We start from the raw sequence: 57,671 nt of genomic DNA, 5'->3' as shown, positions 1-57,671 counted from the left end.
TCCTTCTACTGGGTCAATCTTAGGTAGTTGTATTTTCCTTATATCATCAGCATTTTCTGAAATCTTGACTGCGTAATAGTGTTCTTGGGAATCCTTGTTATCAGTCGTAGGCACTACGATTACTTGGACGTAACCATCAGGTACATTTGTATTATTTTCTGGATTGCTCTTATCTAGTTCGAAAATATTATCAACTACTATTACTTTAACTATCGCCTCAATTGTTCTTCCATCTTTTAGGCTTATCGTAACATCAACATTATGTGCTTTTACTTCATCAACATTAGGTTCTGTATACTCTATCTTATCCTCGTCTGTTAGATGATATGGCTTGCCATCTTCTTCAATTTCGATTACACTTCTATAATCTTCTTCGGAAGGCTGACATCCCTTAGCAGTTATAATCTCATTACCATAAGCGTTTATATTACCATATCTTGGAACATAAGGCATCGTATAATTTGCCTTTATTTCTGTATTTTTGATAAAGACTGATCTTAGGCTCTTTTCCCAATCTAAGAATTGCCAGCCATCTTTTCCTTGTGGCTTGTAGTCAGGAATTGTAACTTCAACTCTTGGCCTTACCCAATAGATTTTTTCTTGATCATCTGACTTATCAGTTGGATCTAGGCTCACCTTTACATAGTCATCTGGAACTTCTGGTTTTTCTTCTCCTTCTTGAGGAACGACTTTTCCTACGACCTTGTATCCTACTTCTATTTCCTTCTTTTCTCCGTTTGGATATTCAACAACTATAGTTGTTTTTCCTTCATGAGGTGAATCAGTCTTTGGATCTTTGCCTTCCTTGAAGGTAAACTTAGTTCCTGGTGGAAGCTTGTCCTTTTTATCTGGATTCTTGTCATCGTAGTCGTTTTTGATGAAGTCCCTAGGATCTGGATTTTCATCTTCTGGAATTAGTAGGCCTTCATTAGCTTCTGGCTTAATATTTTCACCTTCGCTATAGCTTGCTTTGATTGTCGTATCAGCCTTGAAGGTATCTTTTATTTCGTTGTCGTAAGTTTTATCACTATTTTCTACTTGCCACTTGCTGAAGCTATAGGTCTTCGTTATTTCTCCTTGCTTATCGGCTTTTCCACTTGGAGCTTTAACAGGGAAGCTTACTTCTGCTTCTGGGTTTACCCAGTAGGTTTTTACAAAGTAGGTGTTTTCTGTTGCCTTGTCTGTTGTGTCTATTACTACTTTTACATAGTTTGCTGGCACTTCTGGCTTGTCATCTCCTTCTTGTGGAACGATGTTATCTACTACTTTTATTGGTACTTCGATTACTACGATTTTGCCGTTTGGATATTCTATCTTGATTTTGGCTGTTGGTCTGCCTGGCTTGCTTGTGTCAGGTTCGCCATCTTCGTAGCTTATCTTTGTTCCTTTTGCTAGTGGATTATCACCTTTACCTGGAATATTTGCTATTAGTTCCTCAGCTTCTAGTTTCTTTCCTAGTGGAACTACTATTTTCTTCTTTGCATTTGGAGCAGGAAGAAGTTCTCCCATATTTCCTGAAGTTTTTACTGTATAAGTCGCTTCTAGGACTGTTTCTTCTTTGAATTGTCCCTTTACTTTACCTGTATAGGTCGCTACGCTTCCTTTTGTTACTTTCCATTCTTTGAAGGTGTAGCTTGTTTTGTAGCCTTTGTGAGCTTTGTCTTCAACAGTTTTTCCTTCTGGATTATCGAATGGGATTTCTACTTCTTCTCTTGGATTTACCCAATATGATTTTTCTGTAGAATCTTTTGCCTTGTCGGTTGGAACTAGGCTTACTTTTACAAATCCTTTTGGTATTGGTTGACCCTCTCCATCAGGAATTACATTCTTGGCTTCTTTGAAGTGGTAGACAAATAGTTTGTCCTTGAAGAACAATTTGCTTAATAAGCCTGTTTCGTCTTTCCAATTTCCTCCATCTGCTGTATAGGCTGGGTTTGGTTTTTTGACTAGGTCTTTTGTTAGTTTTTCTACTAATCCTTCATTAATTTTAAGGTCTGGGTGAAGGTAGTATAGTTTTTGGTCGATTGTTTGACCTTTTTCTTCTAGGCTTCCATTTTTGTCAGCTTTGAATACTACTGCTATATATCCCTCTGGTTTTTTGTTTTCTATATTGCCATCTTTGGCTGGGATATATTTGTCTAGTTCTTTGAAGCTTCCTTTTACTTTTGTATCTGTTGAATACTCAGCTTTTTCACTTGTATTCTTATCCCATGTGTCAAACTCATAGCCAATTTCTGCCTTGGTTTGTGGTTGTGGGATTGTTACTTCGGTATTTGGTTTTACATAGTAGGTTGTTGTTTGTCCGTCTACTATTTTTCCACCTTTTCCTTCTATTTCAAAGTTTACTTCTACATAGTCAGCTGGTTTTTCTGAATCATCTGTCTTGGTCTTTGGTATTACAGAATCAATTGGGTTAAAGTTTGCTGTGATTGTTGTATCTTTATCGTAGATATTAAATTCTGTAGCATTCTTATCCCAACCTGCAAAGGTATAACCTGTATCGGCCTTGGTGCTTGGTGGGGTTAGTTTTACATACTTGGTTGGATTTACATAATAGATTTTTTCTTCTATTTTCTTTCCATCTTTTTCTAGCTGACCATGTTCCCCTGCAACAAATTTTACTTCTACATAACCGTCTGGTTTGTCTTCTCCATCTTTCTTTTCGATTGTAGGTGGAAGTTGCCTTGATGTTGCTTTTATTGTTACATCTTCTGTTATGTTTTTGATTTCTGGGCCATTGTCCCATTTGTCAAACTTGTATCCTACTTTAGGGCTTGCTGTTGGATATTTGATTGGTGTTTGATCATCGAGTTTTAGTGTACTTCCATCTTTTACATAGTAGTAGTTAACATCACTTAATTCCAATCCGTTATCAGCTTCAAATTTTACCCTGTGATAGCCTTGTGGTTTTGCTATTGGGTTTTCTGGCTTGTATGGGATAACATCCGCATCTTTTTCCCACTGAGCTGTGGCTGTTGTGTTTTTGTTTAGGGTTATCTCATCTCCAGCTTGGTAGATTTCATCTCCTATTTTCCAGCCTTTGAATGTGTGGTCTTTTTTACTAATGCCTTTATCGCTTGCAAGTCTTATTTTTGTGCCTTTTGCTCTTGTTACTGTTTCTGGAGCTGTACCTTGGGCATCTTCTCCTATTTCATAGTTTAGGCTTACTTGACCTTTGGCGAATTTTGCTACATATTTTCTATCACCTGTGATTGGGTTTTCTAGGTCTAGGTCTTCTACCCATTTGGTGAAAGTGTAGTCTTTATCAGCGATAGCTTCTGGTACTGCAAGTTCTTTATCAGATGCTTGTTCATTTTTACCTAGAACTTTTAGTTTGATGCCTGCTTGTGGGTTTACATAGTAGGTGATTTCTTTTTTGTCGCCTTCTAGTTTGCCATTCTCATCAGCCTTGAAGCTTACTTTTACAAATCCTTTTGGTATTGGTTGACCCTCTCCATCAGGAATTACATTCTTGGCTTCCTTGAAGTGGTAGACAAATAGTTTGTCCTTGAAGAACAATTTGCTTAATAAGCCTGTTTCGTCTTTCCAAGATCCACCGTCTGCTGTGTAGGCTGGGTTTGCGACTTTTTCTATTCCTTGTGTTAAGTCCTTCACATAGTCAATTTTCGCCTTTGGATTTACATAGTAAACTTTTTGGTCAATAAAATTATTTTGTTCATCAGCTAGCCAACCATTTTTATCTGCCCTAAAGACTATTCTTATATATCCATTAGGTTTATCTTTTTCGTCTTTATCTTTTGCTGGTATATATGCAGGGAGGGCTTTGAAAGAACCTTTTATAGTTGTTACTTGGTCTTTGTATTTTCTTGGAGTTGTTGTATCTGGTTCCCATTTGTCAAACTCATAGCCTATGTCTGCCTTGGTTTGTGGTTGTGGGATTGTTACTTCGGTATTTGGTTTTACATAGTAGGTTTTTGCTTGTCCGTCTACTATTTTTCCACCTTCTCCGTCTATCGCAAAGTTTACTTCTACGAAGCCAGCTGGTTTTTCGGAGTCGTCATCCTTTGTTTTTGCTATTACAGAATCAATTTGGTTAAAGCTTGCTTTTATTGTTGTATCTGTATCGTAGATATTAAATTCTTTAGCATTCTTATCCCAGCCTGCAAATACATAACCTGTATCTGCTTTTGTGCTTGGTGGGGTTAGTTTTGCATACTTGTTTGGATTTACAAAGAATGTATTTGTTTCTTTTCCTAAGTTTCCATTTGCCCCTGCTACGAAGGTTACTTTTACGAAGCCCGCTGGTTTTTCTGAATCGTCGTCCTTAGTTTTTGGCACTACATCATTAACTTCTCTTGCCTTAGCTGTTAGTTCAATGTCTGTCTTTATTTCTGTTGATTCGTCTTTATCCCACTTGTTGAAACTATAGCCAGTTTCTTCTGCATATGTTGGGTATCCTAACACTTTATTATCTTTTATTTCTTTTAAGCTTATTCCCTTGTCAGCTTTTACATAATAGGCTCTTTCCTCGGTGAGGCTTAGGCCTTTGTCAGCCTTAAATGTTACTCTCACATAGCCAGATGGTCTTGTGATTGGATCTTTTGGATTGTATGAGATGATATTTTCATCATCAGTCCATTTAGCTTTAGCTTTTTGAGCCTTGGTTAGGGTAATTTTAGCTCCTGGCTTGTAGATTGTTCCTTCTATATCCCAACCTATGAATTTGGCATCTTTTTTGCTTATGCCTTCATCTGTTGCAAGCCTTAGGCTTGTGCCGTAAGGAACTTTCTTAGTTTCTGGAGCTTTTCCACTTCCACCGTTTAGGTCGTAGGTTAAGCTTACTTCAGTTTTTCCAAAGATTGCAACATATTCCCTATTTCCAGTTATTGGTGTGGTTTTGTCAATAGCTTCAAACCATTTGATGAATTTGTAATTTTCATCTGGCTTTGTATCTGGTACTTGAAGTTCTTTCTCGCCTGCTTGACCATCTACTAGTTTGATGCCTGCTTGTGGGTTTACATAGTAGGTGATTTCTTTTTTGTCGCCTTCTAGTTTGCCATTTTCGTCAGCCTTGAAGCTTACTTTTACAAATCCGTCTGGTATTGGTTGACCATTTCCTTCAGCTATTATATTTTGGGCTTCTTTGAAGTGGTAGACATATAGTTTGTCCTTGGTGAAGAGTTTACTTAGTAAGCCTGTTTCGTCTTTCCAAGATCCACCGTCTGCTGTGTAGGCTGGGTTTGCGACTTTTTCTATTCCTTGTGTTAAGTCCTTCACATAGTCAATTTTCGCCTTTGGATTTACATAGTAAACTTTTTGGTCAATAAAATTATTTTGTTCATCAGCTAGCCAACCATTTTTATCTGCCCTAAAGACTATTCTTATATATCCATTAGGTTTATCTTTTTCGTCTTTATCTTTTGCTGGTATATATGCAGGGAGGGCTTTGAAGGAACCTTTTATTGTTGTTACTTTGTCTGTGTATTTTCTTGGAGTTGTTGTATCTGGTTCCCATTTGTCAAACTCATAGCCTATGTCTGCCTTGGTTTGTGGTTGTGGGATTGTTACTTCGGTATTTGGTTTTACATAGTAGGTTGTTGGTTGTCCGTCTACTATTTTTCCACCTTTTCCTTCTATTTCAAAGTTTACTTCTACGAAGCCCGCTGGTTTTTCTGAATCGTCATCCTTGGTCTTTGGTATTACAGAATCAATTGGGTTAAAGTTTGCTGTGATTGTTGTACCTGTATCGTAGATATTAAATTCTGTAGCATTCTTATCCCAACCTGCAAAGGTATAACCAGTATCGGCCTTGGTGCTTGGTGGGGTTAGTTTTACATACTTGGTTGGATTTACATAGTATGTTTTTTCTTCAACGCTACCATGTTCCCCTGCAACAAATTTTACTTCTACATATCTGTCTGGCTTTTTAGTATTTTCATCAATTTTTGCTATTACATCATCAAATTTTGTGGCTTTTGCCCTCACTAGGATATCTTTGTCGATAAGTGTGTCATCCTTATAATCCCACTTGTCAAATTTGTAGCCTATGTCATTATTTACAGAAGGTTTTTCAATCGCCTTATTTCCTAGATTGATTTTTGCTTCCTTCCTTATATAGTAGGCTTTTTCTTGACCAAGGCTTAGACCTTCGTCTGCCTTAAAGCTTACCCTCACATAGCCTTCTGGTCTTGTGATTGGTTCTTTTGGATCATAGGCTATAATATCTTTCTTATCTTCCTTATATATAGCTTGGATCTCTGTATCTTTTTGGAACTTAAATCTATATTTAAAGTTATAGTCCACCTTTCCATCAGACCATTTTTCAAAAGTATATTTCTTGGCATCTTCTGGACTTGGGTCTTTTTCTGGAATTATCAGCTTTGCCTTTGGATTTACATAATAAGTTTTTGTTTGCTTATCAGTCGCATTATCAGTTGGGTCAACTGTTACTTTAACAAAACCTTTCAAGAAGTCATCTTTATTTACGATATTTGGTTTGCTCTTGCTATCAAGGGCCCTGTAAATATTTTTGTAAACTAAGACTGGAATAGCAAATTCTTTGCTAGACTTATCATTAAAGTTGATTTTGACCCTTATACTTGTCTTGATTGGCTCTGGGTCAGAAGGTTGATCCCTATAAAGAGGATCTTCCTTTAGCTTTTCATAAATAGCCTCATCGTCATCAAGTATTTGGTAAGACTCGTAATCAGGCATCTTTCTAAAGTCTTCTAGGGCCTTATCGTAATCAGCCTTAGTTAGCATAAAGTTGTTGATATAGCTATCTCCATCCTTAGCTGATTCAAAGACCTTGATAGGACTTATTTCCGGATACTTTCTTTCTATAAAGTTAATCTCGAAGGTGTAATCCTTGCTTATAACTGTATAAGGATCAAGCAAGCCACTTGTAGGATTGCCTTCTTGCGACCAGTTACCTATTTGATAGCCAGGATCTGCGATAAGGTCTGCGTCATTCTTATCTTTTTTACCCTCATTAGTAGGAACATGGGCTTTGGCAAAGTACAAACCATCAATAACATCGTAATGGACTTCCTTGATTGGCTTGCCATGTTCATCCTTACCGAATGAACCATGGTCTTTTGCTATAAAGCTTACCCTATGATAGCCTTTTGGTGGTTTATCGCCATTATTTTTGATAACCCTAATATCCTTGTAGTAGAAGTTGACTTGAGCATTTTCTAAATCATCTCCAACATCTACTCCATTTATTTTTAGAAGCTTGTTATTTTCTTCATTTACATCGAAAACAAGTTGAACTTGAGGCTTGCTTACAAGTTTAAAACCTGGGATTGACCTAAAGTTTCTCGCATCGTAGTGTCTGTTACCATTTAATACATCATCCTGATCCATTATTGGCTTGGTCAAGTTTGTATTTGGCTTTCCAACACTTGGGTATTTTTTTGTATCATTAAGGTCGGCATTATTATCTACGAGTAGGTAATTTACCTTGTATTCCCTCTTACGATATGGCTTATAGAAAAATTGCAACTCATTGTAGGCATTTGGGGAAGTGGTAGGATCAACCTTGATGTTTTGATAGTAGGTATTTACCCCATCGCTTGAATCAGCATTTCTATTATCAGCTATGGCAGATTTCTCTTTAAGCTTAGCCCTGTATTGTGTAAAGGTGTTTTTGACATCTTCTGGTGCTTGGTCAAGATCCTTATCTGCTACTAGGGTTAGCTTTTCGCCTTGGAGTCTTGCAAAGTAGAAGGCAAAAGTACCCTCTCTTTGATTTTCCAAAATATTAGTTTCTGTCTTTACTTCATTTAGCTTATCGTCTAATATATGATCTTTTATCTTAACATCATAGAGGTTGTTCTTTGCCCAAATAGCCTTTAGGTAAACATCCGAATATACTTCACTTTCGAAAGTATATTGGCGAGGTAGATGATATTTTTGTTTGAATGAATCATCAACTTCGCTAGTATCGTCTCCCTTGCTATCTTTTTTATATACTACATGCTCCCAACCCATAAAATCATAACCAGGTCTTCTAGGTATGGCTGGGGATTTTATAGATAAACCATTATCAACAAGAAAGACTTGCTTGCCAGAAGTCGAAGTCTTATCTTCTGTAGGGAGTTTGTACTTCTTATTTTCCTTAATACTTGTCCTTACGTCATCGCCAACATCATACTTGATACTCTTTAGGTCATTAGCCTTTATCATGTACTTAGTAGTTTCACCAGCATCCAAGCCTAAATCGAAAGTAACTTTCCTCTTGGTATCACATCCCCATTTAGCATAGAGGGTAATATTGCGAGCTGGCATGGTATAATTTCCATCCCTAACTAGGCTAGTGCCCTCAGGGTTTAAGGACCAACCCAAAAACTTCCAGGACTTTGGCACCCAAGCAGGCTTTTCTGGAACCCTATTGTCTATGATATGCTCTTGATCATATTCTTCCCTTGCCTCTTTGTTTTCTTCATCAGACTTATCATAATCAAAGTTGTAAACTCCGTCTAGCCACCTTAGTGGATGTTGGTAAGGGACTGATTCTTTTTCTGATTTTTTGTAGGAAGTATCATCCCTAACCTTTCTTGGGTCATTGTTAAAGTTTATTGTGTAGGACTTGCGTGAATATTCAAATTCTAGATTGTAATTTTGATCAAATTCTATCGGTTCAACATTTTCTTTTTCTTGATTATTTTCTTCCTTGTTTTTATCTTCTTGATTGCCCTCTTGATTATTCTCTTCCTTATTTTCATCTTGATTCTCTTCTTCTTGATCATTCTCAACTTTTTCAGGAAACTGACCTAAAAATCTTATCTTATATTTTTCATTATAGAGGTCTTCATAGTTTTTTACATCTTCTCTTGGGGCTCCTATAAATTTTAGGTAGGTCTTAAATTCCTCTAACCTATCACTATCCTCATCATTTAGTCCTTCCCAATCATCCTTATCCTTCGCTTCTTTTCTTTTTGTTTTCTCATTTTTTGGCTCAAAGCCTTCTATATCAGGCGGAGTGAAATCATAATCACCTAAAGGGGAATCAAATTTCCTATAATGTAGGGCAAAGTCGTGGAGGGATTCTACATGTTCGCCTTCAACTTCAAAACCAGGATAGGTATCCATAATAAACTGAACTTGGTAAGGTACGCTTTGATCACTTGAATCTATACCAAAGCACATCTCCCTTTCTCCTAATGGCCTTTCGCCATTATCGCCAAGGGGAAGTGTCTTTGAGTAACCACCCTTTTTTTTATCTTTAATATCGCTAGAATCTAGGAAGTCATCTGCTGTTAGCCTATAGGGTGGGTATCCCTATAAGAATATGCTTTATTCTTGGTCGAAGCTACCCAACCCAAACTACGATAATCTTCAGGGTAGCCTTTGACATTTTCGATTGGATCTGGCCACAAGCCTTGCAAGTTTTGGTTAAAACGAGCCTTGAAGCTATAAGGATTGCCTTTTTTAGAGTCATAGACCTTGCCATCCTTTGTAATAATAGGCCAAAATTCACCTTTACTATCATTTTCCGTAATTAACTTTGAAAAGTAGAGGGTGTAGACTTGCCTATCGAAGTAGATTTTGTAGCTGGTATTGCCAGCAGCGTCTATGGTTCTAGAGACTTTTTTGTATACCGATTCGCCAGAATCATCTTCCACCTTTTCATTGGATACATCTTGATTTTGCTTGTCGGTTAGTTCCTTGTTATACTTAAAATATTTATCAAACTCAGCACTATCCTTATAAATTTTGTTTAGCCTAGCCTTGTCTAGGTCAGGAAAGGCTATACCATCTTTGGATGTACTGGCTATATCTGGAACGGATCCTGTCTTACCTGTAAGTACACGGTTTCCAACAAATTCATACTTATCTTTGATGGAAAGATTTGGCTTTTTGTCATCATAATCTGCTTTTTCTACCCAAAATTCCACCGAATACTCAGCCTTATCATTTTCCTTATAGATAGCCTTGAAGGTGATATCTTCTGCCGGCATAGCATGTCTAAAGCCATCTTGATATTTTTTCATATCGATAGGAGTCTTGGCTTTTATTGTTGTTTCTGCCCCACTCTTATCTTTTATTAAAATATCCTTATCTGCTTCCCAATGATCGAATACTGCTCCGTCTTTTTTAGGTATCTGTGTTACTGGTGGGATAGTTTGACCATAAAAGAGGATCATATCTGGAATGTAAGTTCCTCCATCGGTATTTATTTTTACTTGGAAGCTCTTTCTGTTGTAGTGGATTACAAAAGGAGCGTTAGCAACTTCTGGAACAATTATTTCCAAATTGTCGGCATTTCTTTCTGGTTCGAATCCCTTGATTTTTTCTTTCAAATCCAAAAACTCTCTGTCCGAATAACCTATTGGGTTTTCGACATTTCTACTGAAGAGATTATCAAGCTTCAACTTTTGACCTGTCTTTGGAAATTCTCCAAAGAAGTTTTTCTGCTTGGTTATGATGTCAGCTCCACCATCTAGGTTTTCGTAGGAGTTTCTATCTTCCAGTTTTTGAAAGAGGTGTTTTACCTTGATGCCACTGTTTGTGGTAGGCTCGTAGTTTATGTCCCTTGTGCCATTGTGTAGGAAGGCTTCTTTTTCACTAGCATTGTCCTTTATGAAGTCATAGCTTGCTTGATAATCTTCTTCTGGCTTCTTGTATCCTTTAAGGATTGGAGGTTTAAGCTTGTAATTTACCTTGGCTTTTTCTTCCTCGCTTGCCTTTTCTCCAACGCTTGCTACATAGGGTTGGGAGGCAAGCTCCATTTCCTTAATGTTTACCGATCTTCCAGTTACTGGTCTTTTGTAAGACCACCTGTATGTATAGACATCAGGCTGTTCTGGATCACTTATGCTTTCCCCTTCCTTTAGATTATAAATTTCATCATTATCTAGTGTGTTGATGATTCTATTATCTATTTGGGGATATTTCTTGTCTTTGTTTATATCATTGTATTCGCTTTCAAATTTTCCCGCAAAAGCTGGGCTTATATTTGATGCAACTATAGTTAATGAAGTTATTAATGCTAAAATTCTTTTCGCTTTTTTCATTATTTACCCTTCTAATATATGATTTTATAGCTTTTTTATTTTTTTATTATACACCCATTTTTTAGGAAAATATAGACTTTTTAGTAAAAATTTTTGATTTTTTTATTAAGTGATTATTTGGCTTAAAAATGTATAATAAAGCCGAGGTGAAACATGATACAATACTTAAAAGAAGAAAATATAGATGAAAATTTGATTAGACAATTAGAAGCATATAGAAAAGAAAATGGACTTCCTGACAACGACAGGGTTATTAAGCCCGAATACAAATATTATGGCAAGGAAGTTTTGGAAGAGGCCATAGCTGCTCTTTTGGCTGGAAAGAACATTCTCCTTACTGGAGCCAAGGCTACAGGAAAGAACGTCCTTTCGTCCAATCTTTCCTATCTTTTCCAAAGGCCTTCCTATAATGTTTCTTTCCATGTCAATACCGACTCAGCTTCCCTTATTGGTGCAGATACTTTCAAAAATGGTGAAGTTGTTTTTAGGAAGGGTCCTATTACAGAAGCAGCCGAAAAGGGAGGCTTTGCTATTTTGGATGAGATAAATATGGCGAAAAACGAGGCGATTTCCGTCCTCCACGCAAGTCTTGACCATAGGAGGATTATCGACCTTTCAGGTTATGAGAAGATAGTCCTTGATCCTAATACAAGATTTATTGCTACAATGAACTACGGTTATGTTGGTACTAGAGAGCTAAATGAAGCCCTTTCATCAAGGTTTATGATTATCAATGTTCCAAATATTTCCAAGGCTAACTTGGATAAGCTCCTTTCTGACAATTTCCCAACTCTTAAAGAAAAGTATAGAAAGGCCTTTATTGACCTTTTTATAAGCCTACAAACAAAAAGCGAGAACAACGAAATTTCTACTAAGTCTGTCGACCTTCGTGGTCTAATCGGAGCAATCGAAACTATAAAGATTGGTCTTTCTCCTTACCAAGCCCTCATGATGGGTCTTGTCAACAAGTCCTTTGACGAGTTTGAAAGACAAATCGTCCTCGATAGCCTAAAGAGTAAAATTCCAACAGATATAGGAGAAAGTGTCTTTGATGATTGATCAATTAGAAAAAATCAGACAGTACAACATAATCTGGGACTTCGCCAAGTCCTATGACTTCCTACCTAAAGAATCCTACCCCATGGATCAAATCTACCTTAATATGATTACAGGTTTTAAGATAGGTAATTTTGATTTGCAGATTTTAGCCTCCTTCTTTTCTTATATAAAGAAGGATAATAGCTTCTATGAAGATTTTAAGTTTATGACAGAAATTCTCCTAGCTGATATTTCCTATAAGGAAATCGCCAAGGATAATCTTGTTATTGAAGACTTTAGGAAAAAATATGCCAAGGAGATTATGGATAAGTACGCCTACCACGAGCCTAAGGATTTAAAAGAGCAAATAGAAAAGGCTTACTACGGAAGGATACTTGCTAGACCAATCACTGAAGGTAGGCTTTTCAGGGATATATACTCTGCCCTTTTTTCTATCCAAACTACAAATACTACCGATTTAATCGATAAACTTGATAAGTTTTTTAAGACTTATTTCCGCTTTGATAGGTCGGCTAAGGATAGGGAGGCTTTTTCTCAGATGGTCAAGGAGAAGAAGCCCCAAAAGTTTGATGATGAGGATATAGACCTTGATAATGCCAAGTACACTGAAGAATATCTTAGGGAGCAATTCGGTATAGGGTCTGCAGAATTTACGGGTAATATCTACCTTGCAGAGAAAAAACAAGACAATGATAGAAACCTCATGTTTTTAAACAAGGGCGAGGATGCCTACCACTCTTCAAGCGAATTTATAGAAGACTTCTATGGCCTATCAGTTATGCCTAAAGAAAAGCTATCGGCTCTGGAAGAGAAGATGTGTAAGGGAATCCACAAGAACAAGAGGCTCTACTTTACTAGGGGAGAATACTCCACCAAAGCCAACGCCCGTTTCTACAAAAAAGCTAGGGTCAAACAGGCTGAGAAAAACGAAAAATATATCAAAGAAAATATGGCTATCAACAACCGCTCCATAAACGAGCTAACCCTTTCTATCAAAAATTCCATAGCAAACTTCCTCGACTACAACGAGGTCTACAAGAACTTTGGAGCAATTGATTCAACCAAGGCTTGGAGGGCAAGTGTCCTTCATGATTATGATGTTTTTATCAACGAAGAAAGTGACGATGTAAGTAAATTTAAGGTAGACCTCCTCCTTGATGGCTCTGCCAGTCAGATAAGCCGCCAAGCCATGGTCGCCAATGAAGCCTATATAATAGAAAAGGCAATGGATGCCCTAAATATCCCAATAAGGGTGATGAGTTTTTCGACCCTCAAAGATTTTACGGTCTTTAATATCTTTAGGGACTATGACGAAAGGGAAAATAACGAGAAAATCTTTAACTATTTTGCTTCCGGCTCTAACAGGGATGGCCTTGCCTTTAAGACCCTCCACGACTTGTTAGAAAAAGATAAGGATACTTGCAAAAACATTATAATAATCCTATCCGATGGCAAACCCCACGATGAAAAAAGTAATATCAACACAGTAAAATTACTAGACAAGGACCAATATATCGATGACAATGCTGTCAAAGATACTGCTAAGGAAGTTAGAAATATAAAGGAAAATGACGTTTCAATTTTAGGAGTCTTTACTGGAGAAGAAGAAGACGTAGAAAATGCCAAGCTAATCTACAACACAGACTTTTGTAGGATAACAAACCTAGAAAACTTCTCAAAAATAGTATCAATATTTATGAAAAATCAAATACTACAAGCAAATTAAAATATGAGATTTTCACTAAATTTCTAATAACTTAGAAAAAGATCCTCACGTCAGAAGCAAAGCTTCTTCCTCGACGGTAGTTTTCGGATTCGCCTTATAAGCAGAATGCTCATCTCGAAAAGCCTCGATTAAGGAATTTCATCAGCACGCTTTGCTTACTGTGACAATTCCATTAAGGATGACAGGGTTGGTAGATCCTCACGTTGCTATTTTTGCTATGACAATTCCATTAAGGATGACAAAAAAGGGACGTAGAAAGAAGACCTTCTGTCATTCCGAACGAACTAAGTGAGGAGGAATCTTAATAGCTTTTTTAAAAGTCATAGTAATATAATGACGTCAAAAGATCCTCACGTCGCTATCGCTCCTCGACGGTAGTTTTCGGATTCGCCTTATAAACTGAATGCTCATCTCGAAAAGCCTCGATTAAGGAATTTCATCAGCACGCTTTGCTTACTGTGACAATTCCATTAAGGATGACAGGTGGGAGATCCTCACGTCGCTATCGCTCCTCGACGGTAGTTTGCGGGCTTAGCACTGCTTCGCCTCGCAAAGCCTCGATTAAGGAATTTCATCAGTTCGCTATGCTTACTGTGACAATTCCATTAAGGATGACAGGGGTGGTCGTGGGAGTTTTTTATTATTTTAGTAAAAAAAACGAGCCGGTAGGCTTAAAGCTTCCTTTATTGGATTGCTTTATGCCACTTGGCTCGGTTTTTTATTTTCTTTTTATCTTGTGATATATTTTGTTGCTTGCTACCATTACTTCTGGGATTCTTGCAATTAAGATTAGGATAGCATAGATTAGCATAGCTAGTATTATTGCTCCAAACAAGGCTAGTAGCCTAGATGTATGAGCCGCTAGGAAGTTGTTTGATCTTACAGCTACAAGGGACATTATGGCTGTGATTATGCATATCTTGATTATGGATATGATGGAAGTTTTGAAGTTAAAGCTTCCAAATTTTTTCCTAAATTGATATGCCATAAGGATAGTTCCTACTGCTGTTGATAGGACAGTAGCATAAGCAAGACCCCTGATGCCGAAGAATTTAATTAGGATTAGGTTAAAGATTACATTTAGCCCTTGTTGGATCAGTACGACTATTACTGGTGTTTTGGAATCTCCAACTGCATAAAAACCCCTATCTATTACATCTATCATGGATTGGAAGATGTTGTTTGGTGCATAGGCTGCTACAAGGATTGCTACGGCTATGGTATCTTCCCTCGTAAAGGCATTTCTTTCGAATATTACTCCTATTACTGGCTCTGCCAAGACAGCCATGCCTATACTTGCAGGTATTACCAAAAGCATGGTGGATACTACAGATGAGCTGATGGATTTTTTCATCTTTTCTATCTGACCACTTGCTCCAAGCTCAGCTATGGTTGGAAATAGGGCTGTAGTTATTGAGATTGTTATAATTCCTGTTATCATTGTTAGCATGGTCTTTGAGTAAAAGAGCTTTGATATGGAAGCCTTACCAAAGAAAGCTGATGCCATGGAGTTATCTATTATTATAGAAATTTCTCCGGCAGCTGATGATAGGATGATAGGAACTGCAACAAGCATAAGACTTCTTACATATTTGTTGTGGATGTCTAAGATTTTCTTGTGCTTATAGCCTTTCTTTCTTGCTGCTCGTGGAAATAGGATATACTGGAGAGTATTTCCCAGAAGGGCTCCTATAATTAGCATGTAAGGATTTTTAGTAAGTCCTGTAAGGATTGTGAAGGCAATTATTATTATATTCATGATTATGCCTGTTATGGCAGGATCAAAGAAATTGCCCTTTAAGTTCAGATATCCTCTAAATACTGCTGAGTATAGGTAGGCGAAGACTGCAAACATCATTATTCTTGTGTAGTTAGTCGCAAGATCTAGGGACTGGCCCGATAGGTCTGGCGAAAGGATTTTAGAAAATGGTCTTGCAAGTATTATGCCGAATATGACTGCGAATACTCCAAAGACCATCAAGATGTTTAGGATATTTGATGTAAAGTCCTCTGCTGCTTTTTCTCCTTCTTCCTTCTTGGCCTTATTATAAATTGGTATAAAGCCTGAAATAATCCCAACTGCCACAAAGTTTGCTATTACAACTGGAAGGGTGTTGGCAGTGGTGTATATACTTTTTAAATCACTTGCTCCAATGTAGGAAGCCATTACAGCTTCTCTCAGAAAACCGAATATCTTAGATACAACGGTTACAATCATGAGCATGATAGTAGTTTGACCCATAGTTACCTCTCTTTTTTTCTTATCTCCTTAATTATATCATTAAGATTGATAAAGACAAATAAGGCTTCTAGGATTTCCTTCTATCTCCTACTTTTATTTTTTGATCAGCTATGGATAAGCTTGATAGGCTGTGGGATACAAGTAGGATGGTCTTGTCCTTGGAGGATTCTTTGATTGATTTTAGAATTATTATCTCATTTAGGATATCAAGATTGCTGGTTGGTTCATCAAAGAGCATAAGCTCTGAATCGTGGAGGAAGGCACGAGCGACTCCAATCCTTTGTCTTTCTCCAGCAGAAAGTCCACTGCCCACTTCTCCTGCAAGGCTTTTGTAGGAGTTTGGGAGGGAAACTATAAAGTCGTGGATGGAGGCTTTCTTTGAAGCTTCGATTATTTCTTCTTTTGTTGCATCAAGCTTGGCAAGTCTTATGTTATCTTCTATACTTATATTGAAAATATATGTGTCTTGGGCCAAAAGACTTTGCATTTTTCTTAGATTTTTGCTAGGGATATTTTTTATGTTGTCATCATTTATGCTTATTTCTCCCTTATCGACATCCCAAAATCTCATCAAAAGCCTTAGAATAGTCGATTTGCCGCAACCGCTTTTCCCATAAAGTCCTAAAATCTTGCCTTTTTCTATAGGGAGAGAAAAGTCTTTTATGATTTCTTCATTCTTGTAGGCAAAGGAAATGTTTTTTATATTAGCCTTAATGAAATCTTCCCCTTGTCTATCTTCTAGATTTTCTTCTACTATTGGACTTTCTTCAAGGAGGTCTAGAAGTCTATCGGCACTAGCAAGGCTAAAGGCTAAGAAGTTACCAAGATTGGCTAGGGCTATGAAGGGGCCAAAACTTGATAGGATAGAAAGACTTGCAAGGATTATTGCATAAAGTCCTATGATTTGTTTCTTGTATAGGTAGATGGATAGGATAAGCATGGCAAGGCTCGATAAAAGGACAAGTCCAGTTGTTAGGGCTTCTTGGAGGGATTTTATTTTATTTATTTTATAATCTACCTCCTTCAAAGCTCTAGATTTTTCTATTAATTTTTCCTTAGTTTCTTCTTTAAGCTTAAATTGCTTTACTTCATAAAGATTTCTAATTCTTTCTAGAACAAAGGAGTTAAGCTCTCCAGTCTTATTTCTACTAAGAAGGCCTAGGTCTTTGTTTAATTTTCCTATATAGAGAGGAATTATACATCCTATGGATAGATAGGCTAGGAAGGCTAGACCTGCTTGGTAGATACTAAGGCGACTGATAAAGATTAGCATAAAAATCATGTAGCAGATGGCTATGGCTATAGGCGAAATCGTGTGGGCATAAAAGACTTCTAGTAGCTCGACATCTGATGTGATAAGGCTTATTAGTTTGCCCCTTTCCTTTGTACATAGCTTGGCTGGTGCAAGCTTTCTCATTTTTTTAAAAACTAGATGTCTAATCTTTGCCAAGATTTTGAAGGCTAGGTAGTGGTTTAGGTATTGCTCTATATAGTGAAAGATTCCCCTAAAGACAGCAATACTTAGAATCACTTTTATAAAAAAGTAAAAATTTGCTCCTTTAATTATAGCAAGAAGACCAAAGCCTGCAAATATTGTAACGAAGCTTGCACACAAGTGGCCAAGACTTCCTATAAAAACTGCTAGAATCATAAGGGGATACAAATCACCCACAAGACTTAGCATATTTTTCATTATCAGAAAACCGCTCCTTCTATTTTTCATAGTCTACCCCCTTTATATAATTAACAAGTTCTTCTTGCTTATCAAAAATTTCCCTATAAGGCTTAGAATTTCTATAAAGTTCTTCGTGGCTTCCGAAGGATTTTATTTGACCCTTCTCCATAAAGTAAATCCTCTTGGAAGCTGTGAGATTTATTAGCTTATGCGAAATCATTAAGACCGCCTTATCCTCGCTTAGTTTTTTGATGATTTTCATAATTTTTTCTTCGTTTACACAGTCGATATTGCTTGTAGCTTCGTCAAAGATATAGAGGAGTCCATCAGCCAAAAATGCCCTAGCAAGGACTAGCCTCTGCCTTTGACCTCCCGATAGATTAGAAGAATTTTCCAAAATTTGAGTATCAAGGCCTGCTTCTTGGTCAAAAAATTCGTAAAGATTGACCTCCTTTAGGACCTTGATTAGATCTTGGTCTTTTAGTTTTGGATTAGCGATAAGGAGATTTTCCCTGAGGCTTCCCTTAAAGAGTTTTTGGTCAAAGTCAACTCTTATGATTTTCTCATGCAAATCTTTTGGGTCAAGCTTACTTTTCTCCTTACCATTTACGAGGATTGCCCCCTCATATTTTAAGGTCATGTCTGTAAGAAGTCTTGCTATGGTTGATTTACCTGACCCACTTAGACCTACTAGACTTATAAATTCTCCACTTTTAAGGTCGATATTTATGTCATCCAAGATTTTTCTATCATTATTATAAGAAAAACTTACATTTTTTAGGCTAATAGCTATATTATCGTCCTTTATTTTTTCTCCACCCTCTTTAGGACTTTCACAATCGATAAGGGCCATAAGTTTATTTGAAGCTGCGATTCCATTCATTGCTATATGGAAAAATGAACCCAAAAGCCTTAGGGGAAGGAAGAACTCGCTTGCCAAAAGACTAATAAAAATTAGAGCAAAAATCGTAATATTTCCCTGGGCAAATTCTATTAAGGCTATCGAAATACCAAGGCCTGCTCCACCATAGGCTATTATGTCCATGATTGAAGTTGAGTTTAATTGCATTACAAGAACCCTCATGGTCGCCTTCCTAAACTTTTCTGCAAAATCATCCATCAAATCTTGCCTATAAGCATCTGACCCATAGACTTTAAGCTCTGTTAGGCCTTCGAGATTTTCTAAGAAGATATCAGAAAGGGTCGTATAGGAAGTCCAGTAGTTACCCAAAAGTTTCTTGGCGATTTTTTGGACAAGAACTATGGATATCGGTATTAGAGGAACGCAAATCAAAAGGATAAGTGATGCCTTTAGGCTTATAAAAGAAATTAGTGCAAAAACTACAAGAGCTGATGACAAACTGTAATAAAGCTGAGGTAAGTAGGAAGTAAAATATATTTCCAATTGATCGACACCCTCGACAGCTAATTGCAAGAGTGAGGATGTGGAAAGGGATCTTTTGTAATCAAGACCATCGTCCATTAGCTTATCAAAAATCATAAGCCTCATCTTCTCCTTTAGCTTCATAGTAGAGATAAAAGAAATATCTGACACCTTGTACTGACTATAAACCCTTATACCTATAAAAACTAGGCCTAGGGCTAGGTATTTGGGATAATCAATTGGCCTATCTTCAAAAATCCTCCCTATACAATCACTAATAAGATAAAAAATTCCTATCTGCATTAAGAGAGACAGATATCTAAAAAACAAATTTGCAAAAAGATATTTTTTGTCAGTAGCTAAAAGTTTAGCAAGCTTTTTGTTAATCATAAGAACTCCTTTAAAATATTGAACTTTGTTCATGTATAGGGCAGACTTGGCCTTAGTAAAATATTCAAATGGTTAATTATACTTGCTGACCTTAAATACTGAACATTGTTCGTTTACTTAATTCTATCATATTAACTAAAGGATTGCAATTGATTTTCACTCTCGAGTTTAAACTAGACCCTCCACCGAATCAGGGCTAGGATAAGTTATTTTTCTGTAATGGCCCTTTTAGCAAAGAAAAACTCAACCCAAAAGTAAGTCTTCCTAGCTTCTTTCGAGTTGAGTTATTAATTATTTTTGTAATTTGCTATCGTCTGGTCTATCTTCTTGAGGTATGTGTTCGTTTTCTGCTGGTGATTTGTAGATTGACTTACTAGCGAAAGCCTTGACAGCCTTGCCTGTTTTATTTTCTGCAACTACAGTACCAGGACCACCAACGCAACCACCCAAGCATGCCATTCCTTCGATTAGCTTGCCATTCATCTTGCCAAGCTTAGCCATTCTTGCAAGCTTAACGCAATTGTCAAGCCCTTCTGCTGCTTCTACATTTACTGCTATGTCTGGATTGATTTCGTTTATTCTTCTTTTTACAGCTTCAGCAACTCCACCGCTTACGGCGTAAAATCTTCCTGTTTCTGATGCATCCATCATTGGTTCATCAACTTCTATTTCTGATGGCTCGATACCCTTAGCAAGGAACATTCCTAAAAGTTCTTCGTAGGTTATAACGAAGTCAATTACTTCTGCTACTTCTTCTTCTAGGGCTTCAAGCTTCTTTGATATACATGGTCCTATGAAAACTACTTCGCAGTTTGGGTCACGTTTTTTCATTTGCTTGCCAGAATAAATCATTGGTGTTGATGATTCTGAAATCTTGTCATTTATGTCAGGGAATTGCTTTCTAACCATGGACTTCCATGAGAAACAACAACTTGTACCCATAAAAGGAATCTCTCCTGTTGGAACTTGTTCTAGGAATTCGTGAGCTTCGTTCATGGTTGTAAGGTCAGCCCCAAGGCCTACTTCTATTACATCATCAAAGCCTAGTTGTTTAATGGCTTCTCTGATTTGTTCAGGACTTACATGGGCACCAAATTGACCTACAAAGGAAGGAGCTACTATGGCATAGACTTTCCTTTCAGATTGTAGGGATTTGATAAGTTGGTAGATCTCGCTCTTATCAGAAATTGCTCCAAATGGGCAGGATATTATACATCTACCACAGGCTACACACTTATCTTCGTTAATATCAGCTCTGCCTAGATCATCTGAGCTTATAGCTTTAACTCCACAAGACTCTGCGCATGGTCTTTTTTGGTGGTTTATGGCATGATATGGACAAGCATCAACACACTTGCCACATTTTATACATTTGTCTTGATCTATATAAGCACCCTTAGCTGAGTAGCTAACAGCATTTTTTGGGCAGACATTAACACAAGGATGGCCTATACAAGCGTGACATTGGTCAGTTACAGTTACCTTGTTTTCTGGGCAGGCTTCGCAGGCAATCTTGATAACAGAAACTAGAGGTGGATTGTAGATTCTCCTATCATAATCCATTGAGTCTAGACCATCTGTTACAGCGTCTGTATTTGCAGCAGTTCTAGCATCAAGACCTATACACATTCTAAGTCTTTCTCCCATTACTGCTCTTTCTCTAAAAATATTTTCTCTGTACTTTGCCTCTTCACCAGGAAGAATATCGTATATTTCAAGAGCTATGTCAGTGATTGGTCTATCTTCATAGGCAATCTTTGCTACTGCTTCGAAGGCCATTCTTCTGATGTTGAGTATATCTATGTATGATTCTTTCATTATTTATCCTCTTTTTGCTACTTATGTGGTTTTAATTTATCAAACATCATCTCCATCATTACTTCAGGCTTAGCCTTCTTAATATATGTATCGTCAATTTTTACTAATGGAGCATTTTTTGATGGGTTGTCAATTTCATTCATTATATTTTCATAAACTATCTCTATTTCAGGAACATCGCTAAGACCTTCCAGCTTGTAAGCATAGGCTATATCAGTCTTAACTATATTTGCTGAATCATAAAGAAAATCATTTCCATGGGCAGTGCATCTTGCACAAGAACATATAGTTACTTTCATAATTTCCCTCCAATATTATCGTTAGTTAGATTGTATCAAATTTAACAGGATAAAGCAATTAATTTTCATATCTTATAAATTTATGATGATTTTAAAAGTTGTACCCAGACCTAGCTTGCTTGTAAGTGCAAGCTTTATACCTAGATGATCTGCTATGTGCTTAGCAATTGAAAGGCCAAGTCCTGTCGATTCTTGATCCCTCTTTCTTGCCTTATCAACTACATAGAACCTCTCAAAAATTCTAGGTATATCTTTTTGACTTATTCCTACCCCAGTGTCTTTGATAAATATAGTTAGTTTTTTATCTAATAAGATAGATGAAATTTCTATTTTTCCTCCATCCAAAGTATATTTTATAGCATTTTCGTAAATATTTGAGATTAGGTCGGTAAAAAGAGATAGTGATGTCTTTATCTTAAAGGATGTAAGCTTGTTTGTAACTTCCAAATTTTTATCATCAGACTTTTTTCTATAATTTTCTATTATGGAGTCTACTATATCTTTTATATCAAGCTTGACATAGTCATTTTCTTTGTCATCTTCATCAAGTCTAGATAATTTTAGGATATCATCGATTATATGTAGGAGTCTGTTACCTTCCTTGTAGATGATTTTGCCAAAGCTTCTTATATCTTCCTTTTTGGCTATGCCAGTTGCTATCAATTCTGCATAGCCATTTATGCTTGTTAGTGGACTTTTTAGTTCGTGGCTTACATTGGCAGAAAATTCCCTTCTCATTAGCTCAGCCTTCCTTGTTTCTGAGTTATCAAGAATTATTAGGACAAAACCCCTAGGCTTGGTGTCAATAATTGGGTCGATGAAAATTTTTAGGTTGAAGTTATTTACATCAAGGACTAGAGACCTGCTTTTTTGACTTTTGAGGGTTTCATCTATGGCCTTTTTGTATTGTTCATCATCTATAAGGTCCATAAAGGAAAGGTAACTTTCCTTATCAAGGTATTTTTTGGCAGCTGTATTCATGATTTCAATTTTGCCATCTTCATCACAGATAACTAGGCCCTCTTGCATATTTTCTGTTATATTAATAATTTCCTTGAAGTTTCTGGCATAGAGGTCTACTTCTTTCCTTAATTCTTTTTTGGATGAGATTAGATTTTTAAAATATGGCCTAAGTTCCTCATAAGCTGGATCAAGGCTTGAAAAATCATAATTTTCATCAAGGCGACTAAGGCCTTTGATGTAAGTGTCAACCATAGTTGAAGAGATGAATTTTATAAGGCCAAAAATTAAGATGTAAAGCAAGAGATAGAGAGAAATAATTCTACCGTCAAAGAAATCGAGGATAGTATTGTTTGACTTAATCATAAGGTTATTATTCCCTCCGATATAGTAGGCAGTGTTTAGGGAATCGTCTAGCTTGTAGTCGATTTTTTGAGTTTTTTCCCTATTGTTTATCTTGACCTTATCAATTTTTAGTTCGTTTTTTGACCTAAAGATGATGTTTTTATCATCGTCAAAATAAATCAATTTATAGGAAGGATAAGATTTTTCAAAATCCCTTAGAATTTCAACATCCCTTGTTTTTAACTCATAGAAAAGAAAGCCCAAAGAATTCCTCATGAATTCATTTTGAGCTTTTATCTTTTCCCTAAAGGATATGCTGATATTTATAAAAAATGTCAAAAGCAAGATTAAGCTAAATATTTTAACCATGCTTTTCTCTAGTAAATTTTTCATATTTCTCCAAACCTATAGCCTAAGTTTCTAACTGTTTCTATGTACTTGCCACTTTCTTTAAGCTTAGCCCTAAGGCTTGCTATATGAACATCGACAGTCCTTGTTTCTCCTTCATAATCATATCCCCAAATCTTTAGGAGGAAGTCATCTCGGCTTATGACATTTCCTATATTTGATAAAAATAAAAGTAACATCTCAAATTCCTTGTAGGTGAGATCGACCTTTTCTCCCTTGACCTTAACTGAGCGTTTTTTGGTATTTAATCTTACTTCCTTGTAGCTTATATGGTCAGTATCTTTTTTATTGCTACGCCTTAATACTGCCTTGACCCTGCTTAAAAATTCAAGGATAGAAAAAGGCTTGGTTATATAATCATCAGCTCCAAGGTCTAGACCCATGACTTTGTCAAATTCATCGCTTTTTGCTGTTAGCATTATTATTGGCAGATTGGAAAACTGTCTAATCTCTTTGAGAATACTAATTCCGTCTTTTTCAGGAAGCATAATATCAAGAATCAAAAGATCGCAAGGCTTATCTTTTACTTCCCTAACAATTTCACTTCCATCTTCGAAAGATTTCATTTCATAGCCCTTTTCCCTTAGGGCATATTCTAGCAAGTTTCTAATAGACTTATCATCTTCTACTACATAAATCATCTACAACCTCGTTGCCAAATCACCAACTCTAGCGAGCCTATCTCCTAACCTTTCAAAATATTTGTAAAGAAGAACTTTTTCTGCAAGTTCTACAGGACTTATCAAGTCATTCTTATTTTCCCTAGCAATAAATTCTACTGCTTCTTTGAACAAATCGTTGTTAATCTTATCAGCTTCTATGGTTTTTCTAGCAAGATCCTTATCAATTTTTATGAAAGAATCAATAGAATCAATAGCCATCTTTTTTTCATTTTCTATTAGCTTATTGACATAGTCTTTTTCACTCTCATTTAGTGAGTAGTCCATCAAAATCAAAGAAATTTGCTCGAAGTGGCCACCTATCCTCTTGTAGGAAGAAGCAAGCTTCATTGCCATCTGTAAAAGCTTTAAGTCCTTGGCTACTGGCTGTTGGAGGGCCATAAGCTCATAGCTTAATCTTTCCAAACTAGTAGCCTTCCTTCTGATATCTTCTTTGATATCAAGTATATCTTTTAGGATAGCTTCATCGGATTTTTCTATATATTGGCTAAGCTTATCATAGGAGGAACTTACATAAGCCATGATTTCTTTTGAGATGGACTTTACTTGCTCTAAGTCTTCCTTAAATCTTTCTCTCATATCAACCAAACCTTCCTGTTATATAATCTTCTGTTCTCTTATCTTTTGGATTTTCAAAAATGTCTATAGTATCCGACATCTCAACGACCTCTCCTGTTAAGAAAAAGGCAGTTTGATCTGAGATTCTAGCTGCTTGCTGCATATTATGGGTTACTATAACTATAGTGTATTCGTTCTTTAATCCATCCATCAAATCTTCGATAGCTGATGTTGATATAGGATCTAGGGCACTTGTTGGCTCATCCATCAAAATTATCTTAGGATTTACCGAAAGAGTCCTAGCAATGCAGATTCTTTGCTGTTGACCACCGGAAAATGCTAGGGCATTTTGATTTAGCTTATCTTTAACTTCATCCCAAATTGCTGCAGCTTTCAGTGATTTTTCAACTATATAATCTAGCTCATCCTTATTTTTGATTCCAGAAATCTTTGGTCCATAGCTTATATTATCATAAATAGACTTAGAAAAAGGATTTGGTGCTTGAAAAACCATTCCCACCTTTCTTCTTAATTGTACTACATCCACATCTTTTTTGTAGATATCTTCACCATCTATAGTAATAAGTCCGTCAATTTTGCAAGCATCTACCAAATCATTCATCCTATTAAAACAACGAAGCATAGTAGACTTTCCACAACCAGATGGGCCTATGAAGGCAGTAACCCTTCCCTTTTTTATATCCATATTTATATTTTTTAGAGCATTAAAATCTCCATAGTAAAGGTCTAAATCTTTAACCCCTATGGATGTATCTCCTATATTTTTTGTGATTGTATCTTTCTTATTTTCCATTAATTCTATCCTTTCATCTCCTAGCCTAGGAGTTTTTTGCTGATTTTTACAGATAGGAAGTTAAGCCCCATAACAAATACCAAAAGAATAACTGCTGTTGCATAAGCTTCCTTTACATGGAAGCCCTCTGATGCTAGGACATACATGTGAACAGCCATTGTTCTTGCAGAATTAAATAGGCTTTTTGGAATTTGTGCGTCAGTTCCCATGGTATAGATTAAAGCAGCCGATTCTCCTACTATTCTTCCTGTTGATAAAAATATTCCACTCAAGATTCCATCCATGGCTTCAGGCAAAACTACCTTAAAGATAGTTTGAATCTTAGTCGCTCCAAGAGCAAGGGAGGCGTGGGCTTGGAGGGGATTTACGGTTAAAATAGCTTCTTCTGTAGTTCTAATAATAGTTGGTAGAACCATGATAGCTACAGTAAAGCAACCTGCAATAAGGGAAAAACCCATACCAAGCCCCAGACCTGTACTAGTTACAAAGAACAAATATCCAAACAAAGCATAAACTATGGAAGGAATAGAAGAAAGAATTTCTGTGGAAAATCTCACCACCCTTATAAAAACTTTGTTTTTTGCGTATTGGGATAGGTAGATAGCCGTAAATATTCCTATGGGAAGAGCTATCAATAGGCTAAGAACAATAGTAAAAAAGGTCGAAATCAAGGCTGGTATTATTGAAACATTTTCACTTGTATATTTTAACTTAAAAAGATCTGGACTAATATTAGCTACGCCCTTAAAAAGTATATAGGCAATAATTATTCCGCTCATAGCAAGGGCTAGGGAGGTAAAAATCATTATTAAGGCCTTGTAAGTTTTACTCATAAATAACTCCTAAAATTTCTTCTCATTTTTGTATCTGATTATATTAAATATAATATTGATAAGGAGGATGAAGAAGAAAAGAACCATAGCTGTAGCAATCAAGGCTTGTCTATGTAAGCCAGAAGCATAGCCCATCTCCAAAACTATATTTGTTGTAAGAGTCCTTGCCCCAGTTAGGATGGAGCCTGGAAGTCTTGGTTGATTTCCTACTACAAGGTAGACTGCCATAGTCTCTCCTATAGCCCTACCTATGGCAAGAATTATGGAAGAGAAAATCCCACTTTTTGCATAAGGGAGCATTACTTTTTGGATAGTTTCTTCCTTACTTGCACCCAGGGCAAGGGATCCTTGGTAAAAAGTAATCGGTACTTTTCTCAAAGAATTTTCTGAAATATTGACCATAGTTGGAAGAATCATAGTAGCAAGGAGGATTGATGCAGTAAGCATGGTCATACCACTTCTTAGACCAAAAAGACTCTTTATTATTGGAACTAAAACCATCATAGCGAAAAAACCATATACAACTGAGGGTATAGCCGCCATGAGATTGATTAATGCTTTAAGTGACGAATAACTTTTTTTAGCATAATAGGCCATAAATATTGATGTGCCTAAACCAAAAGGAAGAGCTATTAGGGTCGATAAAAAAGTAACAATGATCGATGCTATTATCATTGGAAAAATACCAAAGTAAGGATTGCTTGCTGTTGGCTTCCACTTAGTACCCGTCAAAAACGGAAGAAGTCCGTAGTCCCTAACAAACTTAATTCCCTCACTGAAAATGAAGAATATAATAAGAAAGATAAGCAATACGGACAAGACTGCTGATAATAGGAAAATTATCTCTCCGATTCTTTCCCTTGTTTTATTCATATTACTTTCCTAACTCACTGGTGTTTTTGATAGTGCCCTTGAAAATATCTTTTAATTGATCAACACTAACATCATCAAGTTTACTTTCCTTATTAACAACTATGGCTATACCATCTGTTGCAATAACAGAAACTTTAAGCTTGGCCTTTTCTTCATCCTTTAGTTCACGAGAAGCCATAGCTATTTGAGCTGCCCCATCAATACAAGCCTCAATACCTGATGATGAGCCATTGGATTGGATTTCGATTTTAGCATCTGGATTTAGCTTTTGATAAGCCTCTGCCATTTTTTCCATTAGGGGAGTAACTGAAGTAGAACCTGCCACAGTAATAGTTCCCTTAACTCCACTTGCCTCATACTTTTCAGTTTCTTTGATTGGAACGTAGCCTTTTTCCTTAACTATTTTTTGCCCTTGGTCTGACTTAACATATTTTAGGAAGTCCTTAGACAAATCATCAAGTCCAGCTTCCTTGTAAGCTAGGTTAAAGGGCCTAGAAATCTTGTAAGACTTATCAGCGACACTTTCTTCTGTAGCTTCAACACCATCAACCTTTAGGGCCTTAACAGTATCATTCAAAGAACCTAGAGATATATAGCCTATTGCATTAGCATCTTGGCTTACAGTTTGCATAACGCCATTTGTAGAATTTTGAACCACAGCATCATCAGTAGTCATATCTTCTTTTTTGCCATCTTTTTCTTCCTCAAGACCTACAATTTCAACAAAGGCTCCACGAGTACCAGACCCATCCTCCCTAGAAACTACAGTAAAATCATAATCTGCCTTATCCTTACTAGCTTCATTATTAGCTACTTCCTCTTTACTATCTTTAGGAGTATCAACTGCCTTATTATCATTTGAGCAAGCAGTAAATAACAAACCAAAAGAAAGAACTCCCACAAGAATCTTTGCATTATTAATTTTCATAAAATCTCCTTATTAAAATCATTTATTTTGTAAGTATATAATACAAGACAATTGTTTAGCTTATCTAAAACTCATGTAAAGTTTATGTAAAATATCTTTGCAAATAAAAGGGGAAAAGTCCTCGTCATGACTTGATTAATTCATCAATGCCAGACCTAAAAGAAGCTATTCCATCTTTAGATTTGACCACAATTTGATCAATATGAACCACAAAATCATCTGGCAAACTTAACAGATAAGTCATTATTCACTTCGCCTTAAAAGAAATCCTAATATCGTTAGATAGGCGTTATCCATGATAGTAAAATTTTTAATTTTCTTAACTCTTCTTACAATCATAAAATCTCATCAAAATCTTTCTACCAATATATAGAAAAAAAATCGGGAATTTTCCCCAAAAAAATACACTCCATAGGAGTGGATTTAAAATTTTAAAAAATTTATTATTTAAAAATGTAAGATTGGAACACAAAAATCATCTATAGGACTAAGGAGCTGATAATTTTTGCTTGCTAGCAAAATATATAACTCTCAAACTTTAATAATTTTTTTATCCTCAATTCATAAGTTTTACTTACTACTTAAATTACATAACTCTCAAACTTGTGGGATATGGGTTAATAAAGTCTTTTTGTTTTACTTACTACTTAAATTACATAACTCTCAAACTCTAATAATACGGATAATCTCTTATGATTAGTTTTACTTACTACTTAAATTACATAACTCTCAAACGGGACATTTATCCCTTTGCCGATGCAAAGGTTTTACTTACTACTTAAATTACATAACTCTCAAACTAAACATCTTATATCCACCAGCCAAGGCTCGTTTTACTTACTACTTAAATTACATAACTCTCAAACGATGGAGATAAACATTTCATAGATGATATAGTTTTACTTACTACTTAAATTACATAACTCTCAAACAGATTAGTGATCCTTGTTCCTTGATATAAAGTTTTACTTACTACTTAAATTACATAACTCTCAAACTCAAAGTTTGTATTTTGTATCATTGCTTTTGTTTTACTTACTACTTAAATTACATAACTCTCAAACCCATACCGTTTATAGTGGTCGGACTGCCTGCGTTTTACTTACTACTTAAATTACATAACTCTCAAACGGGGCTAAGAATACAGGCTTTACCTATACTGTTTTACTTACTACTTAAATTACATAACTCTCAAACTATTAATATATAATGACCTCCGGGAGTGAGGTTTTACTTACTACTTAAATTACATAACTCTCAAACATCGAGTATGTGAATGATGATGTTTTTCTGAGTTTTACTTACTACTTAAATTACATAACTCTCAAACAAATTGAAAGATAAATATAATAATTACTTAGTTTTACTTACTACTTAAATTACATAACTCTCAAACTTATAAGGGAAATGATAAGAAAGAGAAATTGTTTTACTTACTACTTAAATTACATAACTCTCAAACTAATCTTTAGCGTTGCCGCAATTTTCTATGGTTTTACTTACTACTTAAATTACATAACTCTCAAACTTAGAGGGAAATATGCTAATGAGTATTCTAGTTTTACTTACTACTTAAATTACATAACTCTCAAACATAGGGTTCTCCTTTAACTCCATTATAAACGTTTTACTTACTACTTAAATTACATAACTCTCAAACTAGGAAGAGATGCTGGAAAGAGATTTACCTGTTTTACTTACTACTTAAATTACATAACTCTCAAACGAATCACAAAGCATAGAAATAGGTCTACGCAGTTTTACTTACTACTTAAATTACATAACTCTCAAACTCATAAAAAGGTTAGGAATAAGGAGTTTTTGGTTTTACTTACTACTTAAATTACATAACTCTCAAACCTCAAATTAACGACTTTTGAGGTTTGAGGCTTTACTTTTTTAGATTTCTCCTAAATCTTCATCTATGATCCTAAGATTTTCATTAGGAAGAAGATCTCTATCTAACCTATTTTGTAAGCAAATTACTATAATATCATTATAGCACAGATATTCATTTAAATCATACAATTCTCTTTCTTCAAAGTAATCGTCAATTCCTACTATGAAGAATATTTTTTTATTTAGAAGTTTGTGGGATATATCAAGATATTCAATTATATTAGCCATCAAGCCTGTAAATTTTGTATCAATTTCTAATCCTACAGCCTTGAATATATATTTATAATCTACATCTTCATATTTGAAGTCATATTCACTTAACATTGATAGCTCTTCTAATAGCTTTGATAGAGCACTTTTAAAATTTCTATTATAACAATAGATATCTTCGTAAGTTATTTCCTGTCCTAATTTTTCATATAATTTAGCTAATATTTTGTTATCATTAGGATTTATGTTAAAAACATTTGTTATTAGTTCCGCAATTTTATTTAACTTTACTTCTTCTTCGTCTTCATAAAGAACAAATTCCTTAAGGTCTAAATTTATTGTATCTCTAACTGCCTGTATGATTTTTCTATAATATATTTTGTTTTCTAAAACAATTGTATTCAGTCTTTGTTCCTTTATTTCAAAGGACTTTTCTAGATATTCCGACGTTAGAATCATAAGATTATTAACCTCCTATCGTCGTTAATATATTCTCCATTTTCTTCACCTAATAGAATTTCCATTCTAGAATACTGTTTTTCTGTTACTGTTAACATTTGAACGAGTCCTTTTTTTTGGTAGATTTAATTTTACTTGATGAGCTATAGCAGTGGAATGTGCCATATTTTTAGTTATTTTCGTATACACTGATTCCTGCATCATCATAAATCCTTCTTTTATCAAAAATTTTCTAAAATTTCTGTAATTTTTTAAATCTATAGCACTTGTCGTTGGCAAGTCGAAAAATACTATTATTCTCATAAATCTATAACTCATAAGCAGGAAACAGCATTGTTGAAGTATCTTTATTGTTGAGTGCATCCACTATTGATTTACAATATATATGACATGCTTGATTAAAATACCATTCTTTTTGATCTATTTTCACTTTTTTATTTAATAGATTTATTAATCTTTTTTTGTGACATTTTTCAAATCTATTGTAATCCATATCTAAGACCTCCCTATCTACCATTGGCCTCCATGGTTCAATTAAATCGCTTGATAAATTAAATTGATTATATATGTTTTCATGAAATATACCTAACTGAGTCAGATATCCCATGGAAACAACACATCTATTTATTGCCGATAGTATTATTGAATATCCATAATTTAGGTTAGCGTTTAGATTAGTATCGTCATTTCTAGAAAAGTCATTTCCAAATAAGGAATTGAAATAAACTTTAGCTGCATGAGCTTCCCTATTAGTTGAGTCAAATATTTCCACTTGCCCCAAATATCCTTCAAGAAGATTTGATTTTTCCAGTCTAAAAGATTTTAACAGATGCATCTGATTTTTTATTTTTTCTTCAACAATTCTCTTCCATACTTCACCTTTTATGTCGCTGGTCCACCTTATTTGTGCCCTTATTTTTTCACTAGAATTGTATGAGTTATAGTAGGAACTTAGTTCTGCGCTTGGATTTCCTTTTTCATCACAAATTATTAATTTTATTTTTTGCTTTTGTATCTCATTTATTAGGGCAAGGGTAATTGATGCTTCTGTAGTTGTAACTATTATGTGTGATATATCCTTCAAATATATCCTACTTATGTTATTTTCAAAGTCCCTAACTATCATATGACCCATTTTTAGAAATAACTTAGATCTTTTTGATATTACAACTGTTCTCCATGTCATATATTTGCCAAATCCTCTTCAGTTTCGTAGAGCCCTGTTATTGATTGATTAATAATTTTTATATCCTTGTTATTTATTTTCTTGTTAATTTTAGTTTTTCCTGTATTTTTAGGTAAACCTATATATTCCAAATTTACCGCATTATTTTCCCTACCAAATAATATTAACATCTGTGTCAAGGTTTTTATTTGCTCTTCAATGCTTAAATGTTCAAATTTAGGCCTAGCTAATTTGATTTCTTTTAATTTGATATTTACCCTGTTTTTGTAAATTGAGTTTTCAAATTTGTCTACAAATAAATCAAATAATTTTATATTTTCTTCCTTGCTTAACTTATCAAATATGTTTATTTGATAATCTTTATTTTCATCTAACTTATACTTGTAATTTTCAATTTTCTTTATATATTTACTAGTATTTTTATCTAGTATTAGCTGCACACCACCACTAATAAGTATTCCATTTCCTGACTTGCCAGCTAAATTATATGGAAATTTATCTATCTTCAATAGACTTCCTATTTTTATTTTATCTCTTAATATTTTAGCTGATTTTATACCTAAGATATTTTGAAGATAATTTATTACTGAGCCTTTTTCACCATTTTTTTCTTTTTTGTAGATAAAGCTTGGGATAGCTTCTAGGATTCTATTGTGTTTTTCATCTTCTAGCAATACAAAGTAAGCGTTTTTTATACCAGAATAACCACCATATTTATTAGTATCAGATTTATTATTATTCTCTTTTATCGGAAACTTACCATTACCTTTTCTTACGATATTTTCATCAAATAAATCTTCACATTTTATATAAGTTCTTCGTGTAACCCTTATATCATTTTTTGACAAGTTCTTTAATACAGTTGCTATACTTCCATCTTGATTTTCTTCTTTTCTCTCAGCAAGCCATGCTATTTTTTCATTTCTTATGACATCATAATCATAGATTTTCTCTAGATTATAGCTTCTATTTTTCGAATTATTTTTTATGAAATTCAAAGGGTTGGACGTAAATTTTGTATCAAATACATTTCCTACAACTATATTTAGGTATGCATCATGGGCATGGTGTAGATCATTTATGCTCCTACACTTCAAAATATCAAATTTTCTTCTGAAATCGGATACGTTTTTTGCTTTCACATATACTATTTTAGAATCAGGGCATAGCCTTTTTAGCATATTTGCAGTTTCTTTTGTAGCTTGTCTTGTTTCAACAAGTTGTCTTGCTATGAAATCACCTAATTCCTCGTCCGTAAATGGAGACTTCCTTATTAACCTTGCATATTTTTTATCGCCTATAAGCTCCTTTTCATTTAGCATTTTCCAAAAGGCTAAAAGTTTGTTTTTATCTTTGTTTAATACTCTATCAGGTATAGGATATTCATTAGATTTATCAAGATTTAATTGTTTTTTAACCAAAACTCTGTTTTCAATAGAATCATCGTAAATTTTAGATTTTGGGTAAATATGATCTTGGTCATATAAGTTTTTGTTACTTAATTCTTCCAAATCTATTGGATCTAAAGAATACATACATCTACCAAATTGAGTGTAATACAAATAAAGATTGTCCCATCTAAAATCACTTTCGGATTTATTTTTTATTTCGTTATTTAGTTTATCATATTCATCAGGGCCAAATAATTTTATAAATTGTTTTTTGGAATCAGTGTATAGTTTTTCTAGTCTAGATTTTCTTGACATTTTTCTAGTAGGCTTATCTTCCTTAGATCTGGCCATTTCTATAAAAATCTTTTTAGGATCTGAATTTTTTATATTTTTTATCTCATCTACGATTTGGAAGCTTTGCCAAAGCATCCTTTTAGCAGGAGATGATAGATATAAGTCATCTAAGTAGTCAATATTTATTTTTTCATCTGTGTAATATTTGCTATTCAATTTTTCTATTTCATCTTTAAAAGTGAAAACATTGGCCATTAATTGCATAATATTATAATTGTAATTTCTCATAAATCCTATAATATTATCAATTTCACCAGTATTTTTGTCAGAGGCCTTAATTCCCACTAATAGTTTTTTAGAAAATCTTCCCCAATCCTTAAATTTAAGTTTTGCAATCTTACTTATCTGATCATCACTTAAGTCGAGCTTATTTTCATTTTTTATTTTCTTTTGGATAAAACTTTTGTCATCTCCATATAAACTAATATCCCTAATTATTTTTTCAACTTCTTTTCTATATATATCATCATCGATTTTTTCGCCAATTATATCTTTAAAAGCAATATAAGACTTAAGTCCTTGTTTGAAATCACCATCTATGCCAGTTATTACAATATCTCCACTCATGTTCTCTTTTTCTTTGATATAAGATATAAGCCTTTTTCGAGTGACTTTCTTGTATTTTTTAAATAATTCTTCATAAATACTTTTCTTTAAATCAGTATTTATAGACTGACCATTGATTTTAAGATTGTTTAGCTCATTTAAAACCATATATTCCTGATAAAGCAAGGAATCCTTTGGTAGAACTGTTTCATCTAATAAAAAACTACATTTATTTAATTTATTTTCTATAAAAGCTTCTCTACTAGCGTCTATATCAACCATATCTTCAAAGTTCCATGGAGTTACTTTTCCTTTTGCTAATCTTTTAACCCAAGATGTGGTAAAGTTTTTTTCTTCATTATAGGAAGGGTTAAGAGGTCCTATATAATAAGGTATTCTAAAAGTTAAAAGTGAAATGATTTTCTCCTTTACGCTTATACCTTTTTCGTCAACTTCGTTTAGAAATTTATGATATTTAGATTGATTATCGATAATCTTCCTTAATTCGATTTCCCTTAGCTGATATGGAATAACAGAATTTTCCTTAGTTCTTTGCTTGGGCACGAAATTTTTTTTGTCTATTTCAGATAAGATATATTTAATATCCTCATCTGAATCATTCTCCTTGATATCTTTAAGTATTTTTACAATATATTTGTAAAAACCATCGGAATCAGTATTATCTTCAGCTTGTACTTTTTTATTTTTGTTAATTCCAGTTCTAGTATATGAAAGATAATTGTTTTTAATATTTTCATCCCTGAAAATATTATCATATTCTGATTTTTTATATTTTTTTATTATCTTTTTTAGTAATTTAAGGTCTCTTTTATGTTTGTTATAGGAATTAATCATTGAAGATGAAATATATTTTCCACCATCTGGACTAATACTAGCAGAAGATAACATAGTTTCAAGTACAGAAGCATCATGAATATCTTTTAAAATTTCAACAAGTTCAAATCTATCTTCTAAAACTTCTTCAAATAATTCTCTTCCTTCATCGAAGTTGGAATTTTTAAAAGATAAACTATTATAGTCAAGGTTTTTTAGTTCATCATCATCAAACATATTTGACAATTTGATACTTCCACCAGCTATGAGATTAGCTATACCTACTTCCAAGTTAGTTTTCCTAAGTAATTCTTTAATCTTCTTTGACTTCTCACTTATATTTAAGTTTTGATTAACAAGAATCTCTATTAATTTATCATTATCAAAGTCAAGGCAGATATTGTAAAATTGATCCAAGTGTGATTTTAACTTATTTATATTATTATTTAGACTAGAATTAACATCAAACTTCTGACCTTCAAAAATAAAGTGTCCCCTATTTTTTATTAGATAGTGGCAAGCGAGATAAAGTAGCCTAATATCTTTCTTTTCATCATTTTCAATCAAATCCATTATAAGATGAAAAATTGTAGGATATTTATTGTGATAATCCTTGTCATTAAATTCTTTGTCGTTAAATAGTGCATATCTAGAATCTTGAGATTTATCTTCATAATGAAGGTCGCTCTCTTTTTTCCTAATGAAGAACGATTCATCTACTTTTGAAATTTCTACATCAAATAATTCCATTAATAGATTAAGCCTTTGGATCTTTCTTTGCCTCATCCTTCTTGCTTGTCTATGAATTCTTCTTGATTCAGCAGTTTTTGCTTCATCAAAGAGCCTAATTCCCCACATATTTTTCTTTTTAAATCTTTCAATATTATAATTTTCATCAGTAACTGCCCAGCCAACAGAGTTTGTTCCTATATCCAATCCTAAATAATAATTTCCCATATTTCCTCCAATTATTTGACAAAAACGATTTCAACAATATAATGTTAGTACTTAAATTACTAACGAGTTCAAATAAAAATTTATTCAATTCGCCTACCTGTAGTAGGTTGTACGCTGTGTACACTAAACTTGCATTTGCAAGTTTTTTATTTATAAAATTATTATATCATAATCTTTCTTCTCAATTAAAATTATAGTAAATTTATTTTAGAATTTGCATATGATATAATTACCATCAATTTTCGATATACAATTTATAAGAAATAATACTTTATCAAATTTCTTCCATATTTATACTTATAAATCCCATGATTATCGATATTATTCATAATTAAAAAACAAGTAATTTCTTACTTGTCTATTTTTCTAAGAACTAGCTAGTTTCCTTTATTTTTTTGCCTTTGGAATCTTTTTTTCTTCTTCAATTTTATATATTTTGGCGTAGTTTATTTGTTTATCAGCTAGCCTTGTTTTTGCTTGGTCTTCTTCTAGAGTGGATTTAAAGGCGAGACCGCAGGAGGCTGATAGGAAGTTGGGGATGGGTATTAATTGGCCGGGAAAGTCATTAGCCTTTGCGAAAAGTTCCATCATCATGGCATCTGTTGTTGTGTCGAAGGTTATTACTATCATTTTAATCTCCCAGTATTTCTTTTAGGGCGGCTATTGTTTGATCTATTTCTTCTTTTTCATTGAAGTAGGAGAAGGAAAATCTCACTATGCCGTCTTTTTCTGTACCCAAGGCCTTGTGGGCTAGGGGTGCACAGTGGACGCCTGCTCTTGTTGATATGTCGTATTTTTCAGCTAGTATTTTAGAAATTTCATCAGATGAAAGTTTCTTTGAGCTGATTGATACTATGCCAGCCCTATTTTCTAAATTGTCATCTCCATAGATTATTATTTGAGGCACTTCTTTTAGTCTTTTTGTAAAGTAGCTTAGTAGGTCTTTTTCCTTATCTCTTATTTTGTTAAGGCCTATATCATTTATAAAGTCAAGGCCTGCATTAAGGGAGAGTATGCCATAAGCATTGATTGTTCCTGCTTCAAGGGCTTCGGGCATCTTTGTCGGATGAATTTTATCAAAGGAATTTATGCCTGAGCCACCAACTTTGATAGGTCTTGGATTTAGACCCTCCCTAACATATATGCCCCCTATGCCTTGGATGGCGAAAAGGGATTTATGACCTGTAAAGCACAAGACGTCGATTCCATATTTTTCTACATCTATGTACAAAAGTCCTGCACTTTGTGCAGAATCTACAATTAGGATGAGGCCATGGGCTTTGGCAAAGGTAGAAATTCTTCTAAGGTCGGTGATGTTGCCACTTAGGTTTGAGACATGACTTATTACTATGGCCCTGGTATTTTCTTTTAGCAAGTCTTCTAGGCTATCAAGGTCTAATATAGCCCTAATCCTTTTGTCTTTTTTTATATCTATGTAAGAGATGGTAGTTCCCTTAGCCTCCTTTAGATAGAGGGGTCTTAGGACTGAGTTATGTTCCATCACGCTTGTTATGACATGACTTTCCCCATCTATGAAAGAAGAAATTGCAATGTTTAAGGCTTCTGTTGCGTTGTTGGTGAAGGAAATTCTTCTCGGGTCTTTGATATTAAAAAACTTGGCAAGCTTAATCCTTGTTTCAAGAACCATCCTTGAAGTTTCTAGGCTGATTTTATTGAAACCCCTAGAAGGATTGCCAATTTTGTTAAAATTTTCCATAAGCCTATCCCTAACTAGGTCTGGCTTAATAAGACTTGTCGCTGCATTGTCTAAGTAAATCATGATAACTCCCTTCTAATATAGCTTGCATAAAACTATTATCTAATATATACTAGGCTTTGTCAATCGTTATCTTTAAGCCATCTAGCTGTATTTCCCTCTACTTAGAAAAGTTTATAAGTTTTTGTGAAAACATTTTTCTGTTTGTTTTTAAAAAATATTCGGTAAAATATTAATAGGAGGTTTTATGAAAAACTTAGAAGTGTGCGGTGGATGTAATGCAAAAATCTCCGCCGGCAATTTGGATAAATTGCTTTTTGATATTAAACCCTACAAGAGAGCTGACATCCTTGTCGGCTTTGACAAGAAGGATGATGCAGCAGTTATTGATATTGATGGAGAAACTTGCGTGATTCAGACCTTGGATTTTTTTCCAACTATGGTAGAAGACCCCTATCTTTTTGGTCAGATTGCAGCAGCCAACGCCCTAAGCGATGTCTATGCTATGGGTGGCGAAGTCCTTTGTGCCCTTAATATTGTTACTTTTCCTCTAGAAGAGGATTTTTCCATCCTAAAGGAAATCCTTCGTGGTGGTAATGATAAGGTTTGCGAAGCTAAGGCTAGCCTTACTGGTGGTCATTCCATCCACGATAAGACTATTAAATATGGTCTTTCTGTTACAGGCAAGGTCAATAAAAAGGATATTTGGCAAAACAACACTCCCCAAGATAAGGATGTAATTTTGCTTACAAAAAAATTAGGTACAGGTCTTCTTACAGCGAATTTCGCCCAGGGTCTTGTTAAAGAAGCGGACTTTTTGGCTTGCACAGAGCAAATGGCAAGGCTAAATAAGTACGCAAGAGATATTTTTGTAAAGTATGATATCCATGCAGCAACGGATATTACAGGCTTCGGCCTTTTAGGGCACTTATCTGAGATGGCAGGAGATGATTTTTCTATAGTTATTGATAGCAAGAAAGTCCCTATCCTTAGACCAAGTCTTGACCTTGCGAGAGATTTCCTTTACACCTCAGGAGGACAGAATAATAGGAATTTCCTAGCTGATAAGCTAGAATTTATGATTGATGATTTTGCCATGGAGGAAGTTCTCTTTGACCCTCAAACTTCTGGTGGTCTTTGTGTAGCAGTTGGTGAAAAAGAAGCAGAAAAAATTATAGAAGAATTTAGGGAAAATGATATGGATATTTGGCAAATCGGCCGAGTAATGAAGAAAAGATCCTACGCCCTAATTGTAAAATAAAGGAGATTTTATGAAAAAAATAGATTGTTTAGGAAAAGTTTGTCCCATTCCAGTAATCGAAACTAAGAAAATGATTAAGGAAAATCCAGAAGAAAAAGATTTTGAAATCCTAGTTGATAATGAAGTTGCAACTGAAAATCTAAAAAAGATGGCAAAGGAGCTTAAAATCGAATCAACTTGCGAAAAAATCGAAAATGGCCTTTATAGGGTTAGCCTAAAGAAAAATGAGGCCAGCCAATGTGAGCTTATAGAAGATACTAGTTCAATAGATACTTCTTCTTATGTAGTTGCTATTTCTGATGATAGGATGGGTAAGGGCGATGAAGAATTTTCAAAAAGCCTACTCGAAGGCTTTATCTATGCCCTAACCGAGCAAGATGTAATTCCAGAGAAGGTAATTTTCTATAACAGGGGAGTAATGCTCACCAGTGTAAATGAAAAAACTGTCGAAGACCTCCAAAACTTGGCTTCCAAGGGTGTAGAAATCCTATCTTGTGGCCTTTGTCTTGGAAATTATAAGCTAAAGGAAAAACTTAAAGTCGGAGAAATTACAAATATGTATAAAATCGTAGAAATCCTAAGAAGTCATCATGTAGTTAGCCCATGCTAGATAAGACTTTTATCCTTTTTTCCTTCGAAAAGTTTGAAGAACCTACGGCAGCCCTAGATAAGCTAAAAGATTTAGAAAAGGCAAGGCTAATTCCCCTACCCAGTCAAATTGATGCAGGATGTGGCTTTGCCCTTAGGATTTTGGAAAGAGATTTGCCCCTCGCCCTAAATAGACTTACTAAAAGAGATTATGATGGGATATTTTTGATGAAAAGAGATAAAAATGGAAGGATGTTAATAGAAAAATATGTATTTTGATAATTCTGCAACTAGCCTTCACAAGCCCCAAGCCCTAAAAGAAAAGTTCATAGAGCTTATAGAATCAGAAAAATATGGCAACCCCGCAAGGTCAGGTCATCTTCTTTCACAAAATACCATGCTTGCTATCTACGAGACTAAAAAGTCCCTAGCAAGACTTGCCCACATAGCTAATCCTTCTGACATAGTCCTTACAGAAAATGCGACCTATGCCCTAAATTTTGCTATCAAAAGCCTAGTTGAGAAGAAAGACCATGTGATAAGTTCGACAAGCGAGCACAATTCTGTCCTCCGTCCCCTCTATCAAAGTGGCTGTGAGCTTTCCTTGGTCGATTTTGATGAAAATTTCGACCTTGACTACGGAGCCCTTGAGAAAGAATTGAGGAAAAATAGCAAATTTCTAATTATAAATTCAGCTTCAAATCTTCTTGGAGAAGCCAAGGACCTAGACCGTCTTTACGACTTTGCCAAGGCCAATAAGCTAATAATGATAGTTGACCTCGCCCAATCCTTTGGCCTACTTGATATGAACCTTAGTAAATACGATAATTCTATCTTTGCCTTCACAGGTCATAAGTCCCTCTATGGGCCGAGCGGAACAGGAGGGCTGATAAAAAATGGTGAATTTCCCTTTAAAGAAGTTTTTTCTGGAGGAAGTGGGATAGATTCCTTTGCTAAGACCATGCCCTGTGCCTTTCCTCAGATTTTTGAAGTTGGAACGGCTAATTTCTTAAATCAAATAGCCCTAAAGACTAGTGTTGATTTTATTCTTGATGAGGGAATAGAAAAAATCAGAGCTAAGTCCCTAAGGCTTGCGAGAAGTTTTTACAAGAAAGCTTCAGCAATTGATGGAATAAAATTCTACTCAAAAGATGATAAAAATCTTAAAACTCCCATAGTTTCTTTAAATATCAAAGACCTTCCATCAGGCGAAGTCGCCATGATTTTGGATGAAGACTACAACATCCAAACAAGGCCTGGAGCCCACTGCTCTCCCCTAATTCATAAGCACTTGGGCACAGAAGTCCAAGGCCTTGTGAGATTTTCTTTTTCATATTTTAATAGCTTTGAGGAAGTCGATAAGGCTGTAGAGGCTCTTTTTCATATAGCAAGAAGCCTTAGCGACTAATGATATAAGCAAAAAAGCTGGTGCTTAGACCAAATGCCCTTACACCAGCTTTTGTAATTTTCTTATTTTTTCTCTATAATTTAATCTTCTATTATAGGCATCAAATATCATGGCTTTAGTTAAACTTCTGACTTGCGGCATTTTTATTGTTTTTTACCATCAATATTTCTGCCATTATTGATATGGCTATCTCTTCTACGGAGCCATTGTCTAAGTCAAGGCCTATAGGAGTGTAGATTTTTTGAAGGTCTTTTTTGTCGAAGCCTTCTTTTTCTAGTTGGTCAAATACTCTAATTACCTTATTTTTTGAGCCAATCATCCCTAGATAGTGGTAGGAATCTTTCTTGTTTTTAAGAATTTCCCTTAGGGCCTGTGTATCATTGGCGTGACCCCTAGTTGCAAGTACTAGGTAGGTCTTATCCTTATCGAAGTCGATTTTTCTAACAGCTTCCTCGATTTCCATAGATAAATATTCTTTAATTCCTTCAAAGTCGTTTGCAGCTTTAAATTCTTCCCTATCGTCAACAATGGTTACTTCGAAGTTAGTCCTTGTTGCAATTCTAGCTAACTTTTGGGAAACATGGCCAGCTCCAAAGATTACTAGCTTATTTTTCGCCCTAAAATATTTTACGAAGCCTCGGGAATTTCCTCCACAGCTCATCTTTAACTCACCACTTGTAGAAAGATTGTAGTCAAACTCGAAGGACTTAGCTTTTTCCATGCCTTCCATCGCCCTTCTAATTACATCTGCCTCGATTTTTCCTCCGCCAATTGTTCCAAGTGATGACCCATCTTCAAAAACTGCCATCAAGGAATTATCTTCGCCTGGAGTTGAGCCCTTGTTTTCTATAAGAAAGACTAGGGCACAATCCCTGCCTTTTTGGTTTTCCTCATAAATTTTTTCTAATATTTCAGCTTTCATAGACCCTTCCTTCTTTTTAGGATGAGAAGACCTTCGAGACTTCCTCCTCCTATTAGCCTTGCCTTATCTGATATGGTCTTGGCATTTCTTGGGATGACTCTTGGATCGACATCTCCAATCTTCATTCCCTCACTAACTTCTAAGCCTTCGTTAATCATGCCACGAACCATCCCGCAAAGACCTGAGTAGATCTTTTTGCCAGAAACTTCTGCTACAGCTTCACCTTTTTTTACGACAGAGCCTAGGTCTTTTATGATATGAAGCTTGCCACAAGCACTTGCCCTTAAGATTCTTTCTGTTGTAAAGCCGTTGATGTTTCCAGGATTACCTGTGTTTGCTGCAGCAGGTCCCTCAAAGATTAATCGACCAAGGTCATGGCCCCTATTTGTTTCTATTACTAAATCAACGTCAACTCCTGCCTCAAATCCAGGGCCTAGTCCTATTGTAATTGGAGCCATATCCCTATTAGTGCCTAGGTTTTTCTTAGCTAGTATTCCATCAATTACCGCTATAGGTTTAAGCTCATCAATAAATTTACCCTCTGGGTCAACTGTTACGGCAATCAAACCCTCATCAAAGGCCTTTTTTATCTCTTCTAGATTCTCACATTTTACTGCCCTTATATCTTCGATTTGGATTTCTCCCTCAAAAAGAGCTTGGGCTACAGCTACATTTCTTCTAATACAGGTTGGCTTTTCGATTTCAAGGACGAGGACATCAAAGCCTACCCTATTTAGCTTTTGGATAGTCCCTGTGGCTACATCGCCACCGCCCCTTACTATTACAAGCTTTTTATTCATGATCTTTTTTTAGCCTTTCATAAGCTTCTAGGGTGTCAATATCCAAAAGCTCATCTTCATTTCCTATCTCAACCTTGTTTGTCTTATCGTCTTTTGCAAAAATCATTCCCCCTTGGTCAGCTTCAAGGCTTAGGAGTTTTTTTCTATAGGAAGCTGGAAATATTACTGGAGCTCCCCTTCTCATACCAACTCTAGGGTAGGTCATTAAAGGATTTTCCTTAAAGGAAGCTATCAAATTCTTACAAGTTTCCTTACTAAGGAGGGGTTGGTCTGCTACAAAAAACATCATAGCCGCATCCTCATCACAAGCCCTAACTCCAAGCTTTATAGATGATGACTTACCTACTTCATTATCCTTATTTTCCAAGGCTAGAAAGCCCCTAGCCTCAGCATCTTTTAGGATTTTTTCATAAGAAGAAGCAACAACAACCTTGTCAAAACCTATTTCTTCTAAGAGACCTAGGGCATATTCGTAAATTTTCTTTCCCCTAAATTCGAGCATGAGCTTATTTTCGCCCATCCTTTTTGAAAGTCCTGAAGCCATTAGTATTGCATTAATTTTCATAAAATTTGCCCTCCTTTATAGAGCCATAAGTAAATTTGATATCCTTAAAGGCGAAGTCTTTCTTAAATTCTTCAATCCTTTCGTAATCTTTCCTGCTTTCTACTTGGTTAAAGAAGAAATATTTATCTTTATCAAAAGCCTTGTAGAAACCCTTCTCATAGGCTATCAATTTATTAATCATCTTATTATCTATGATACCAGAGCCAATATTTTTTGAAAAGCCCTGGAAATTGTAGATAAATTCTTCATTGGTCTTTCTTCCAAGTATTTTTATAGGAAGGACTCCTATAAGCTTACTTGTAAAATCATAGATCACAGGTTCGTGGTCATACCGAAACTTTAGGGGAAGATTCCTACATCCATCGGCTTCGATTAGGACATAATCAAAATCTCCTAGTATAGCTTTTAATTTATCATAGCCTAGGCTTTGTAGCTTATCCTTTCCTTCTACTTTTTCTCCAAGACAGACTAATCTTTCCAACTTGTCATACTTATAAGAATCAAAAGAAGGGTAAATCCTATCAAATCCATCTTTAGGAAGGGCTATCTTAGTAGAAGTCGTGACCAAGACCCTCCCCTTTTTTCTTAAACTTAGGGCAAGACTTGTCATAAGACTTGTCTTGCCCCCACATCCAGTAATAGAAATTATATCATTTTTTCTTATATCAAATATCTCTTCAATTTTTTTCATTAAAATTCTTCTTTGGTTTACTATAAGCAGTTTCCTTCATAGGGAAATCCCTTCTTAGAACATGATCAAGCCTATAATAAGCTCCCTGAACAGCTGGGGCTACTGGAATTGTAGCAATCTCTCCAACTCCCTTAGCTCCGAAGGCCCTATCTAGTAAATCTTCATCCTTTTTTTGTACAAAGACTGTTTCAATTTCTGGAATCATTGGTGCTCTCCACAAGCCCAAAGTTCCATATTTGGCCTTGACCTTAGATTTATCAAGCTTGAAGTCCTCAGTTAGAGCATAACCTAGTCCCATGATTATTCCACCTTCTAGCTGACCTTCTATGGCCTTAGGATTTATTACCTTACCAGCATCAGTAGCTGCAAATACTTTTCTAACAGTTCCATCGTCATTTAAGATTACAACATTTGTAGAAAAACCATAGGCTATGTGGCTTACAGGGTTTTCCTTATCAGAATTTAGAGGATCTGTTGGATCAAAATATTCATGTATGAATTCTTTACCATTAAGTTCTTTGATGTCACTAACCTTATCTAACTCTACCTTAAATTTCTCAGAAACCTTCTTAACCGCTTCACCAGATATTAGGGTTTGACGAGAACCTGATGATGTTCCTGAATCTGGCGAGTTTGCTGAATTTGGATGGATAATCTTAACTTGATTAGCTTTTAAGCCTGTTACATCAAGAACCATTTGCTTAAAGACTGTTTGCGCTCCTTGACCAAGATCGCTTGCTGCACAATATAAAACTGCTATGCCATCTTCTACAACTATCTTAGCCCTACCCTTATCAGGAAGTCCAACTCCGACACCAGCGTTTTTCATGGCACAGGCTATACCTGCCCTGTCTATATTTTCTTCATAGATAGCTTTTGCAGCTTCAAGGGTCTCGACAAGGGATGTAGATGTATCAGCAATTTGACCATTTGGCAAGACTTCGCCAGGTCTAATAGCGTTTTTGTATCTTATCTCCCAAGGAGAAATCCCTACTTTTTCGGCAAGTAAGTTTATATTACTTTCGAAGGCAAAGTTTGATTGGCAAACACCAAAACCTCTGAAAGCTCCTGCTGGTGGATTGTTGGTGTAGTAGCCATAACCATCTATTTGAGTGTTCTCATAATGGTAAGGGCCTACTGAGTGGGTACAGGCTCTTTCTAGAACTGGTCCGCAAAGGGATGCGTAAGCACCTGTATCCATCTTGATAGTTGCTTGCATGGCTAGGAAGTTTCCTTCTTCATCACAACCGAGCTTGAAGGTTCCAATCATAGGGTGTCTTTTTGGGTGGAATCTTAATGATTCATCCCTAGTAAATTTAACCTTAACCCTAATTTGATACTTATAGGCTGCAAGGGCTGCTAAGTGTTGGCAGGAAACATCTTCCTTACCTCCAAAGCCTCCTCCTATCAATTTATTCTCAACTACAACTCTTTCTGGTTCATCTTGCCAGCCAAACATTATTAGAGTTTCTTTCCTTGTATCATAAACGGATTGGTCAGTTGTATAAAGCTTAACTCCATCTCCCATAGGCTCAGCTATTGCACATTCTGGCTCTAGAAAGGCGTGCTCTGTAAAGGGGGTTGTATAAGTTTCTTCAACTATGTACTTACACTTCTTGAAGGCTTCCTCGGCATTACCACGGCTTACGTGACGTTCTTGGCAGAGATTTCCTGTAGGATGAACGAGAGGAGCATTTGGATCTTCTGCTTCGGCTATTGATGAAACAGGAGTAAGCTCCTCATATTCTATTTCTACGAGCTTTTTAGCTTCTTCAAGAATTTTTGTATTTTCTGCGACTACAAGACAGATTGCATCTCCCATGCTCCTTGTTATATCGCCCTCAGCTATGAAGACATCCCAATCTTGGAAGATATGGCCTACCTTGTTGTTTGGAACGTCTTTAGCTGTAAGAACCCCATAAACCCCATCGAGGGCTTCGGCCTTGGACTTATCAATTTTAAGGATTTTTGCCCTTGGATATTTGCTTCTTATGGCTGATGCGACTTTTGTATCTGGAAGAATCATATCATCGACATATTCACCAACTCCAAGAACCTTATCATGAGCATCTATTCTAAAGAACTCATCTCCAACCTTAATCCTGTCTTTTTCGTCATTTGTTATTTCTATATTGCCATTAATTATCTCTGAGGCAAGCTTAATGCCTTCGATGATTTTAACATAGCCTGTGCACCTACAAATATTTTGCTTAATACCATCCTTGATATCATCTTCGCTAGGGTTTGGATTTTGACGAATGATCGCCGCTCCACTCATAACCATGCCTGGAATACAGAAACCACATTGAACTGCCCCAGCCTTAGAGAAGGCGTGGACAAAGGCATTTTTTTCTAAGTCTGTTAGGCCTTCTATGGTAAGGATTTCTTTGCCAGCAAGTTTTGATAACTTCCTAGTACAAGCTAGGGTCTTGGCATCATCGACCATTACCGTACAAGTACCACAAGCTCCTTGGGAACAACCGTCTTTTACTGAAACAATTTTTAAATCATCACGCAAAAACCTCAGTAGAGTTTTATCTTCGTAGGTCTCATACGATTTGTTATTTATATTAACGATAAAAGGTTCTTGACCTTCTATCCTTTCTCCTATCAAAATATTAGTCATGTTTTCTCCTAATCAAATTTTCTTTTAATAAATCTACCCTGGCCCTTCTTAGCATGGTAGCCATCATCATCTAAAATAACCTTTCCACGCGCTATAAGTAGCTTTAATTTATAAGAGGACTTAAATCCTTCATAAGTCGTATAATCACATACCGAATGTCTATTGGCCTGGCTAATTGTATAGCTTTTCTCATCAAATATGGCAATGTCAGCATCTTTTCCTACTTCAATACTTCCCTTCTTGTGGGAAAGACCGAAAATCTTAGCAGGATTTTTGCTAAGAAACTCTGTCAAAGTCTTTAGGGAAATTCCCCTCCTTACTCCTTCAGTAAGAATAACTTCCATCCTCTCTTCTATTCCTGGTATGCCTCCTGGAGCATTGAGGAAATCATCCTTGTAAGGAAGTTTTTCTTTTTCATAGAAAAATGGGCAATGATCAGTAGCAATAACATTAACTGTGCCATCAGCTACCCCTTCCCAGAGAGCCTCTAGGTCAGATTTTTTCCTTAGAGGTGGAGCACAAATATATTTAACTCCTTGGCTTGGGCCACCCTCTTCATATTTTTCTTCAGTTAAGGTCAAATATTGGGTGCAGGTTTCACAATATAGGTTCTTTACCCCACGTTTTCTAGCATTTCTAATCTCATTTAGACCCAAGGCTGATGAAGTATGAACTATATAAAGCTTAGGAAAACCTGCAAGCTCGCTTAAATAAATTAGCCTATTAATTGCTTCTGCCTCAGCTTCTGCTGGTCTAGTTTTGGCATGGAAAATTGGTGAAAGCTTGCCTGCCTTTTGGGCTTCGTCTCTTAATTCTTTAATCATACCATCGTTTTCACAATGAACGCATACTACTGTGCCAGTTTCTTTTGCCTTCTTTAATATCTTTAGCATAGAATCATCTTCAAGCTTTCCGCCATAGGTTGTATAAATCTTTGTAGAAACAATCCCTTCTTTGTAAAGCTTTTCAAGCTCATCCAAAATTTGATCAGATGCTTTTTGGATAGCCCCATGGAAAGAATAATCAATTACACAAACTCCATCTGCCATCTTGTGGTACTTAGCTATCATATCTGAAACCAAAGAATCTTTTGGACCAAAGGCTATATGATCGACAATAGAAGTTGTTCCTCCATAGCTTGCCGCCCTTGTTCCTGTATAGAAGTCATCAATGGATACAAATTTTCCCAAGTCAAGGGATAGGTGGGTGTGAACATCTACTCCTCCTGCAAGGACGAGTTTTCCTTCACAGTTAATTTCCCTATCTGCTCTCTTATCTATACAATCTGCTATTTCAGCTATTGTTTCATCTTCAATATATAAATCCTTTTTCAAAAATTTATCTTCGCAAAGTATTTGCGCATTTTTTAATAAAATAGACATCTTATCTCCTAAATTTATAGTATGTAACATGTTACAATAAAAATTAAAATGAATTTCAGTTAACGTTTACACTCACTTATATTTTAACACAAACGAACTAAAAGTTAAATTTTTCCTTAAAGAAATTCATTAGATTTTTAGACTTAATTAAGGATTTAGATAATTAAAATTTCTTAACTAAGCTTATTATTAAGCAAGTAAATTCTAAAGCTTTTTTCTAGGCTAGTGCTTGTACTTTTCTTGTAAAGCTAGATAGATGTAAATTTGATAAAACTCAAAAAGAAGCATAAGCCCTTTTTGAGTTTTATATCTTTTTTGATTGAATCTTTATTGCCTTATCTGGATTTATGGCTTGGCTTTTATTTATTTTCGCCGTCTTTAGCTATTTCTATCTCTATTGCATCTTCAACAGCTCTTAGGATATTTTCATATCCTGTGCATCTACACATATTTCCTGCAAGTTCAACCCTTAGTTCATCTCTTGTATATCTAATCTTTCTATGAACTACTTCTGTCGCCCTTATTATAAATCCTGGAGTACAGAATCCACATTGAACTGCTGCATGATCAATGAAGGCTTGTTGGACTAAGCTTATTGAGCCATCAGAGGCTTTAAGGCCTTCTGTTGTCCATATGTCTTTTCCTTCAGCCCAAATGGCAAGAGATAGGCAAGAGTCAACACTCTCTCCATCTATTAAGACGGAACATGCTCCACATTCTCCAACTTCACAACCCTTCTTAACAGATGTTAGGCCAAAATCTCCCCTCAAAAAGTCTGTTAGGGATGCTCTCTTATCTACCATCTTTTCGACAGGCACTCCATTTACCCTACATTTTACGAGCTTGTAATTTGGTTTGTAATATGATATTTTTTCTGCTTTTGGTGCGTATGGTCCATATTCTTTAGTGTGCATTTTTCTCTCCTCTAAAATCTTCTAGGCAGGCTCTTAGGTTTCTACAGCAAATTTCGTATAAGATTTGTGTTCTTAACTCTTTGCTAGCTCTCCAAGAGTTTCTTGGTGAGAGTTCTTCAAGGGCAAGTTTTGCAAAGGCCCTTATATTTTCTTCGTTTAGTTCTTTTCCTATGAAGGCTTCTTCAGCCTTGTAGACTCTTACTGGAATAACTGAAGCAACTCCATAGCAGGCCTTGATTTTTTCTATTATTCCCTTATCGTCTAGCTTTACATTAACTGCACAAGAGCTTGTTGCTATATCCATGGCATTTCTCATAGCATATTTGAAGTAATGACCATAAAAGCCCTTGTAGTTTTCTTCTTTTATCTTAAATCCTACGCATAGTTCATCATCTTCTAGATAAACCTTGCCAAGTCCCTTGTAAAACTCTGTAATTGGCACTTCTCTTCTGCCTTTTGTGCTAGCTATTTCTACAATAGCATCTAGAACAAACATACTAGGTGCAGAGTCTGCTGATGGAGCAGCATTGCAGATATTTCCTCCAATTGTTGCAGCATTTCTTAGTTGAGGGCCCCCTGCTGTTAGGACAGCCTTGCCAAGGAAATCTATATTTTCTTTGATTATTGGATTTCCTGCTAGGTGGGCGAAAGTTTGTATGCTTCCGATTTTTATTGTTTTATCTTCTAGCATTTCAATTTTATCTAGTTCATCAATAAGGTGGATAGATAGAAGTTCTTTATCTTCCATGCTACCTTCTCTTAGCTTAACGAGGACATCTGTTCCACCTGCGATTATTCTCAAGTTTGGTTTTTCCTTTAGAATTTCGCATGCTTCATCTACAGTATAAGCTTCATAAATATTTTCTACATCAAACATTTCAAATCCTTTCTTATAAGTCGTTATCTATTAGTCCAGCTTCCTTAAATAATGGGAAGAGAACGTGTGGTGTCATTGGAGCCTTTCTAACTGGTACTCCTGTTGCCTGATAGATAGCATTTCTAATGGCAGGAGCTGGTGCACATGTTGGTGGCTCTCCAAGGGATTTGGTGTTGAATGGACTTGTTGGTTCAGGATTTTCTATAAAATATACTTCAAATTCTGGAGTATCAGCTACAGTTCCTAGCTTATAGTCTAATAGGTTGTTATTTAGGATTTTTCCCTTATCGTTATATTTCATCTCTTCTGATAGAGCGAAACCTACAGCCATGCTCATACCACCATGGGCTTGGGCTTCTGCTAGGGCTGGATTTATAAGTCTACCTACATCATGAACATTGATTAATTTTAGAACTTTTACCTTTCCTAAATTGATATCAACTTCAACTTCAGCAAAGCTTGCTCCGAAAGAGTAGGCATTAGACCTTATGGTGTGGGTTTCTTCTGCTGTTATGTGTAGGTTTGGATCTTTTAGGGTGTACATTGCTTCTGTCGCAAGATCTTCCATACTTAGTAAAATCTTTCCGTCAGGAACTCTAACTATGTTACTTTCAACAATATCGAGATTATCTTCTGTTATACCTGTTTGTAGATAAGCCCTGTGAAGGATTTTTTTCTTTAGAGATTTTGCAGTTTTTGTTATTGAGAAGGAAGCCATATAGGTTTGTCTTGAAGCATAAGCTCCAAAACCGAATGGAGCTACATCTGTATCTTGGTTTGATACTATGTGGATATCTTCAAACTTCATTCCTATTGCATCGGCTGCCATTTGTGAAAATGCAGTATCTGCACCTTGACCAATCTCTGTTTCAGGAAGTTGGACTTGGACTGAACCATCTTCATTAACTATCATCCTACAAGAAGATGATTCTAGGGAAATTGGATAAACACCTGTGTTATACCAGTAAACTGCACATCCTACCCCTCTTCTATAATTACCTGTTTGATTTTGATATTTTTCTTTCTTCTTGTAATAATCCATCTCCTTAGCTCCCTTTTCTAGGCAAGCTCTGAAAGAATCAAAATAGTTTTGATTGTGGGAGAATGGATCATAATAGTCTTTAGGCATTACATTTCTTAATTTTAATTCCAAAGGATCCATGCCTAAGGCCTTGGCAACTTCATCGTGGTGGCTCTCATTTACAAACATAGCTTGAGGAATACCATAACCTCTCATAGCTCCACCTGTTGGAAGATTTGTATAGATTGAGTAAGCTTCAGCTTTAACATTCTCACAAGGATATAATTGGTGGAAACAGTTTAAAGCCTTGGATGCAATTGAGTGGCCGTGAGAAGCATAAGCACCATTATTTGAGAAAATTCTTAGCTCTCTTGCTACATAATCGCCATTTTTTCTAACATATGAAGCTATATATACCTTCATAGCGTGTCTTGTTCTAGTAGATACAAAAGTTTCTTCCCTACTTGGTAGAAGCTTAACAGGATGGCCTGCCACTTGGGTTGTTAGGTAGGAACATAGAGGTTCATAGAGGGTATCTTGTTTATTACCAAAACCTCCACCTATATATGGCTTTATAACTCTAACCTTACCCCAACCAATACCTAGGGCTTGACCGATACATCTTCTTACTATGTGAGGGATTTGTGTTGAAGCAACACAGACGATTTTACCTGCCTCCATATAGGCATAAACATCTGGATTTTCCAAATGGCAATGTTGAATCATTGGTGTTTCATACCAACCTTCAACCTTAATTAGTCCTTCTTCCTTAATAGCTTCTTCGAAATTTCCTCTGATATTAGTAGTATGCTTTAGAATATTGTCTGGGTTTTCTTCATGAATTGGATGGCTTACATCCTTCATAGCATCGAAAACATCAGTTTTTACCTCATATTCTTCATACTCTACCTTGATTTTCTTTAAGGCTTGTTTGGCAGAAACTTCATCTAGGGCTATTACTGCTGCAATATCATCACCAAAATATCTCACATGCTCATTTAGCAATCTCCTATCAGCTATATCTTGGTGGGCTTTTTCTGTTGACCAAGGGTGACCTGCAGTTGGAAAGCAATGCTTTGGTACATCAAAACAAGTTACTATTTTGATAACCCCTGGCACTTTCTTTGCTTCTTCAAGATCAAAGCTTACTACTCGACCATGTCCTATAGTAGAATGCAATATTTTTGCAGTGTAGCAATCTTTAGGCATCAAGTCTTCAGCAAACTTTGCTCTTCCAGTTACCTTATCGAAAGCATCTACTCTTTTCACATCTTTTCCTACGTACATACTTAACCTCCTATCGACAATAAGTTAATTTGTAAGAATTTCGACTCGCTTGGATTATAATCTGCGAAAAAATAAAGCAAGCCTTCAAGCTTTTTCCGCTTGTATAAAGACATCTAAAATATACTATTAGATGCAAGAATATATTTTAGAAATATTTATATATTAATTTATATTTGCAATCCCTTTTATATGTATACCCCAGATGGGGCAAAAATTGGGGAAAATCCCCAATTTTTGTTATTTTTCTTCAATATCTATTGCTATTTCCATTTCTTCTTCCTTTTTAACTTTTGGAAGTAGGAATGTTAGCACTAGGGCAATTACAAATACATTTGCTACTGGGTTTGCTGAAAATACATCTCTTAATAGAGGTGGGAATTCCTTAAATATTTCTGGCACTTGTGTAAAACCAATACCCATACTTAGAGAAAGGGATGCTATTGTAGTATTTCTTGATGTGAAACCACATCTAGCAATCATATTCATACCACTTACAACAATTGAACCGAACATCATAATTGTACAACCACCAAGAACTGGCTCTGGTAGGGTTGAGAAGAATGCTCCTATTTTTGGGAACAAAGCTGCAAGAATTAGAGTCAAAGCACCAAATCTTATGGTAAATCTATTTACTACCTTTGTCATTGCAACAAGACCAACGTTTTGGCTAAATGAAGTGATTGGTGTACATCCGAATAGTCCAGATACAGCACTTAGGAAACCATCACAAGCAAGGGAACCTTGTACTTCTCTTTCAGTTATATCTCTTCCTAAACCACCCACACAAACTGCTGTAGTATCGCCTATAGTTTCAGCTGCTGAAACGAGATATACTACAACAAGAGCTATAATAGCATTTAAATTAAACTCTGGCTTGAATGGCATAAATTGTGGTATAGATAAGAATTTTGCACTAAGTATTGGTCCAAAATCAATCTTTCCCAAAAATACAGAAAGTATATAACCTACGATTAGACCAAATAATACAGAAAGTCGCTTCCAAAAACCTTTTGCATAAATATTAAATAATAAACATGCTACCAAAGTAACTGTGCCTATGATTAAATTTTGTGTTGATCCAAAATCTGCTGCTCCATGTCCACCACCGAAGGAAGCTGCACCTACATTAAGTATGGAGAAACCAATCGTTGTAACTACACAGGCAGAAACTATAGGAGAAACAAACTTTCTCCAATACTTAGCACAAAGACCAAGGCTTCCTTCTATACAGCCACCAACTATAACTGCACCAATCATTGTTGGATAATTATATGTAGTAGCTACATACAAAAGAGAAGCTAGGAAAGAAAAACTAACTCCCATTATTACTGGAAGCTTTGCACCAATCTTCCATACTGGATAAAGTTGGATAAGTGATCCAAGACCTGCTACAAACATTGCATTTTGAATTAGCATTGGTAAGTCAATTTGAAGTTCTGGGTGGGCCTTAGTTGCAGCTCCAACTACGATTATAATTGGAACTAGGTTAGAAACAAACATCGCTAGTACGTGTTGTAGGCCGAACGGAATTGCCTTAGAAACAGGTACTCTACCTTCAAGTTTGTAAATATTATCAATACTTACATCGGTATTCTTTTCGATTTTCATAGATTTCCTCCATTATTCTATGTTTTGTTCTTATCTATAGTTAAGCTAAGGCTAAGCTATTCGGTGATATCGTTTGTATAACTTTTTATGTTTATCCTCTCTTTCTTATGTATTATTACTAGCTATTACTAATAACAAAATAAAAGTTATCCAAAGATTCCACCTCAAAGCTTTGCAAAAGCTGTTAAATACTTTTGAGGTTTAAAGTATTTTAGCGAATTGTTTTTAGATGTCATTCCGTTATTTTTTTAACAATCGCTTTCAAAATAAAAGTCACCCGCACATATGTAAAGATGACTAAATTTTACTTAGTATCATTATACTTCAAAATTCTCTTCTACAAATCTATCCTCATCAGTTTCTGGGATGACTATATTCATGATTACAGATGATATTGCTGCTAGTACAACTGGACTTGCTCCTATGGCTATTTTTAATCCTTCTGGCAAGAAATAAACTCCACTTGCATCTGCACTTGCAACTACAGTTGTAAAACCAAAACCCAAGGCAACAGATATACCAACTATTGAGGTATTTCTAAGACTAAGGGGTTGGCTTGTAATCATCCTAATACCATTCATAGAAATTGCTGCAAAGACTGATAGGGTTGCTCCTCCAATTACCGGAAAAGGTATGGTAGTAAGAAGCGAAGATAATTTTGGAAAAAGTCCAGCTATAAAGATTATGAAAGCTGCCATGGTAAAGACTTTTTTGTTAACTACCTTGTTTATAGAAACGATACCAGCATTTTGAGAAAAAGTCGCTGTTGGTAGGATTCCAAGGAAGGCTCCAAAAATATTAGCTAAACCAAATCCTGCAATTCCACCTTCAAGTTCCCTCTCTGTTGGATTTCTGTCCATACCTCCGACTGTAGTAGAGGTCATATCTCCTATAGCTTCGATAGAGGTTACTATAAAGATTATTACAATTGAAATTATCGCTGCAAAATCAAATTTTACACCAAAATGAAGGGGTCTAATCAAAGAAAACCAAGCTGCATTCCTTACACTAGTAAAATCTACCATACCAAAGCCAAGGGATAGGGCGTAGCCACAAAGCATGGCTATTAGAACTGAAGATAGTTTAGTTAGTCCCTTGCCGAAATGTGTAAGTCCTATATTTATGGATAGGGTTACAAGAGCTATTAGCCAATTTTGCCAAGCTCCCCAACCAGGCATACTAACATCTCCCCCTCCACCCATATAATTTATTGCTACAGGATATAGGGATAAGCCTATACACAAAACAACTGTGCCTGCAACCAAGGGTGGGAAATATGGCATTATGTACTTTAGAAGAAATCCAAAGGCTATGGTAAGAAGACCGCCTATTATCTGGGCTCCAAAAATTATCGCTATCGCCTCACTTCCACCTAGGCCCTTAAACTGACCAGCAAGGGCAATCATAGTTGGAACAAAAGCAAAACTTACCCCATAAATCATAGGTAGTCTTGATCCAAACTTCTTTATAGGATAAATTATCAAAAAGGTCGTAAGAGCTGAACCAATCAAGGACATTTGCACTAAGATCGTGGCATCCTCAGGGCTTAGGCCTGCTGCTGCTGCCAGGATAATAGGTGGAGATATGCATCCTGCAATCATGGCTATTACATGTTGGAGGGCAAGAGGAAAGGCTTCTTTGCTGCTAACCTCGCCTTCAAATTTAAAAAGGTCGTTTCGAATAGTTTTCATAAAACACTCCGTTATTTTTTTAACATTCACTTTTAAAATAATTGTCATCTTTTAGGATAAAGATGACAATTATTTTTTTATTTATCCATTTGCTCTCTTTCTCTTGCTTCTTCTTCGATGGATTTTTTTGGTAATATAATATTTAGGAAGAAGGCAATTAGAGTTGCAAGAACGACTGGCGATGATGTAAATACCATCCTAAACCAATCAGGGAATTGTGCCAAAGCATCAGGGTGAACTTGGGTTATACCCATACCTAAGGCTATGGCAAGACCTATGATGGTTACATTTCTTGTACTCATCTCATCTGATGTGATAAGCCTCATACCGCTCATGGTTATTTGAGCAAAAACTGTTACTGTAGCTCCTCCTATTACGGCTTGAGGTACAGAAAGCATAAGGCCACCAAACTTAGGTATAAATCCAGCTACTAATATCATAATAGCAGTAATCTTTAGTACATGTCTTGAAACTACTTTTGTGAGTGAAACTATTCCTACGTTTTGTGAGTAAGAGGCTGTTGGTAGACCACCAATAAATGATGATATCATATTTACTACTCCATAAGCCTTTATTCCACCTTCTAATTCTTTTTCACTAGGTTGTCTATCCATACCACCTGCTGTTGTTGAAGAGAAGTCTCCTACAGCCTGGATGGAGTTTACTACAAACATAACTGCCATGGTAATACATGCATCCAAGTGGAAGTTTATTTTAAATGGCATAAGGCTTGGAATGGTAATCCAACTTGCTTCTTGAAGTTTTGAAAAATCTACTATTCCTAGGAAAAGAGAAGCTATATAACCAACACTTATTCCTATAAGGATAGCTGAAAGTTTTATAAGTCCCTTTCCATACATATTACAAATTATTACTACTGCAAGAGTTATCAATGATACTGCCCAATAAACTAGATGACCTTGATTAGGGTTTCCCTTACCTCCAGCCATATAGTTCAAAGCTACAGAATACAAGGATAAACCTATAGTAAGTACAACAGTACCTGACACCATTGGTGGGAAGTACTTATAAAGCCACCTAATATTCATTCCTACAATAAAGGCAACAATGCCTCCGACTATCTGAGCTCCAAAAACAGCTCCTATTCCATATTTAACAGCAACAGAAACTATAACCGGTATGTAAGCAAAGGATACTCCCATAATCATAGGTAGTCTAGATCCGAGTCCTAATTTATAGATAGGATATAGTTGTAAAAATGTTGCAAGGGCTGCCACAAACATTCCTGCTTGAATCAAATATACTGATTGTTCAGGGCTAAGTGCATGAGGTGTGTTGGCCAAAGTATTTGTTAGAACGATTGCTGGTAGGGTGTTTCCCACAATCATGGCTAATAAATGTTGTAAAGCGATGGGAAAAGCCCTTTTAAGCTCTGGCTTACCATCAACGTCAAACAATGATTTATTGACCGGGACCTCTTTTTTTAATTCGTCCATCATATCTCCTTTTATTATTTTATAGTAGTATTATATCACATATCAGCAGATTTAGAAAATGTTTTCAGAAAGTTTTCTAAATCCGCCTATGTGTTAGGATAATCCAGCCTAAATATTAGGCCAGATTTCCTTTGCTCTTTGTCTTGATTCTGCGTGGATTTTCGCTTGGTCTACCTTTACTATTATCTTATCTTTCATTACAAATTCACCATTTATAATGGAATCATTTACAAGTCTTCCTGTTAGACCGAAGAGGGCGTGTCCACCCCAGTTGTTAGCATTAAGTGGTGTATGTGGATCATAATCAATAGTGATTATATCAGCATAAGCCCCTTCTTCTATTCTTCCAACTTTTCTTTCTAGGTATCTATCCATTATTTTTGGATTGTTTTGGAATTGAAGTTGTAGGGTTTCAGCAAAGCCCTTTGTTGGATCGCAAGCATTATGAGCTAGGAGGATGTTTGATACTTTCATTGATTCAAACATATCGTTGGTATAGGCATCTGTTCCGAGTCCAACGAGGATTCCTTTTTCTAACATTCTTAGGATTGGTGGACAACCTACGGCGTTATTCATATTGCTTTCTGGATTAAATACTGCCATAGCATTGTGGTGTTTTAGGATATCCATTTCTCTTTCGTTTACATGAACGTTGTGAACTGATAGGGTATGGTCTGAGAATATGTCAAAGTCTTCGAGTCTTTCAACTACTCTTTTGCCATGCTTTCTGATAGTTTCCCATTGATCTTCAATTCCTTCTGCAACGTGAACATGGTAGCCATCATAGACACCTTCCATTGCCTCTCTCGCCTTATCAAGGGTTTCATCACTTACTGTAAAGGAAGCGTGGATTCCGAATAGACCGCTTAGCATGTCGTCTTCCTTTTGAGCTTGCTTAATCCATGCTATATTTTCCTTTATCCCTTGATCTCTTTTTTCCATCCCATCTCTGTCTGATAATTCATAACAAAGACTTGCTCTCATTCCTACTTCTTTTGCTGCTTCTGCAAGGGTAAACAATGATCCTTCTATGGAGTTTGGGCCAG

General features: G+C 35.6%; 39 protein-coding genes and 1 CRISPR repeat array (2 of these 40 running past the window's edge). Of the genes, 6 read left to right on the top strand and 33 right to left on the bottom strand.

Annotated features, from left to right (window positions below; translation table 11 throughout):
- Together HMPREF0077_RS05110 and HMPREF0077_RS05105 are read right to left on the bottom strand one after the other, a co-directional pair.
- Window positions 1-9,114: the 5' portion of an InlB B-repeat-containing protein gene (locus tag HMPREF0077_RS05110; RefSeq protein WP_040349437.1), read on the bottom strand. Its footprint begins 915 nt before the window's first position; the window shows 9,114 of its 10,029 coding nt (coding positions 1-9,114); its start codon is at window positions 9,112-9,114; its stop codon lies off the left edge, out of view.
- Between the two features lie 110 nt (window positions 9,115-9,224).
- Window positions 9,225-10,982 (bottom strand): hypothetical protein, encoded by a 1,758-nt coding sequence (locus tag HMPREF0077_RS05105; RefSeq protein ID WP_004836908.1) that lies wholly within the window; start codon window positions 10,980-10,982, stop codon window positions 9,225-9,227.
- A gap of 153 nt (window positions 10,983-11,135) precedes the next feature.
- Here HMPREF0077_RS05105 and HMPREF0077_RS05100 point away from each other — a divergent pair, with 153 nt between their 5' ends.
- Together HMPREF0077_RS05100 and HMPREF0077_RS05095 are read left to right on the top strand one after the other, a co-directional pair.
- The gene (locus tag HMPREF0077_RS05100; RefSeq protein WP_004836907.1) at window positions 11,136-12,041 is read left to right on the top strand and encodes an AAA family ATPase; all 906 of its coding nucleotides are present in this window, start codon (window positions 11,136-11,138) and stop codon (window positions 12,039-12,041) included.
- A complete protein-coding gene (locus HMPREF0077_RS05095; RefSeq protein ID WP_004836906.1) occupies window positions 12,034-13,767 on the top strand; it encodes a vWA domain-containing protein in 1,734 nt (577 codons plus the stop codon). The genes HMPREF0077_RS05100 and HMPREF0077_RS05095 overlap by 8 nt, the downstream gene beginning before the upstream one ends.
- A 718-nt stretch (window positions 13,768-14,485) precedes the next feature.
- Here the strand turns inward: HMPREF0077_RS05095 and murJ are convergent.
- The 18 genes from murJ to HMPREF0077_RS05005 form a co-directional block, all read right to left on the bottom strand.
- Window positions 14,486-16,009, bottom strand: coding sequence for a murein biosynthesis integral membrane protein MurJ (murJ, locus tag HMPREF0077_RS05090; protein WP_004836905.1), 1,524 nt, complete (start codon window positions 16,007-16,009; stop codon window positions 14,486-14,488).
- A 67-nt stretch (window positions 16,010-16,076) separates the two neighbouring features.
- Window positions 16,077-17,732: an amino acid ABC transporter ATP-binding/permease protein gene (locus HMPREF0077_RS05085; RefSeq protein WP_004836904.1), complete on the bottom strand. Its 1,656-nt coding sequence runs from the start codon at window positions 17,730-17,732 to the stop codon at window positions 16,077-16,079.
- Entirely contained in the window at window positions 17,722-19,458 is a 1,737-nt protein-coding gene (locus HMPREF0077_RS05080; RefSeq protein WP_040349435.1) for an ABC transporter ATP-binding protein/permease, read from the bottom strand. Before HMPREF0077_RS05080 ends, HMPREF0077_RS05085 begins: the two co-directional genes overlap by 11 nt.
- Window positions 19,459-19,749: 291 nt before the next feature.
- Entirely contained in the window at window positions 19,750-21,276 is a 1,527-nt protein-coding gene (locus HMPREF0077_RS05075) for a 4Fe-4S dicluster domain-containing protein (RefSeq protein WP_004836902.1), read from the bottom strand.
- A gap of 17 nt (window positions 21,277-21,293) precedes the next feature.
- Entirely contained in the window at window positions 21,294-21,575 is a 282-nt protein-coding gene (locus HMPREF0077_RS05070) for a hypothetical protein (protein ID WP_004836901.1), read from the bottom strand.
- A gap of 72 nt (window positions 21,576-21,647) precedes the next feature.
- Window positions 21,648-23,273, bottom strand: a complete 1,626-nt coding sequence (locus HMPREF0077_RS05065; protein WP_004836900.1) for a sensor histidine kinase — start codon at window positions 23,271-23,273, stop codon at window positions 21,648-21,650.
- Window positions 23,270-23,929 (bottom strand): response regulator transcription factor, encoded by a 660-nt coding sequence (locus HMPREF0077_RS05060; protein ID WP_004836899.1) that lies wholly within the window; start codon window positions 23,927-23,929, stop codon window positions 23,270-23,272. Before HMPREF0077_RS05060 ends, HMPREF0077_RS05065 begins: the two co-directional genes overlap by 4 nt.
- Window positions 23,930-24,547, bottom strand: coding sequence for a phosphate signaling complex PhoU family protein (locus tag HMPREF0077_RS05055; protein ID WP_004836898.1), 618 nt, complete (start codon window positions 24,545-24,547; stop codon window positions 23,930-23,932). It lies immediately after the preceding gene.
- A gap of 1 nt (window position 24,548) precedes the next feature.
- Window positions 24,549-25,340 (bottom strand): phosphate ABC transporter ATP-binding protein PstB, encoded by a 792-nt coding sequence (gene pstB / locus HMPREF0077_RS05050; RefSeq protein ID WP_004836897.1) that lies wholly within the window; start codon window positions 25,338-25,340, stop codon window positions 24,549-24,551.
- 20 nt (window positions 25,341-25,360) lie between these two features.
- Complete coding sequence (gene pstA / locus HMPREF0077_RS05045; RefSeq protein WP_004836896.1) at window positions 25,361-26,173, bottom strand: phosphate ABC transporter permease PstA; 813 nt, start codon at window positions 26,171-26,173, stop codon at window positions 25,361-25,363.
- Window positions 26,174-26,182: 9 nt separating this feature from the next.
- On the bottom strand, window positions 26,183-27,046 hold the full coding sequence (gene pstC, locus HMPREF0077_RS05040) for a phosphate ABC transporter permease subunit PstC (protein WP_004836895.1): 864 nt from the start codon (window positions 27,044-27,046) through the stop codon (window positions 26,183-26,185).
- Between the two features lies 1 nt (window position 27,047).
- Window positions 27,048-27,974 (bottom strand): substrate-binding domain-containing protein, encoded by a 927-nt coding sequence (locus HMPREF0077_RS05035; RefSeq protein WP_004836894.1) that lies wholly within the window; start codon window positions 27,972-27,974, stop codon window positions 27,048-27,050.
- A 567-nt stretch (window positions 27,975-28,541) separates the two neighbouring features.
- Window positions 28,542-29,834: direct repeats of the CRISPR family, unit length 36 nt; unit sequence GTTTTACTTACTACTTAAATTACATAACTCTCAAAC.
- 39 nt (window positions 29,835-29,873) lie between these two features.
- Window positions 29,874-30,542 (bottom strand): type II-A CRISPR-associated protein Csn2, encoded by a 669-nt coding sequence (gene csn2, locus HMPREF0077_RS05030; RefSeq protein WP_004836892.1) that lies wholly within the window; start codon window positions 30,540-30,542, stop codon window positions 29,874-29,876.
- Between the two features lie 66 nt (window positions 30,543-30,608).
- A complete protein-coding gene (cas2, locus tag HMPREF0077_RS05025) occupies window positions 30,609-30,845 on the bottom strand; it encodes a CRISPR-associated endonuclease Cas2 (protein WP_248596435.1) in 237 nt (78 codons plus the stop codon).
- A 4-nt stretch (window positions 30,846-30,849) separates the two neighbouring features.
- Window positions 30,850-31,728 (bottom strand): type II CRISPR-associated endonuclease Cas1, encoded by an 879-nt coding sequence (gene cas1, locus HMPREF0077_RS05020; protein ID WP_004836890.1) that lies wholly within the window; start codon window positions 31,726-31,728, stop codon window positions 30,850-30,852.
- Complete coding sequence (cas9, locus tag HMPREF0077_RS05015) at window positions 31,725-35,810, bottom strand: type II CRISPR RNA-guided endonuclease Cas9 (RefSeq protein ID WP_004836889.1); 4,086 nt, start codon at window positions 35,808-35,810, stop codon at window positions 31,725-31,727. Before cas9 ends, cas1 begins: the two co-directional genes overlap by 4 nt.
- Before the next feature lie 387 nt (window positions 35,811-36,197).
- The gene (locus HMPREF0077_RS05010; RefSeq protein ID WP_004836888.1) at window positions 36,198-36,440 is read right to left on the bottom strand and encodes a putative Se/S carrier protein; all 243 of its coding nucleotides are present in this window, start codon (window positions 36,438-36,440) and stop codon (window positions 36,198-36,200) included.
- Window position 36,441: 1 nt separating this feature from the next.
- Window positions 36,442-37,590 (bottom strand): aminotransferase class V-fold PLP-dependent enzyme, encoded by a 1,149-nt coding sequence (locus tag HMPREF0077_RS05005; RefSeq protein ID WP_004836887.1) that lies wholly within the window; start codon window positions 37,588-37,590, stop codon window positions 36,442-36,444.
- Between the two features lie 184 nt (window positions 37,591-37,774).
- On the opposite strand from HMPREF0077_RS05005, the gene selD reads away from it, so the two are divergent.
- From selD to HMPREF0077_RS04985, 4 genes are read left to right on the top strand one after another with little or no spacing between them, the layout of a single operon-like run.
- Complete coding sequence (gene selD / locus HMPREF0077_RS05000; RefSeq protein ID WP_004836886.1) at window positions 37,775-38,788, top strand: selenide, water dikinase SelD; 1,014 nt, start codon at window positions 37,775-37,777, stop codon at window positions 38,786-38,788.
- 10 nt (window positions 38,789-38,798) lie between these two features.
- Window positions 38,799-39,398 carry a sulfurtransferase-like selenium metabolism protein YedF gene (gene yedF, locus HMPREF0077_RS04995; RefSeq protein ID WP_004836885.1) on the top strand — a complete coding sequence of 200 codons (600 nt, stop codon included), beginning with the start codon at window positions 38,799-38,801 and terminating at the stop codon, window positions 39,396-39,398.
- Window positions 39,392-39,655 (top strand): putative Se/S carrier-like protein, encoded by a 264-nt coding sequence (locus tag HMPREF0077_RS04990; RefSeq protein WP_004836884.1) that lies wholly within the window; start codon window positions 39,392-39,394, stop codon window positions 39,653-39,655. Before yedF ends, HMPREF0077_RS04990 begins: the two co-directional genes overlap by 7 nt.
- Window positions 39,645-40,784, top strand: coding sequence for an aminotransferase class V-fold PLP-dependent enzyme (locus tag HMPREF0077_RS04985; protein ID WP_004836883.1), 1,140 nt, complete (start codon window positions 39,645-39,647; stop codon window positions 40,782-40,784). Before HMPREF0077_RS04990 ends, HMPREF0077_RS04985 begins: the two co-directional genes overlap by 11 nt.
- A gap of 115 nt (window positions 40,785-40,899) precedes the next feature.
- Here the strand turns inward: HMPREF0077_RS04985 and HMPREF0077_RS04980 are convergent, their stop codons facing one another.
- The 13 genes from HMPREF0077_RS04980 to ssnA all read right to left on the bottom strand — a co-directional run.
- Window positions 40,900-41,706, bottom strand: coding sequence for an XdhC family protein (locus HMPREF0077_RS04980; RefSeq protein ID WP_004836882.1), 807 nt, complete (start codon window positions 41,704-41,706; stop codon window positions 40,900-40,902).
- The gene (gene yqeB / locus HMPREF0077_RS04975) at window positions 41,703-42,506 is read right to left on the bottom strand and encodes a selenium-dependent molybdenum cofactor biosynthesis protein YqeB (protein ID WP_004836881.1); all 804 of its coding nucleotides are present in this window, start codon (window positions 42,504-42,506) and stop codon (window positions 41,703-41,705) included. Before yqeB ends, HMPREF0077_RS04980 begins: the two co-directional genes overlap by 4 nt.
- Window positions 42,499-43,071, bottom strand: a complete 573-nt coding sequence (locus HMPREF0077_RS04970) for a nucleotidyltransferase family protein (RefSeq protein WP_004836880.1) — start codon at window positions 43,069-43,071, stop codon at window positions 42,499-42,501. The genes yqeB and HMPREF0077_RS04970 overlap by 8 nt, the downstream gene beginning before the upstream one ends.
- Window positions 43,061-43,762, bottom strand: coding sequence for a selenium cofactor biosynthesis protein YqeC (gene yqeC / locus HMPREF0077_RS04965; RefSeq protein ID WP_004836879.1), 702 nt, complete (start codon window positions 43,760-43,762; stop codon window positions 43,061-43,063). Before yqeC ends, HMPREF0077_RS04970 begins: the two co-directional genes overlap by 11 nt.
- Window positions 43,749-46,388 carry a selenium-dependent xanthine dehydrogenase gene (gene xdh / locus HMPREF0077_RS04960; RefSeq protein ID WP_004836878.1) on the bottom strand — a complete coding sequence of 880 codons (2,640 nt, stop codon included), beginning with the start codon at window positions 46,386-46,388 and terminating at the stop codon, window positions 43,749-43,751. The genes yqeC and xdh overlap by 14 nt, the downstream gene beginning before the upstream one ends.
- Window positions 46,389-46,396: 8 nt before the next feature.
- Entirely contained in the window at window positions 46,397-47,770 is a 1,374-nt protein-coding gene (gene hydA, locus HMPREF0077_RS04955) for a dihydropyrimidinase (RefSeq protein ID WP_040349432.1), read from the bottom strand.
- A 359-nt stretch (window positions 47,771-48,129) separates the two neighbouring features.
- Window positions 48,130-48,684, bottom strand: coding sequence for a xanthine dehydrogenase subunit XdhC (xdhC, locus tag HMPREF0077_RS04950; protein ID WP_004836876.1), 555 nt, complete (start codon window positions 48,682-48,684; stop codon window positions 48,130-48,132).
- Window positions 48,674-49,561 (bottom strand): xanthine dehydrogenase subunit XdhB, encoded by an 888-nt coding sequence (gene xdhB, locus HMPREF0077_RS04945; RefSeq protein ID WP_004836875.1) that lies wholly within the window; start codon window positions 49,559-49,561, stop codon window positions 48,674-48,676. The genes xdhC and xdhB overlap by 11 nt, the downstream gene beginning before the upstream one ends.
- Window positions 49,562-49,574: 13 nt before the next feature.
- Window positions 49,575-51,869 (bottom strand): xanthine dehydrogenase subunit XdhA, encoded by a 2,295-nt coding sequence (gene xdhA / locus HMPREF0077_RS04940; protein WP_004836874.1) that lies wholly within the window; start codon window positions 51,867-51,869, stop codon window positions 49,575-49,577.
- A 237-nt stretch (window positions 51,870-52,106) separates the two neighbouring features.
- Entirely contained in the window at window positions 52,107-53,477 is a 1,371-nt protein-coding gene (locus HMPREF0077_RS04935) for a uracil-xanthine permease family protein (RefSeq protein ID WP_004836873.1), read from the bottom strand.
- A gap of 317 nt (window positions 53,478-53,794) precedes the next feature.
- Window positions 53,795-55,168 (bottom strand): uracil-xanthine permease family protein, encoded by a 1,374-nt coding sequence (locus tag HMPREF0077_RS04930; protein WP_040349431.1) that lies wholly within the window; start codon window positions 55,166-55,168, stop codon window positions 53,795-53,797.
- Between the two features lie 77 nt (window positions 55,169-55,245).
- Window positions 55,246-56,625 carry a uracil-xanthine permease family protein gene (locus tag HMPREF0077_RS04925; RefSeq protein WP_004836871.1) on the bottom strand — a complete coding sequence of 460 codons (1,380 nt, stop codon included), beginning with the start codon at window positions 56,623-56,625 and terminating at the stop codon, window positions 55,246-55,248.
- A gap of 108 nt (window positions 56,626-56,733) precedes the next feature.
- A protein-coding gene (ssnA, locus tag HMPREF0077_RS04920) for a putative aminohydrolase SsnA (RefSeq protein WP_004836870.1) crosses the window boundary here: on the bottom strand, window positions 56,734-57,671 show its 3' portion. The gene runs 382 nt beyond the window's last position; 938 of the gene's 1,320 nt are visible here — the last part of the coding sequence; its start codon lies off the right edge, out of view; it ends in the stop codon at window positions 56,734-56,736.

Source organism: Anaerococcus tetradius ATCC 35098 (assembly GCF_000159095.1).
Classification (GTDB): Bacteria; Bacillota; Clostridia; order Tissierellales; family Peptoniphilaceae; genus Anaerococcus; species Anaerococcus tetradius.
This window is presented reverse-complemented; position numbering and strand designations above follow the sequence as displayed.

Bases quoted from the DNA above. Each gene is read 5' to 3' on its own strand.
- xdhB (WP_004836875.1), bottom strand. From the start codon at position 49,561: ATGTTTGATGTAGAAAATATTTATGAAGCTTATACTGTAGATGAAGCA.
- yqeB (WP_004836881.1), bottom strand. From the start codon at position 42,506: ATGAATAAAAAGCTTGTAATAGTAAGGGGCGGTGGCGATGTAGCCACA.
- HMPREF0077_RS05100 (WP_004836907.1), top strand. From the start codon at position 11,136: ATGATACAATACTTAAAAGAAGAAAATATAGATGAAAATTTGATTAGA.
- pstA (WP_004836896.1), bottom strand. From the start codon at position 26,173: ATGAGTAAAACTTACAAGGCCTTAATAATGATTTTTACCTCCCTAGCC.
- xdh (WP_004836878.1), bottom strand. From the start codon at position 46,388: ATGACTAATATTTTGATAGGAGAAAGGATAGAAGGTCAAGAACCTTTT.
- csn2 (WP_004836892.1), bottom strand. From the start codon at position 30,542: ATGATTCTAACGTCGGAATATCTAGAAAAGTCCTTTGAAATAAAGGAA.
- HMPREF0077_RS05080 (WP_040349435.1), bottom strand. From the start codon at position 19,458: ATGATTAACAAAAAGCTTGCTAAACTTTTAGCTACTGACAAAAAATAT.
- HMPREF0077_RS05085 (WP_004836904.1), bottom strand. From the start codon at position 17,732: ATGAAAAATAGAAGGAGCGGTTTTCTGATAATGAAAAATATGCTAAGT.
- yqeC (WP_004836879.1), bottom strand. From the start codon at position 43,762: ATGAAAAAAATTGAAGAGATATTTGATATAAGAAAAAATGATATAATT.
- HMPREF0077_RS05060 (WP_004836899.1), bottom strand. From the start codon at position 23,929: ATGATTTATGTAGTAGAAGATGATAAGTCTATTAGAAACTTGCTAGAA.
- cas9 (WP_004836889.1), bottom strand. From the start codon at position 35,810: ATGGGAAATTATTATTTAGGATTGGATATAGGAACAAACTCTGTTGGC.
- HMPREF0077_RS05005 (WP_004836887.1), bottom strand. From the start codon at position 37,590: ATGATTTACTTAGACAATGCAGCGACAAGTCTTATTAAGCCAGACCTA.
- HMPREF0077_RS05075 (WP_004836902.1), bottom strand. From the start codon at position 21,276: ATGAAAGAATCATACATAGATATACTCAACATCAGAAGAATGGCCTTC.
- HMPREF0077_RS04970 (WP_004836880.1), bottom strand. From the start codon at position 43,071: ATGAAAATTAATGCAATACTAATGGCTTCAGGACTTTCAAAAAGGATG.
- cas1 (WP_004836890.1), bottom strand. From the start codon at position 31,728: ATGACATGGAGAACAGTTGTAATATCAAAAAGATCTAAGTTATTTCTA.
- HMPREF0077_RS05035 (WP_004836894.1), bottom strand. From the start codon at position 27,974: ATGAAAATTAATAATGCAAAGATTCTTGTGGGAGTTCTTTCTTTTGGT.
- HMPREF0077_RS05095 (WP_004836906.1), top strand. From the start codon at position 12,034: ATGATTGATCAATTAGAAAAAATCAGACAGTACAACATAATCTGGGAC.
- selD (WP_004836886.1), top strand. From the start codon at position 37,775: ATGAAAAACTTAGAAGTGTGCGGTGGATGTAATGCAAAAATCTCCGCC.
- HMPREF0077_RS05055 (WP_004836898.1), bottom strand. From the start codon at position 24,547: ATGAGAGAAAGATTTAAGGAAGACTTAGAGCAAGTAAAGTCCATCTCA.
- xdhA (WP_004836874.1), bottom strand. From the start codon at position 51,869: ATGTACGTAGGAAAAGATGTGAAAAGAGTAGATGCTTTCGATAAGGTA.
- HMPREF0077_RS04925 (WP_004836871.1), bottom strand. From the start codon at position 56,625: ATGGACGAATTAAAAAAAGAGGTCCCGGTCAATAAATCATTGTTTGAC.
- HMPREF0077_RS05010 (WP_004836888.1), bottom strand. From the start codon at position 36,440: ATGATAGTAATAACCTTCGACACAACAACAGATGCCATGATGATGGAA.
- hydA (WP_040349432.1), bottom strand. From the start codon at position 47,770: ATGTCTATTTTATTAAAAAATGCGCAAATACTTTGCGAAGATAAATTT.
- yedF (WP_004836885.1), top strand. From the start codon at position 38,799: ATGAAAAAAATAGATTGTTTAGGAAAAGTTTGTCCCATTCCAGTAATC.
- pstC (WP_004836895.1), bottom strand. From the start codon at position 27,046: ATGAATAAAACAAGGGAAAGAATCGGAGAGATAATTTTCCTATTATCA.
- HMPREF0077_RS04930 (WP_040349431.1), bottom strand. From the start codon at position 55,168: ATGAAAACTATTCGAAACGACCTTTTTAAATTTGAAGGCGAGGTTAGC.
- HMPREF0077_RS05065 (WP_004836900.1), bottom strand. From the start codon at position 23,273: ATGAAAAATTTACTAGAGAAAAGCATGGTTAAAATATTTAGCTTAATC.
- HMPREF0077_RS04935 (WP_004836873.1), bottom strand. From the start codon at position 53,477: ATGAAAATCGAAAAGAATACCGATGTAAGTATTGATAATATTTACAAA.
- HMPREF0077_RS04990 (WP_004836884.1), top strand. From the start codon at position 39,392: ATGCTAGATAAGACTTTTATCCTTTTTTCCTTCGAAAAGTTTGAAGAA.
- HMPREF0077_RS04980 (WP_004836882.1), bottom strand. From the start codon at position 41,706: ATGAAAGCTGAAATATTAGAAAAAATTTATGAGGAAAACCAAAAAGGC.
- xdhC (WP_004836876.1), bottom strand. From the start codon at position 48,684: ATGCACACTAAAGAATATGGACCATACGCACCAAAAGCAGAAAAAATA.
- cas2 (WP_248596435.1), bottom strand. From the start codon at position 30,845: ATGAGAATAATAGTATTTTTCGACTTGCCAACGACAAGTGCTATAGAT.
- HMPREF0077_RS05105 (WP_004836908.1), bottom strand. From the start codon at position 10,982: ATGAAAAAAGCGAAAAGAATTTTAGCATTAATAACTTCATTAACTATA.
- pstB (WP_004836897.1), bottom strand. From the start codon at position 25,340: ATGGAAAATAAGAAAGATACAATCACAAAAAATATAGGAGATACATCC.
- murJ (WP_004836905.1), bottom strand. From the start codon at position 16,009: ATGGGTCAAACTACTATCATGCTCATGATTGTAACCGTTGTATCTAAG.
- HMPREF0077_RS05070 (WP_004836901.1), bottom strand. From the start codon at position 21,575: ATGAAAGTAACTATATGTTCTTGTGCAAGATGCACTGCCCATGGAAAT.
- HMPREF0077_RS04985 (WP_004836883.1), top strand. From the start codon at position 39,645: ATGTATTTTGATAATTCTGCAACTAGCCTTCACAAGCCCCAAGCCCTA.